Genomic DNA, 57,671 nt, shown 5'->3' on the forward strand with positions numbered 1-57,671 from the left:
CTTACTGCCCTTCCTCCCAACTTAAAGTGCTTTACAATCCGAAGACCTTCTTCACACACGCGGCATGGCTGGATCAGGCTTTCGCCCATTGTCCAATATTCCCCACTGCTGCCTCCCGTAGGAGTCTGGACCGTGTCTCAGTTCCAGTGTGACTGATCATCCTCTCAGACCAGTTACGGATCGTCGCCTAGGTGAGCCATTACCTCACCTACTAGCTAATCCGACCTAGGCTCATCTGATAGCGCAAGGCCCGAAGGTCCCCTGCTTTCTCCCGTAGGACGTATGCGGTATTAGCGTTCCTTTCGAAACGTTGTCCCCCACTACCAGGCAGATTCCTAGGCATTACTCACCCGTCCGCCGCTGAATCAAGGAGCAAGCTCCCGTCATCCGCTCGACTTGCATGTGTTAGGCCTGCCGCCAGCGTTCAATCTGAGCCATGATCAAACTCTTCAGTTCAATACTGCTTGGGTTTTTAAGAAACCCTAAACTTGGCTCAGCAATCTCAAATGACTATGTGATTTCTCGCATGGCCACTTGTGATGCTGATAATCTTGGCGACTATCAGTCCGTACTCACAAGCACCCACACGAATTGCTTGATTCAATTTGTTAAAGAGCGTTTGGCTAAGAGCTTTTCGTCTCAACCGAGGCGCGCATTCTACGCCTTCCTCATTTCGTGTCAAGCGTTTATTTTGAAGTATTTTGCGAGAAACCCGTTCAACTTCAAACACTTGACTCGCTGCGATCTCTCGTAGCGGGAGGCGAATCATACAGCGTTACAACCTGCTGTCAACTGCCTTTTTCACCGCTGCCGATCTGACGACCGAAGCACCTCCGCAACCCTCTTGATCGATCAACTCGTTGATATTCAAGGAGTTTTTCGTTCCGATGTCGCTGGAAGTGGGGCGCATTATAAGGGGATCTGAAACCCCGTCAACCGTTAATTTCATATATTTGCAATGTCCGGTGCTGCCTGCTGAAGAGCCTCCCCGATCGGCAAGGGCTTGCTCAGCAGTACCCCCACCAGCAGCGCAAAGATCAGCGCCGCGACACCGGCACTGCACAGCACCGCCTCGAAGCCGCCGATAAGCGCCTGGCGCGCCAGTGGTGCCGCCACCTCTCTCAGCCTTGGGTCAAGCAACGCCAACGCGGCCTGCAGATCCCCCGCCGCCACCCGTGTGGCCATCTCCCCCGCCGCACTCAACGCCTCGGGTGCCTGGATCGCCAGGGCATCGCGCAGCAGTTGCCCACTGCGCGCCGCAAGGATGCCGCCGAGAACGCCTATGGCAAGGACGATGGCCCCAAAGCGCGTGGTGGTGCTCAGCCCCGAAGCCATACCGGTACGCTCGCGCGGCACGCAGGCCATGATGTTCTTCTGCGTATCGCCATTGAGCAGCCCCGCTCCGGCGCCCAGCACGACACTGGCCAGGGCGAACGCGGCATAGCCACCCTGCCCGGTGGCCCAGGCGCAGGCCAGGTTGCCCACCCCGACCAGGACCAACCCCAATGCGAATACCTGGGCCGGCGACAGGCGCGCAGCCATGCGCATGCCCAGCCGAGGCGTAAGCAGCATGGCCACGGCGAACGGCAGCATGCCCGCGCCCGCAGCGAGGGCCGAGAGTTGCAAACCGCCCTGCAGGTACAACGGCAGTAAAGTCATCATCACCTGCGCACAGGCGGCATAGGCGAACATCCCCAGCAAGGCACCGATGAAGCGCCCGCTACGCATCAGGCCGAGGTCGACCATCGGCCGCGCCTGGCTGCGCTCGACCATCACGAACAGGCCAAGCAGGAACGCGGCGATCAGCAGACGCCCCAACGTGGGGGCGCTGTCCCAACCGACCCGATTGGCGTCGATCAAGGCCCAGATCAGGTAGCCCAGGCCACCGGCGAAAGTCAGGCTGCCCAGTGGATCGAACCGCGCCGCCGAACCGTCGCGGGACTCCTCGATACTGCGTACGACCATGAACGCCAGCACGATCACCAGCGGCAGGTTGATATAGAAGATCCAGCGCCAGCCCAAGGTACTGGCGATCAGCCCACCGAGCAGCGGCGCGAAGGTGATGGTCGCGCCCATGCAGGCGCCCCAGAAGGCCCAGGCCCGCATGCGTTCCTGCGGCGCATGGAAGCGGTGGCCGATGGCGGCCAGCGCGGCAGTCAGCAACAACGCGGCACCGATGCCTTTGGCTGCGCGGGCCAGATCAAGGAACAACAGGCTCGGCGCGGCGCCGCACGCCAGCGAGGCCGCGCCGAACAGCGCCAGGCCGAGCAGCAGCATGCGCCGCCTGCCAAAACGGTCGGCCAGGCTGCCTGCGGGTAGCAGGCAGGCAGCGAACGCCAGCAAGTACGCACTGACCACCCATTCGATGTCGCTGAACGAGCCGGACAGATCGCGGGCAATGCTGGGCAGGCTGACCGCGACGATGTTGGTGTCGAGGATGATCACGGCGCACACCGCCGAGGCAGTGAACAGGGTGAAGCGTGGTGAGGCGGCTGCAGGCATGGCAAGGCTCCATTATAGAGAGCAGGCAGGTCGTCGCCGCTTTACCGCCACGACGCCAGCCTTGTAGTGTTGCCTCAACCATAACGCCGCAGGGCGCCCGGCTTGTTAGCCAGCACGTCCCGCGTCATTAGCGCCTGGCTAACGAGGCCCCATGGAGATACGTCACTTCCGCTACTTCCTTGCCGTCGCCCGCCACGGCCACTTCACCCGCGCCGCCGAACAACTGGGTATCGCCCCACCGACCCTGAGCCGGCAGATCCAGGACATGGAGCGTGAGCTGGGCGTGCGGCTGTTCGAACGCAGCCAGCGCGAGGTAAGCCTCACCGCCGCCGGCCAGGCCTTGCTCACCGAGGCCGAACAGGCGGTGCAGCAGTTCGACGCCGCACAGTTGGGTGCGCAGCGTGCCGGTCGCGGCGACAGTGGGCGGATCGAGCTCGGCTACGTTGCCTCGGCGGCTTACTCCGGTACCCTGCAGCAACAGGTCAGTCGGTTTGCCCAGGCCTGTCCCGGCATACAGCTGAACATTCGCGAAGTGCCCATGCTCGAGCTCCCCTCTCTTGTCGACGAGGGCCAACTCGACCTCGCCTACTTGCGCTCGCCGATGGAGCTGCCGCAGAGCCTGAATGCCATCGCCCTGCACCAGGAAGGTTTCGTCCTGGCGCTGCCGGCCAGCTCGCGCCTCAACGAACTGAAGACCATCCCGGCCTCACGCCTGGCCGACGAAACCTTCATCTTGCCCGAGCAGATCTCCGGCACACTGGCAATTGCCAGCCAGGGCAGTTTCACCCCGCGCCTGGGGCCGCAACCGGGCAGCCTGGTGGCGGTGCTCACCCTGGTGTCACTGGGCCAGGGCGTGGCCGTGGTACCGGCGTCGGTGGTCCAGCGCATCAGTTTGCCCCAGGTCAACTACCGGCCCATCGCCGACGCCCAGGCAAGTTCATGGCTGAGCCTGGTGCACCGCCGCTTCGAGAAGTCGCCTGCAGTGCTGCGCTATATAGAAGGAGTGCGCCAAGGTGCCGAATGATCACCTACGTGCCGGCTATCGGGCGCTGCTGGTGTTGCTCGCCTGCCTGGCCTGGCCCGCGTGGGCCGGCGACACCATGCAGACGATGACGCTGGGCAAGCCTGCGCCCTACTCTTTCTTCACCTATGCCAATGCCAGGCTCGATACCCGCCTGCCGGTCCAACACGCAGTGATCGTGCTCCATGGCGTACACCGTGATGCCGACCACTACTATCGCAGCGGCCTGACCCTGCTCGGCAATGCGGGACTCACCCAGGACGACACGCTGCTGCTGGCCCCCCGCTTCTTCAGCGAAGACGATCCCCAGAAAACGCCCACTCCGCCCTTGTGGGTAAAAAGCCAATGGTTGCAGGGCCAAGAGTCCGTGGCCGGACGCTCCGGCATCTCAGCATTTGCCGTGCTCGACGACCTTCTCGCCTACCTTGCCGATCGTCATCGATTTCCACACCTTCAAGACATCACCTTGATCGGCCATTCCGCCGGCGGCCAACTGTTGCAGCGCTACACGCTGCTCGGCACGGGCGACCAGGCGTTGCGCGCCCTTGGCATCCATGTGCGCTACATTGTCGCCAGCCCCTCCACCTACATGTACCTGGATGCCAACCGCCCCCTTGGCGAAGACTTCGTCCCTTTACCTGCCGCGCAGTGCTCCGACTACGACCGTTACCGCTATGGCCTACCAGGCGCACCGGACTACTTCGTCACGCAGCATCTCGATGCCCGCCAGGTGCTGGGCCGCTACGCCGCACGCGACGTGACCTACCTGGTCGGCGAGCGCGACCGCCACCCGCACAGCCGGATCATGGACCGCAGCTGTGCAGCCCAGGCCCAGGGCAGTGACCGGGTCGAGCGTCAACTCAACTACCTGCGCTACGAGGCATTTCTTGCCCAGCGCTGGTCGATTGCGCTCGCGCATCGTCAGTACGTACTGCCGGGTATCGGCCATGACCCCGCCCGCCTGCTGACCGATCCAGGCGTTGCCCAGCTGCTGTTCCCCGGCCACTGACATTCCACCACGCCGCGCAGTACACTCGGGCCCTCCCCCTTTCGGAGACGTCCAAGGTGCATCACGCAGGAAGCGATGAACATCCACCGGCACGTGCCCGAGCTGGCGCGGTCATCTGGCTGACCGGACTCTCAGGCGCGGGAAAGTCGACACTGGCCCAGGCCCTGGCCCGAGAGCTCCATGAGTTGGGACATGGCTGCTACGTGCTCGACGGTGATGTACTGCGCACAGGGCTGAATGCCGACTTGGGTTTCTCGCCCGAGGATCGCCACGAAAACATCCGCCGCACAGCCGAGGTAGCGGCGCTGTTTGCCGATGCCGGGCTGATCTGCATTGCCGCGTTGATCTCGCCCTATCGCGCCGGACGCGCCACCGCGCGCCAGGCCTGCAAGGCGGGCTTCCACGAAGTGCACGTCAAGGCTGACCTGGCCACTTGCGAGGCCCGCGACCCCAAGGGCCTGTATCGCCGCGCCCGAGCGGGAGAGCTGCCGGCCTTCACCGGGATCGATGCACCCTACGAAGTGCCGGAGCGACCGGAGCTGGTGGTAGAGACGGCACAAGTGCCGCTGGCGATAGCCACGGCGCAACTGTTGGCGTACGTACAGCAGCGGGTACTGCACCAACCGCAGTAGGCGCGGGCTGACCCCGCGCCTGCTGGTTGCGCTCAACTGCCCGGGGCGATATCGCCACGCTGCCAGCGTGCCTCGTTGTTGCCCAGGGCCTGGGCAATGTCGGCGAGTTCGCCGGACGGCAGGGTCTGCGGCAGCGGGTCGAGCCCCGCGCTGGCGAACACCTGGCCATAGCTGTTGCGCAGCTCGGCATAGGCCAGGTCGCGGCGCAGGTCGGCCTGCAGCGCATTCAGTTCCCCCTGGATCAGCTCCAGCTCGCCAATGCCCTGTGCCTGGTGGCGATTGCGCAGTTGCTCGACGATCTGCTGGTCGAGGGCGACCAGTTGCTGGCTGGTGGCGAACTGGCGGCGAGCTTCGTTGTAATTGGCATTGGCCACGTAGAGCTGGGCCAGGATGGCCATCGACATCGCCTGGCGACGCGCCTCGACCACCTGTTCGCCAGCCTTGGCGACGTCGATGGACGCCGGCCCCGACAGCACGTTGAACAGGTTCCAGGTGACCTTGACGCCATAATCGGCCCAGTGCTGATTGGTCAGGAAGCTGTTGCTGTCGTAGTGCCCGCCCGCCGAGAACTCCAGCCCCGGCAGCATGCGCAGCATCGACTTGCGTACCTCGGCGGCGCTGATGCGGGCCTGGTAGTCCTGTTCGCGCAACTCGGGGCGCGTGGCCAGGGCCTGCTGCTCCAGCGCTTCGAGGCCCACCTTGAGCTCCGGCACGCTGTAGTCATCGGTGGCGGCGAGGGTCAGCTCGCTCCCCGGCGGCAGGTTGATCAGCGCCCCCAGTTCGGTCTTGGCCAGCGACAGCGCACGGCGCTGTTCCTCCAACTGGCGGGTGGCCTCGATCAACGAGCGCTGGTAGTTGAGCGCCTGGATCGGGTCGCCGATGCGCTGGTCACCCATGCGCTGGCTGTTGTCCCGGGCCTGCTCGACCCGCACCATCAGCGCGTCGATCTGCTTGAGCAGGCGCTCGGCGGCGACCGCCCGCCAGTAGGCCGAGCGCACGTCCTGGATGATGGTCTGCACCACCTTGCGCCGGCGTTCCTGGACGATCAGGCGCTGATCGCCCTGTTGCTTGGCGCTGACATAGCTGACACCGAAGTCGAGCACGTTCCACACCATGGTCAGGTCGGCCACGTCGCGGTCGCGGTCCTGGGAGGTCGATGGCTCCAGGGACTGGGTATTGGTCAGCACGCTCTGGCTGCTCGAAGCACTGACATTGCTGCGCCCGGCGTAACCGGCCGACAGGGCCATGCGCGGCAGCATGTCGAAGGTGGCCAGGTCGACCTGGCGCTGGGCCAGGGCCTCTTCCATGATCTTGAGGCGTGCCTCCAGGTTGTACTTGACCGCACGGGCCATGGCCTGGTGCAAGGTCAGCGGCCCTTGCAAGGCCTCCTGGCCCTTGAACATGCTGGCAAGGTCCGCCCGCGCCCGCTGTTCGCTGACGCTGCGGTCGATGGGTTGGGTCTTGACCGCGCACCCTGTTACCGCCAGTGCCAGTACGCTTACCGCAAAAATCCTCGATGCTCTGCTCATCCCTGTCCGCCCCCTTGGTACGGCACTGCTTTTCTTCTAATTGGATTGCTCGCGTGCGCCGGCTCAGGCCTGCGGCACGGGTACCTCGACCTGCCCCAACGCCTGCGCCAGTTGCCTGGCCTGGTGTTGCTCCCCCTCCCGGAAGGCCTGCAACTGCTGCCCGAGGGTCGGCGCCCCGGTCAGGCCCTTGCCCGCCCCCGCCTCTGCCCCCTGGCGGAATGGCTTGCCACCGCTCAGTTCATACTGGCCACCGTCATCCGGCAGCGTCTTGTCGAAGATGTTGGCCAGGCTGCTGGCCCCGAAGACATTGGCGTCACCACCACCAAAGCCGAGGAAACCGGCCCCCGAACCATTGCCGATAGCGCTGTCGGCGTGCTGGCCGGCGAATACCTGGGCCAGGTAGCTGGGCGCCAGCGCACCGTTCTGGATGAACAGATTGCCCAAGGTCGGCAGCCCACCGCCCGTTGTCGGCACCTCGAACAGCGGCTGTGGCAGCAGCGGCGACTGGAACGGCGCCGTTACCGGCAACGGTGCGATCACCACCGGCGTGCCTGGGCTGGCCTGGCCCGGGCGCGCCGGTGGGTAGGCGCGGAATTCCGGATCACCGTCGGTAGATTGCAGTGTCACGCTTTGCCCGGCGAAGCCGCCGGCCAGGGCGTTGCCTGCGCTATCGCGAATGCCGGTGCCACTGGCCTTGAGCCCAAGGGCCAGGCCACCACTGCCCGCCACCCCTGCAACATTGACCTGCCAGGTATGGCCGTCGAGGCGTACCAGCGACTGCAGCGTGCCACTGGCGTTGCCACTGGCCAGCAGTTCGAAGTCGCCCAGGTCCACACCGCTGACGTCCTCGCTGAAGGTCACGGTGAAGGACTGACTGCCCGGCGTCGGCGACGGATTCGCCACGATCGAGACCACGCCGGGTGGCGTGCTGTCGACAATGACCCCGTGGCTGTCGCCAATATTGTTCAGCCCCGGTGTCAGTTGATTGCCGGCCGCATCGTGCAGGCTCGCGCCATTGGCCGACAGGCCGAGCACCTGGATGCCGTCGGCATCGTTGTCGCCGGCCTGGATCTGGTACTGGAACACCAGCGTCGGCGTGCCTGAACCGGCCACGAAATCGGCGTAAACCGTGCGCCCGCCGACATCCAGGGCAAGCCGCGGCACGCCGTCGACCAGCACCGCTTCGCTGGTGTTGACCACGAAGGTGAGCACATCGCCCGTGTTATAGGGGACGCCGACCGGCACGCCGACACTGCTCACCGTGGGGGCGTCGCGGTCGATGTTGTATGTGGCGCCGGTCAGGCCACCGACCAGTGCGTTACCAGCCACATCAGTGATACCCGTCGCACTGCCATTGAGGTTCAGGCCCAGGGTGCCGGTGCCGTGCACGCCACTGACGGTGATCACATAGACTCCACCGCCCAGCGCTTGCAGGCCGCTGAGCGTGCCGCTGGCCGAGCCGGTGCCGACCAGGCTGAAATCGCTGAGGTCGACGCCATTGACCTGCTCGTTGAAGGTCACGGTGAAGCGCACGCTCTGGGCGTTGCTCGGCGACGGGTCGAGGGTGACGATGCCGACCGCGCTCGGCGCCTGGGTATCGACCAGCACCTGATGGGTATCGGCCACGCCATTCAGGGTCAGGTCCATGGCGTTGCCCGCGGCGTCGACAAGGGTCGCGCCATTGGCGGCAAGACCGGTCACGGTGATGCCATCAGCGTCGTTGTCACCGGCCTGGACGATGTACTGGAACACAAGGGTCGAGGTGCCGGCGCCCGCCACCAGTTCGGCAAACACCGTGTGCCCACCGATGTCCAGGGCCAGGCGCGGCGCCCCGGTGACCTGGACCGCTTCGCTGGCGTTGACCACGAACACCAGCGCGTCACCGGCGTTGTAGGAAACCCCCGCTGGGCCACCGACGCTGGTCACGCTGGGAACGCGGGTATCGATGGCATAGTTGTTGGAATCGGTACTGCCCACGCCGGCGTTGCCGGAAGACGCCGCGACCACGCCGCTGTTGTCCAGGGTGATCAGGTTGCTGGTGTCCTCGACCCCGTTGCCGGGTGTCAGGGTCGCGGTCCAGGTGATGCCACCATCGCTGCTGCTCAACCCGCTCAAGGTGCCGTTGGCCACCGTCAGGTCGGCCAGGGTGAAGCCGCTCACCGCCTCGCTGAAAGTGATGGTCACCAGGCTCGACTCGCCCGCGCGCAGGGCCGTATCGGCAACCACGACGGTGGCGGTGGGGACGACGGTGCTGACCGTATAGTTGGCCGATGAAGTGGTGCCGGTTCCGCTGTTACCAGCCAGGTCGGTGTAGCCCGTGTTGTTCAGTACGATCAGGTTGGTGCCGTCCTGCACACCGTTGCTCGGCGTGAAGATGGCGGTCCAGGTGATACCGCCGTCGGCGCTGGAGAGCGCGCTCAAGGTGCCGTTGGCCACGCTCAGGTCGGCGTTGCTGAAGCCGGTTACCGCCTCGCTGAACGTGATGGTCACCAACGAGGTTTCACCGACACGCAGATCGCTGTCGGCCATGACGATGGTGGCGGTTGGCCGCTGGCTGTCGACGGCGTAGTTGTTCGAGTCGGTGGTGCCGGAACCGGCGTTGCCGGCGGTGTCCGTCACCCCGCTGTTGTCCAGGGTGATCACATTGGAGGTGTCGGTGATGCCGGCGGTCGGCGTCAGGGTCGCGGTCCAGGTGATACCGCCATCGCTGCTGCTCAGCCCGCTCAGGGTGCCGTTGGCCACGGTCAGGTCGGCGGTGGTGAAGCCGCTCACCGCCTCGCTGAAGGTGATGGTCACCAGCGACGTCTCGCCAATCACGAGGCTGCTGTCGGCCACCACGATGGTTGCGGTCGGGCGTTGGGTGTCGATGGCGTAGTTGTTCGAGTCGGTGGTGCCGACCCCGGCATTGCCACTGCTCGCGCCGACCACGCCGCTGTTGTCGAGGGTGATCAGGTTGCTGCTGTCGGTGATATTGCTGGTCGGGGTAAAGGTCGCGGTCCAAGTGATGCCGCCATCGCTGCTGGAGACAGCGCTCAAGGTTCCATTGGCCAAGGTCAGGTCGGCATTGCTGAAGCCAGTCACCGCCTCGCTGAAGGTTATGGTCACCAGCGACGTTTCGCCGACCCGCAAGGCATTGTCGGCGACCACGATGGTGGCCGTGGGGACCACGGTGTCGACCGTGTAGTTGGCCGACGAGGTGGTGCCAACGCCAGCGTTGCCGGCCAGGTCGCTGATACCGGTGTTGTTCAAGGTGATCAGGTTGCTGAGGTCGCGCACCCCGGCGTTCGGGGTGAAGGTCGCGGTCCAGGTGATGCCGCCGTCGCTGCTGCTCACGGCGCTCAGGGTGCCGTTGGCAATGGTCAGGTCGGCGTTGCTGAAACCGGTCACCGCCTCACTGAAGGTGAAGGTCACCGTGGTGGTTTCGCCCGCAGTCAGGGTGGGGTCGGCAATCACGATGGTGGCGGTCGGGCGCTGGCTGTCGATGGCGTAGTTGTTCGAGTCGGTGCTGCCAGTGCCGGCGTTGCCCGCGCTGTCCGTCACGCCGCTGTTGTCCAGGGTGATCAGGTTGGAGGTGTCGGTGATGCCGGCGGTCGGCGTCAGGGTCGCGGTCCAGGTGATACCGCCATCGGCGCTGGACACTGCGCTCAAGGTGCCGTTGGCCACCGTCAGGTCGGCACTGCTGAAGCCAGTCACCGCCTCGCTGAAGGTAATGGTCACCAGCGACGTCTCGCCGATCGCGAGGCTGCTATCGGCCACCACGATGGTTGCGGTCGGGCGTTGGGTGTCGATGGCGTAGTTGTTCGAATCGGTGGTGCCGGAGCCGGCGTTGCCGCTGCTGGCCCCGACCACGCCACTGTTGTCCAGGGTGATCAGGTTGGTCGCATCCTGGATATTGCTGGTTGGCGTGAAGGTGGCAGTCCAGGTGATACCGCCGTCGGCGCTGGATACCGCGCTCAGGGTGCCGTTGGCCACCGTCAGGTCGGCATTGGTGAAACCGGTCACCGCCTCGCTGAAGGTGATGGTCACCAGCGAGGTTTCGCCGATACGCAGCGCCGCATCGCTTACCACCACGGTGGCCGTGGGTTGCAAGGTGCTGACGCCGTAGTTGTTGGAGTTTGTGGTACCGCTGCCGGCGTTGCCGGCCAGGTCGGCCACCCCGCTGTTGCTCAGGGCGATCACGTTGGTGGCGTCCTGCACGTTCACCGAAGGGGTGAAGGTCGCCGTCCAGGTGATGCCACCGTCACTGCTGGAAAGACCGCTCAAGTTGCCGTTCGGCGCCGTCAGATCGGCCAGGGTGAAGCCGGTGACCGCCTCGCTGAAGGTAATGGTCACCGTGGTGGTCTCACCGACAGTGAGATTGTTGTCGGCGACCACGATGGTGGCCGTCGGCCGCTGGGTGTCGATGGTGTAGTTGTTCGAGTCGGTGGTGCCGCTACCGGCGTTGCCGGCCAGGTCGGCCACCCCGCTGTTGTCCAGGGTGATGAGGTTGCTGGTGTCGGTGATGTTGCTCGACGGGGTGAAAGTGGCCGTCCAGGTGATCCCGCCGTCGCTGCTGGACACCGCGCTCAAGTTGCCGTTGGCCACGGTCACGTCGGCATTGCTGAAGCCAATGACCGCCTCGCTGAAGGTGAACGTAACCAGCGACGTCTGCCCGATGGCCAGGGTGGGGTTGGCCACCACGATGGTCGCGGTCGGGCGCACGGTGTCGATGGCGTAGTTGTTCGAGTTGGTGGTGCCGCTGCCGGCGTTGCCAGCGGCATCGCTCACCCCGGTGTTGTCCAGGGTGATGAGGTTGGTCGCATCGGTGATGGAGCTGTTCGGGGTGAACGTCGCGGTCCAGGTGATCCCGCCGTCGCTGCTGGAGACAGCGCCCAGGGTGCCGTTGGCCACCGTCAGATCGGCATTGGTGAAGCCGGTCACGGCCTCGCTGAAGGTGATGGTCACCTGCGACGTTTCACCGATGCTCAGGTTGCTGTCGGCCACCACGATGGTCGCGGTCGGGCGCTGGGTGTCGATGGCGTAGTTGTTCGAGTTGGTGGTGCCGCTGCCGGCGTTGCCGGCGGCATCGCTCACCCCGGTGTTGTCCAGGGTGATGAGGTTGGTCGCGTCGGTGATAGCGTTGGTCGGGGTGAACGTCGCGGTCCAGGTGATCCCGCCATCGCTGCTGGACACCGCGCTCAGGGTGCCGTTGGCCACCGTCAGGTCGGCATTGGTGAAGCCGGTCACGGCCTCGCTGAACGTGATGGTCACCTGGGACGTCTCACCGATGCTCAGGTTGCTGTCGGCCACCACGATGGTCGCCGTCGGGCGCTGTGTGTCGATGCTGTAGTTGGCCGAACTGGTGGTGCCTGCGCCGGCGTTGCCGGCCAGGTCGGTAACACCGGCGTTGTTCAGGGTGATGACGTTGCTGGCGCTGGTGATGTTGCTGGTCGGAGTGAAGGTGGCGGTCCAGGTCTTGCCGCCATCGCTGCTGGACACCGCGCTCAGGGTGCCGTTGGTCACTGTCAGGTCGGCATTGGTGAAGCCGCTCACCACCTCGCTGAAGGTGATGGTCACCGTCGCCGTCTCGCCCACTTTCAGGGCCGTGTCGCTGAGGCTGATGGTGGCGGTTGGCGGTACGGTCTCGTGGATGGCCACCGTGACCGACGCCGCGCTGGAAGTGGCGCCGTCGCCATCGTTGATGGTGACCGACAGGGTGCGGGTGGCCTGGCCAATGCTGTTGGCGGCATTGCTGTTGTCGTAGGTGAGGTTGCGCACCACCGCCTGGACTGCTGCGGCCGTGGCATTACCGTTGAACGTCAGCACCAGGTTGGCGCCGCCCGTGCCACCGGTGTAGGTGCCGATAGCCACGCCGCCATAGCTGACCGTATTGCCGCTGACGCCGATCTGCCCGGCGCCATTGCCCTGATTGCGGATACCCAGCAGATCTTCGCCGGCCACGCCGTTGCCGCTGACCGCCACGGTCAGGTTACCGCCGGCAAAGTCGGCCGAGTCGCTGTCGGTGACCGTGGCGTTGCTGCCGCTGTCGAGCAGCACGGCGCCACTGCCTTGGGTGAAGGTCTGGCTGTCGCCGTTGAGGTTGGCGATCACCGGCGCGACATTGAGTGGCTGGACCACCACCGAGGCGGTGCGGGTGGTGCTGCCCATGTCGTCATTGATGCTGACGGTCACGCTGCGCGTGCCACTGGTGTAGGCCCCCGCAGCATTGCCATAGGTTACTGCGGCGAGCACCGCACGATACTGGGCCAGGGTGGCCACGCCGCTGAGCGATAGCACCGCAGTACCCGAGCCGCCGATGGTGATGCCGAAGCTGGCCGCCGTGGCGATCTGCCCGGCGGTGAGCGACAGGGTCTCGCTGCCGCCATCAAGCACACCACCCAGGGTCAGGGTAGCCCCACTGACCTGGGTGTCGCCGTCGGATTGGCTGATGCTGATGTTCGGCACGATCACCACTGGGGAGCCGGCGAAGTTGACTGTGCTGTCGTTACCCCCGGTGCCGGTGTCCAGGTCGACCAGCGGTGGCGCGGAATACAGCACCTCGTAGGCACCGATGTCGACACCGCCGCCACGGGGCCGGTCGAAACCGCGCAGGTCGGTGGCCGGCGCACCCGCCTGGGTGCCCTGGTCGATGGCGTTGCTGGCAGTGCTGGCCAGGCGATAATCGCCGCCGGCGGCATTGACGAAGTTGACCGTGGTGCCGATCAGGTTGGTGGTGCTGGTGTAGCCACCACCACTGCCGCTGTTGGTGGCGGCATCGAGGGCAGCGCCATTGACGGTGTTGCCGCTGATAATGCTGTTCAGCACCGTCACCGTGCCGGCGCCGCCGGTGGCCCAGCCCAGGCCGGCGGAGTTGATGGTGCCACTGCTGGTGTTGAGGTAGGTGTTGTTGGCGATGGTGCTGTTGACAATGGTCACCGACCCACCGCTATTGCTCAGCACGATGACCGAAGCGCCGGCGACCGTGGCGGTGGCGGCGTAGGTCCCACTGTTGTTGTAGATCGCCACGTTCTCCAGGACGTGGTTGTTGTTGCCGCCCAGGCGCACCAGCGACGACATGCCGGTGGCGCCGACAATGCTGGCGTTGTTGTCATGAATCGTGGTGTTGCGGATCACCACCGTGGAGCCAGTGGTGGTCGCCGAGTTGATCACGGTGCCGGCGTTGTCCTGGAAGTTGGAGTCCTCCACGGTGATCGAACCGCCGCTGGCGCGGATGGCGCCACCGGTGATGTTGCTGGAAAAATGCCGCATGTCCAGGTTGCGCACCGTCAGCACACCGCCGCCGTTGCTTTGCAGGCCCGAGGCCTCGCCGGCATCGCGGATGTTGTTGCTGTTGACGTCGCCACTGAGGATGATGTCGCTCTTGCCGTCGCCGTCGACATCACCGTTGATGGTGATGTTGCTGGTCACCGCCAGCGCCGTGGCCGACGACCAGCGGATGATCTCGCCTTTCAGGTTTTGGTGGAACACGATGATGTCGTTGCCGCTGCCCGCGGCGGAGCCATCCACCGAAGTGTCGGTGTTCGCGGCCTGGATGGCTTCGGCCAGGGATACCTGGCCATCGTTGGTGATGAGCGAAGCATTTTTGCTGGTGACGGTAATGGTCGCCAGCGAGGTGTTGAACGCCGACAGGTCACCGCGCTGCACGCCCACGCCAGTGGCCACGGCGCCAGAGCTGGTCTCCAGCTCCCAATCCTCGCCTGCGCGGTTGCCGGTCGAATCGGACGAGGCGCCCACATCGGCGCCACTGAGCCGCGCCACTTCATTGACGAACAACTGGCCATCGCTGCCGGCGCCGGTGTTGCAGGCAAAGAAGCGGATATCGCCGCCCGGGGCCAGGCTCGCGCCGATGCGCGCCAGATCGGCGCCATGGCTGGCCAGTTGGTTGGCCCAGATGGCATTGCCGGCCAGATACACATAGCCGCTGTCGCCGTGGCTGATGATATCGACCGAAGTGACGTCGCTACGGCCATTGAGGTAGTCGGCGATCTGCTTGAAGCCATCCTTGCCGTTATCCAGCACCACCACCTCGACCCCGGCAGGCAGGCCGGCGATGAGTTTCTGGTAATCACTGACCGCAGAGTCGACGAATACCACTTCATGATTGCCCGGGGCCTGGGAGATCGGCGCGGTGGCCGGTGCCGCCTGATGGGCCGGTTCGTGGGCGGTGTTATCGCGGGTACTGGCCGCATCACTGGCGGCGCTGGTGTCCTTGCCTCCGGTGGCGGCTGCGGCGGCTTCGACCACCTGAGCCCCCTGATCGGCGACCACGCCTATCGAGGCGTCGAACATCATGCGCGGTTCCAGGGCCTGGATTAGACTGGGCCGGCTCGCGGAAACGTTGGGTGTGTGGGTGTCTTTACCGCGTTTCCAGAATGCCATGATGCCCTCGCTCAGCCCTGCGGCTGCTTATGCTTGCCGTCCCTGCAGATGAGGACGGCCTGTCCTTGTCTGGTAATCCTGAACGGACGACGGGGCGCCGATGCGCGCCCCGCTGCCCTGCCTGCCGAAATCCTGGCCTCAGTTACGGGATGGGAAGATCCCTTCGGTCGCAATGATGAAGTTGATGCCCAGGTAAGGGCTCTGGTTCGAGAACGGCTGGTTGCCTGGCGCGGTCACGCCCGTCGTGGCAGGGATGGTGAGGTTGAAGGGCTTGAGCGTGGTATCGCTGGCGGTGGAGGCGTAGATGTCGATCGACACACCCGAACCGGACGAGTCCTTCGGTTTGGCCAGCACGCCGGTGGTCGAGGGAGCCGGCAGGTCGGCGTCACCTTCTGCGGCAGGGATGGCGACCGATACGGTCTGGGCGGGAATGTTCACGGCCTGCGACGCCATGTTCAGCGATGTCAGCGTGGTAGTCGGCGTGCCGGCTGCCTCGCCCAGCACGACACTCGGCAAGCCTGGCCCCTGCCCCTGCTGGACAGGTGCGCGACCACGCAGGTCAGGCAGGGCGAATGTAGTCTGGCCATTACCACCGTAGGTCGTCCCCAGAATAGAGAACAACGCGGTGTTCGTGGCGATGCTCAGCAGTTGGCCTTGGCAAAACATCCAGCCCCGTGGCGCGAAGTTTCCCGCGAACAATGTGATCTGACCGATGAATGGCTCACTCATTTACTGCACTCCTTTGACAACGCGGCAAGGACGGGCCTCAAGGCCCGCAGGTAATCACGTTCGTGACAGGCACGCTCAGAGCTGCCGATCGGCGTGGAAAATGGTCTGGAGCTCCGGCCCCCTTGGGTATCGGGGCTCACCGGTTGCATCAATCGCGGCAATGGACGCTGGCCGACTCATCTTCAGCGACAAGCCGTTCTCGCCGACCACCTGGAACCCACAGCGCTGATAGAGCCGCAAGGCCGGGTTGTGGGAAATCACATGCAGGCCGGCGCTGAGCCCCCGTTCATCGGCACGTGCCAGCCACCGGCCGAGCAGACGGCTGCCGATGCCACGGCCGCACCAGGCGGGTAGCAGGGCCATGTCGATGAATTGCACGTGGCTGTCGGTCCATAGCAGGCAGGCACGGCCGATGGGCTCGCCCGCCACTTCGATGACAAAGAAGTCGGCGTCGGCGAACTGGGCCTGGTAGTGGTCGTGCTGGGCCTGGAACTGTTGGTCGAGGAAGGTATCGATGGCGGCCTGCGGCCACGGCAGCAGGGCCGTTTCGGCGGCACGGGTGGTGCCATAGAGTGTGCGCAGGAACGCCCGGTCGGCGTCCACGATGGGACGGAGGTTCACCTCGGGGATGGACATCGGGTATGGCTTCCCTGCGTAAGGTTACCCCATGGTGAGGGGCGCACATCCAAGTGAATTGTCCTACACGATCTGCAGCAGCGTAGCCGAAGAACAAGGCATATAGCCACTACCCGAGCGTGGTCTTTACGTTTATTTTCTCAAACACCCGTTCGAGGTACTTTGACGCCACTTTCTAGGCATTTCGCAACCGTATGGATTCCAAAGCGTTGTACGGCTGCAGGGCCCATCGGGCGACTGCCGCGCGCACCTCGTCGCTGGCCTCGTCACGCTTGCGCTGGCCATCGGCGCTGAAGTTCATGGCCGGCTGCTTGGCGTCGAAGGCCGCGACCGCCTGCAAATCCGCTACTTCGCCTGGCAGGATGCCGAACAGTGGCGCCAGGCGCCCCCAGACAGCATCGGGCAACTCACTGTAATTCACCGCGATGGCGCCTTCGCGTTCGCACAACGCTAGGCCAGCCGCAAGGATTTCGCCAACCATCCGGCAGGTGTATTGCACCGCGCCCATGCCCTGGGCCTCGGTCAGCACGCTGTCGAGCCCCGAGGCGCCGAGCAGGCCCGGCACCCGATGCATACCCGGCTGGCGCAGTTGGGAAACGACGATCTCCAGCGGGTCACGGTAGAGGAACACCCGTGGCACCTGGGGATACAGCGCTGTCAGCAATGGCGCGTCGAAGATGTTCCAGGCATCGAGCTTGATCAGCAGTTGGCGCTCGTCGCCCCGACGACGCTGACCGTAGGCCGAGCACAGCGCCCGCAATGCATCGGCCTGCCAGGCGCCGGCGGACGGGTCCTGACGCGCGGCACGCAACAGGTTGTCCAACGGCGGCGGCTCGGACAGCACGATATTTCGCGCTTGGCTGGCCAGCAATTGGGCGATCAGCGTCGAACCACAGCGTGAAGCGTGGAACACCAAGGCCGAGGGCGTCAGCCCCGGGCTACGGGCGTGCCAATCGAGCAAAGCCGAGACATCGGTGTCGCGGCGCATAGCCTGGTTGAACGGCAGGCGTAACGCCTGGTCGACGTCATCGCGGAAAAACGGGCGGGTCAGGCGCTGTTCGCCGAACCAGCACCAGTCCACTCGCCATCCGGCGTCGCCCTGCCAGAGACGGATGGGCAGCCAGCCGTGAAAATCCATCGGGGTATTCACACTCGCCATTGATCGCTCCATGCCTGCTTGCCCCGGCGCATGGCGCCCAGGACCTCTGCCTCGGAAAACGCCAGCCCTAGCTCGGCACCAAGGCGCACCGCCTCGGCCACGAAGGCCCGAGGATCCTCCAACGCCTGTAGTTGCGCGGCCAATGCCGGCGCCTCACTCACCTGCTGGCGAAACCGTTCGAATGCCTGCCCGGCCCTGCCGGGCTGCAATGCCGGCGTCTGCGCCAGGCCTTCGTCGATCAGCGCCAGCAGCCAAGGGTCGGCCGCGCAGTCGAGTACCAGGTGGATGCGCTCACCGGGCCCGGGGTTGTTGACCCGGTGGGGGCGCGACAGGTCGATGAACCAGCACTCGCCCGGGCGCATCGGTACTTGCAGGCCATCCACAAGGAACTCCACACCCGGGGGACTCAGCAGCGGTATGTGCAAGCGCAAGCAGCCGCCTGGGCGCCCGAGGTCAGGGTCTCGATGCTCGTGAATCCTCGCCCCCGCCCCCAGGCGTAACAGGCGGGCGGCGCGCAGCGATGCCTGGAAGGGTGCAAGTGCTTGCTGCCAGGCCGGCTCGCCTTGCCACCAGGCCAGGCTTGTCGGCGCGCCTGTGCCTGGGGCCAGCGGCAACGGCGCGTCCTCGGCGGCGACCAGCGCCACACCGCTCCAGTCACCTTCGTGGTAGCCCCGATTGAAGTGCGCCTGCCAGGCGTGAGTGTCCAGCCGGGTCAGGGCCTGCAGCAACGCGGGCAGGTTCGTGGGCAAGGTAAGGCGGGAACACAGTGGCAGAGCAGTCTCGGTCATGCGGGCTCCTTGCGTTGGCATTGTCTTGAACGGTGTTCCTGGCGAAGACGACGGGGCCCTGGAGGGGAAAGGCCGCCTAAAACCCACTCTCACGAACCCCCAATGCCGCCAACCGTCGCCAGGCGGCCCCCAGCAACGACTCGCGCGCGCCCTCCAGTACCACCACCCCACGCAACGGCTGGGCCACATCGGGCACTTCGCCCAACGGGCTCAGGCGCACGCCATACTGGGCCTGCACCGGCTCCGCACGCTGCTGGCCATCACGCCGCACGGCTACCGGGCCATGGCGGTCGGAGGCCAGCGCTTCGAGCTCCAGCACGGCAACACCGGTGGCATCCACTTGCTCCACGCGCACCGGCAATGCCGGGCGCGCCGGGTCATCGGCGATGAAGCGCCCTTCGCTGCCGGTCGCCACCCGCCACAGATCGGCCTCGGCCAGGTAGCCGCGCAAACGCAGCCCCGGCTCGACCACCCGGCCCAAGGTCTGTGCCGGGCTGACCCATTGCCCCGCTGCCAGGCCGGCCGGCAGGTCACGCAGCACACCGTCGCGGGGCGCGCGCAGCTGCAGGCGCTCGCGCTGGGCGGCCAGGCCGCGGTATTCCGCCACGGCTTCGGCCAGTTGCTGCTCGAGCACGCCGGCGTCCGCCGCTGTCTCGCTGCGCCCGGCCTGGCGGCGCAACAGCAGCTGCAGGATGTCGATCTCGCGGCGCACGATGGACTGGCGCGACGTCAGGTCGGGCGATTCCAGCTCCACCAGCAGCTCGCCCTGGCGAACCGCCTGCCCTTCGCCCACTGGCAAGCTTTTCACCCGTGCCGCCACTGGCGCATGCAGTGCGCTGACGCGGGACGCCTCGAGCATCGCCGGCACGTCCACCGCGCCACGCCAAGGCAGCACCAGCACGGCCAACAGCAAACCCAGCCCGGCGGCCACCCGCAAGGTCTTGCCCGGCGCCGCCTGACCACGGTGCAGCCACCATTGCCGCAACTCCTTGTACACCGGCAAACCGATGAACCAGGCCAGCTCCACCAGCATCAGGAAGATGCCCAGCACCTTGAAGAACAGGTGATATACCGCCAGGGCAATACCGAAGAACAGCACCGCGCGCCACAGCCAGGCGCCATAGCCCCACACCAGCAAACGACGGCGCATGGTCGGCGACCAGGCTTCCGGGGCCGGCTCGCCATAGCCGAACAGCGCCTCGCGCAGTCGCCAGCGACACAGGGCAAAGGCGCGGTTCTGCAGGTTCTCGACACGCCACAGGTCGCTGATCAGGAAGTAGCCGTCAAAACGCATGAAGGGGTTGAGATTGACCAGCAAGGTGGTGATCCAGGTGGCGCTGGCCAGCATGAACGCCGCCGTGCGCGCCGGGCCGTCAGGCAGCAGCGACCAGGCCAGCAGCGCCAGCACCGCCAGCAGCAGCTCGGCGAACACCCCACCGGCATCGATCAGCAACCGCGCACGGCGGTCGCTGACGCGCCAGGCATCGCTGACATCGGTGTAGAACATCGGCAACAGCACCATGAACGCCAGGCCCATGCTCTGCACCCGGCACCCGGCGCGCTTGGCCATGAAGGCGTGGCCGAACTCATGGCAGAGCTTGGCGAACCCCAGCGCCACGCCAAAGGCGAGGATGCCGCCGAGGCTGAACAGGTGCGGGAACGTGGCGATGAAGCGCGACCAGTCGCGGATCACCAGGAACACACCCAACGCCAGCACCAACGGCAGGGCGTAGCGCAAGATCCAGCCGCCATGGCGTTCGAGCACCGGCCATGCGCGGTTGAGGAAGGCATCCGGGCGCCACAGTGGAATCCGGAAGAACAGGTACTGGTGCAGCACACGGGTCCACAGGCTCTGCCGGGTGGCGGCGGCCTTGGTCGCATAGCTTTCACGCTGGCGAGCATCTTCGGCGCCGATCAGGTCGTGCTGGCCGAGAAACAGCAAGAGCTCTTCCAATGCCTGCTCGTCGACTGCCAGGCCAGGCTCGGCATTGGCGGCAGCCAGCACACGTTGCGGGTCACCCAGGCGCCAGTGCTGCAGCAGTCGCACGGCGCCACCGCGCAGCTTGAAGTAACGCCCGCGCAGCGGGTCGGCCAGGGTCCACTGCGGCGCGCCGTCATGCCCGGCCGCCGCCGGCGACAGTTGCAGGTCGGCGCGCAGCGCCGGCAGGGTCACAGCCCCAGCCCCTGACGCAACGCAGCCAGCGGGCGACGCAGCAGGTAGTAGACCAGCGGTGCGCGCTCGCCATACACCTTGGCGGTACCACGCAAACCGATGCGCGGTGGTGCCTCGTCGAAACCGGCATCCAACCGATAGGCCAGTTGCCCGGCTGCGGTGGCCTGGGCCTCGTAGGCCGCGCGCTCCAGGCGGGCGCCATGGCGATGCAGTGGGTCGCTGTCGAGGAACAACGCCACTTCGGCACCAGGCTGCAAGGCGATGGCATCGCCCACCGGCAACTCCAGGCGCAGTTCGGCCTGCTGCGGATCGGCCAGTTGCATCAGGCGTTCGCCGGTCTGCACGGGCTTGCCGGTCCAGCGCTCGGCGTCGGCGAACACCGCGATCCCCGCACGCTCGGCGCGAATTTCGCTGCGCCCGAGGAGCTGGCGGGCGTAGTCGAGTTCGGCGCGTTTCTGTTCCACGCGGGCGGCCAGCAGGTCGAGGCGGGCATTGGATTCGGCATCGCTGAAGGCGCGCTGGGTGCTGGCCTTGAGCTCGGCCTCGGCGACCCCGAGGGCGCGCTCGGCGACATCGACCTGGGCCTTGAGGGTGGTGGCGTCGAAGCGCACCAGCAGGTCACCGACGGCGACCGTCTGGTTGGGCTTGACCAGGAACTCGGCGATCACCCCGTCCAGCGGCGCGGCAACCACCCGCCCTGCCCGCGGCACGACCTCGGCCGGGGCCAGCACCGACTGGCGCACCGGCACCAGCAGCACCAATAGCGACAGTCCCAAGGCCACCAGCAGGCGCCGCCGTGGCCAACGCAATCGCCAGGGTTTGGCCGGGCCCAAAGCCAGCCAGGCATGGGCGTAAGTCTCCCCCAACTGAGTGAGCAGGGCTTGCTCGGCAGGGTTGAACGCCTGGTCGCGGGCCAGCCACAGCCCGCCGAACACTTTGCCTTGGCGATCGAGCAAGGGCAGCCAGAATGCGTGGGCGGCGGATAGCGAGCGCCAGTCTGCCTGGGCCTGGGTGTCCAGCGTCGTCGGATCCACGGCCCCGGCCTGGGCCGCGACGCCGGCAGCCTGGAGCGTGTGAGCGGCGCGTTCGACAAACGCCACGAACGGCGCATGGGCCTCGACCACACTGATGCCGGTCAGTGCCCGTACCTTGCCGGCGATCAGCAGGGCGGCATGGCGAAAGCCGAACAGGGCCTGACCATCGTTGACCATGTTGTAGGCCAGTTGCTCGGGACCAGCCGCCTGGCGGGCCTGGCGCTGCAGGCCGAGAAACAGCGCGAAGGCATGCTCGGCCACACCCGTGGCGGCGGCCGTCATGGTTGTGCGGCGAAGTGGGCGGTGCCGCTCATGCCGGCCAGCAGCCCCTGGCTGTCACGGGGCAGTTCGCCGATCAGCAGCAACGTCTGGCTGCCCTCGTCGATCCGGGCACCGACGCGCTTGACCTGTGCCTGCAGCGGCTTGCCGGTTTCATCGGGAACGAACTCGAACGGCTGGCCTTGCTTGAGCTGCCCCAGCCACCGCGAGGGCACCAGCAGGTGGATTTCCAGCGAGCGGTTGTCCACCACCTCGAGCAGCGGCGAGCCACTGGCGACGCTTTCATGGGGCTGGGCCCGGCGCTGCACCACCCGGCCATCGAACGGCGCGCTGACCACGCAGCGCCGGACCTGCACCTGGTACACCTGGGCCTCGGCCTGGGCCTGGGCCTGTTTTGCCTCGGCCAGCGACACCTCGAACTGACCGACCGACTTCAGCGCGGCCAGTTGGCGGTTGTGATTGAGTTCTTCGCGAGCAGCGCGAACGGCGGCCTGGGCGGCGTTGAGCTGAGCCTGGTAGGCGCTGCAATCGAAGCGCGCCAAGGTGCTGCCCTGCTTGAAGTCCTGGCCGTCGGCATAGGGCATCTCGACGATGCGCCCGGCCAGCTCACTGGACAGCACGGCCTGGTCGCGGGCACGCAGTACGCCTCGGGGATTCTGTCCAGCGCTGGACGCTGCGGGAGTATCGAGCAAGGGGTCGGCGGGCGGATCGCCGGCCTGCGCCAGTGGCAGGTGCAACAGACCCAGGGTCAAAGCCAGACGGAAACCGCGAAGCATGTTGCGCACTCCCTTGCGAGCTGATGGCCGGAGTGTAAGACAAAAAATGATGGCACGGATATATCACGCCGATGAAGATCCGGGGACTTGCCGGAGCTCGCAAATCCTCCGGGAAACGTCATGGCAACTCGCAGGCGTGGGCTTGCCGCCTTGCGGGCAAGCCCAGCTTCACCTCAACCCGCCGAGCGTACTGCTGCGGCGCCCCGCACATGTCCTCGGGTGGTGATGATGCCGAGGAACGAGATCACGATCGCCAGACTCAAGGTAGCAGTGACCTCGGCGCGGTGCTCCTCGGTGAACATCATCACGGTCAATGCGCCACTGATGAACAGGATCACTGCCCAGGTCAGCCAGGGGAACAACCACATGCGGAACTTGAGGTTGGCGTTCTCGCGCTCCAGCCGCCCACGCATGCGCAGTTGCGAAATGGCGATCACCAGGTACACCAGCAAGGCAATGGCGCCGGAGCTGGCCAGCAGGAACTCGAACACGCCCTTGGGCGCGAAGTAGTTGAGGATGGCGATGGCCGCGCCGATCAGGGTGCTGCCGAACACCGCCGCACGCGGCACGCCAACCCGTGAAGTGTTCTTCAGCAGCGCCGGCGCATCGCCGCGCTTGGCCAGCGAGTACATCATCCGCGAGGCGATGTAGATCGACGAGTTCATGCAACTGGTCACCGCGATCAGCACCACGAAGTCCACCATCAGCGCGGCATTGGGGATGTTCATGATTTCCAGCGCGCGCTGGTAGGAGCCCACCACCGCCAACTGCGGGTCGTTCCAGGGCACCACCGAGATGATCACGAAGATCGACAGGATATAGAACGTACTGATGCGCCAGATCACCGAACGGGTGGCCTTGGCGATGTTGCGCGCCGGATCGCTGGACTCGGAGGCAGCGATGGTCACCGCCTCGGTGCCGATGAAACTGAACATCACGGTGATGAAGGCACCGACCACCGCCGACCAGCCCTTGGGAGCGAAGCCGCCATGCTCGTCGACCAGCGTGCTCAACCCGCTGACCTCGCGCTCCGGCAACCAGCCTGCCAGTGCGGCAAAACCCAGGCCGATGAAGCCGAGAATCGCGGTGACCTTGAGAATGGCGAACCAGAACTCGAACTCGCCGTACTTGGCTACGCTGAACAGGTTGGTGCAGGCCAGCAACAGCACCGAGACCAGGGCGAAGATCCAGCTGTCTATCTGGGGGAACCAGGCGTTGAGCACATGCCCCGCGGCCAGCGCCTCGATGGGGATCACCAGCACCCAGAACCACCAGTACAGCCAGCCGATGGTGTAACCGGCCCAACGGCCGATGGCCTGGTCGGCATAGGTGGAGAACGAGCCAGTGTCGGGGTGAGCCACGGCCATTTCGCCGAGCATGCGCATGACCAGCACCACCAGGGTGCCAGCCACGAAATAGGACAGAATGGTGGCGGGCCCGGCAGCCGCGATGGCATGCCCGGAGCCGACGAAAAGTCCCGCGCCGATGATGCCGGCGATGGACAGCATCGTTACGTGACGTGGCTTGAAACCTTGAGCAAGGTTGCCATCAGTTCCCACGGTGTTCATTGGTCTTGTTCTCTTTTTACTGACACAAGGAAGGGACGGGCAGGCGTAGGCGAAACGGTCTCCTCGGCTAAGGGCGGAGTACGTTGCGCACGCTCTGTTACGGCCTTCTCATGCGCCCGGGGCAACGCACCATGGGGATGCGGGCTTCACTTTAAGCTGGGCGCGGCGCGAGCAAAATGCTCGAAAACGTCAGACAACTGTTCGATCACGACACCGCGTGCCCATGCACGTCAGTCAAGCCCCCGGACATGCCTGATTGCGTCAGTCGCGGTCACGCAGGTAATCCCGGTAGAAGTTCACCAACGCGAACACCACGATCACCGTGACGATCATCAGGCCGATCTGCAGGTTGCTCATGGCGTTCTCCAATTGGCGATACCAGGGAAAGAAGGGGTCGGCCGCACATCGGGACGTTTGGGTTGCGCAGGCACCACCATGGGACGACACCCCCGGGCCAGGCGCTTGAGCGCCAGCACCATGAGCACGCCCAGCAGCAGCATCGCCAGCACCAGCACGGCATAGGCCAGCCACCAGGGCACACCCGCGGTCATCATGCTGAACTCGGACATGCCGCCAATGCTGGCGATCAGGTTCAGTGGCAGGAACACTACGTTGATCAGGGTCAGCTTGCGCAGGGTCTCGTTCATCGCGTTGTTGGCCAGATTGCCACGAGCGTCCATCAAGCCGGCGAACACCGTCGAGTAGATCTCGGCCTGCTTGTGGCACTGGTTGTTCTCGATGACCAGGTCGTCGATCAGCGCCAGCACCTCAGGGTTGAAGTGGCGCTTCTCGCCATGGGCGCGCAAGCGCGAGAGCACCGCGCCATTGCTGTGGATGGCGTTGATGTAGTGGATCAGGCTCTCGCTGAGGTTGAACATCTGCATCAGGTGATGGTTCTCCAGCGATTGCTCGAAGCGCTGCTGCAATTCGCGGGCGACCATCTTGATCACCTTCAGGTGCCCCAGGTAGTGGTGCAGGTTGTCCAGCAGGATGGCCAACAGCACATCCATCGGATCGTGCAGCGCATGGCGCTGCCCAAGGCCATCGAGCAGGGAGGCGTCCGGGGCGATCAGCACCAGGTGGCCGTCGACCATCAACATGCCGAACGAGGACACCTGGAAGGCGAAACTGTCGCCCCCGGTGTAGCTCTCCGGGCGTTTCCAGATCAGGAACAGGCCATCGCGGTGCAGTTCGAGGCGCGACACCTCGTCCGGGTCGAGTGCCGAAGCCAGGGCATGGGCGTCCAGGTGGAACCACGCCTGCAACAGTTCACGCTCGGCGCTGTCCGGTTCAACGAACAGCAGCACCTCGCAATCGAGCCCCTTGCGCTTGCGCAACTGGCCATGGGTCAGGCTGTAGCTTTCGAGCATGCCAGCACCTCGTTACCAGGCTTGCCCCCGGCGCTTTTGCTCCAGGCGGCGGATGAACTCCTCAAGTACCAGGGTGTAGAGGTCGTCGTGCAGGTAGGCGTCCTCTATGCCGGCGTCGAGGTTGGGGTTGTCGTTGACCTCGATCACCACCACCCGGTCACCGACCTGCTTGAGGTCGACGCCGTACAGGCCATCGCCGATCAGGTTGGCCGCCTTCACCGCCAGCTCCACCACCGCCCGCGGCGCCTCGTGCACGGCCAGGGTGCGGCACTCGCCGTTGACTTCGTCGCGCTGGGCCTGATGGTTGAAGATCTGCCAGTGGCCCTTGGACATGAAGTACTGGCAAGCGAAGATCGGCTTACGGTTGAGCACGCCGATACGCCAGTCGTACTCGGTGTAGAGGTATTCCTGGGCGAGCAGCAGTACCGAATGCTCGAACAGTTCGGCGGTGGCGGCCTGGAGTTCGCCGGGGTCCTTGACCTTGATCACGCCCCGGGAGAAACAGCCGTCGGGAATCTTCAGCACCAGCGGAAAGCCCAGCCGCTCGCCGATGCCTTCCAGGGCCTGAGGGTTGTCGCGGTAGAGGATCTCGCTGGCCGGCATGGCCAGGCGATGGCTGCGCAGCAGGTCGGTCAGGTAGACCTTGTTGGTGCAGCGCAGGATCGATGCCGGGTCGTCCATTACCACCAGCCCTTCGCTCTCGGCCTTCTTGGCGAAGCGGTAGGTGTGGTTGTCGACGCTGGTGGTCTCGCGGATCAGCAACGCGTCGTATTCGGCCAGGCGGGCGTAGTCCTTCTTGCCGATCAGCTCGACGTCGACCCCCAACTGCCGCCCGGCGCGGATGAAGTGTTCCAGTGCCTTGGGGTTGGATGGCGGCAGCGCTTCGTCAGGGTCGTGGAGGATCGCCAGGTCGTAGCGCGCCACCCGGCGCGAGCGTGGCTGGCGCCAGATCCTGCGGCTGAAGCCATCGAGGGCGTTGGCAAACGGGTCCTGCTGGTCTTCACGCAACTTGTGCAGCGCACCAGCCTTGACCCCGGCGATATGCCAGGTACTGGTCTTGCGGAACTCCACCAGCAGGATCGGACACGGGAAACTTTCGAACAGCTGGCGGGCGATGTCCTGCAGCGGTTCCAGATCGGTACGGCCGAAATACAGGGTCAGGGTGAACCCTTCGGTTTCTCCGTAGGGGTGATTGGCCAAGGCACTCTCGAGGCTGCGCGCCATGTCGTCGAGGGCCAATCCGTATAACGACTTTCGGGTCAGCTCACTGATACTTCTGACCGAGGGAATAACTTTATGTCCGCGCGCCTCGGCCAACAACGAACAATAATAACCGTGACCCAGATACTTGTAATTACGGCATAGGTTAATCACTTGTACACGCTTGCCGCTGTCAGCCTCGCGCGGTTCTTCCAGGTACTCCTGCGCCGTCACGACGTCCTCGCTGGGCAGGTAGGAAGCCCAGTCTTCACGCCGCTCCACGATGATTACCAGCTGACTTGACTTGTTATCCAGGGTCAGAGGATAAATAACACCAGCCGTACTTGAGTGTGAACTTTCCCCGGGCCAGCCAGGCAAGGGTTCCTGAAACGATGACATTGTTGAAGCCCTGTGTTGGGTAGACACGGTTTCTATTAAGCACGAAGTTTTTCGAATGTCCCGTTTCATTACGCAACTTTTACGGCGGCCCTATGCACATCGAATTTCGCCTGGCAACTGTTGAAGACCTGCCGGCCCTGCTGGCGCTGGAGAACCAGTGCTTCGCCCTCGACCGGCTGACCCCGCGCAGCTTCCGCTGGATGCTGTCCCACGCCAACGCCAGCCTGCTGGTGGCGCAACACGATGGCCAGCTGATGGGCTATGCGTTGCTGCTGTTCCACCGCGGCACCTCGCTGGCCCGGCTGTACTCCATCGCCATTGCCGAACAGGCGCGTGGCCATGGCCTTGGCGCGCGCCTGCTGGAACAGGCAGAACGCTGCGCCCTGGAGCACGAGCGCGCCTACCTGCGTCTTGAGGTGCGCACCGACAACCCCAAGGCCATCGCCCTGTACGAACGCCATGGCTACCGGCGCTTCGCCCAGGTCGACGACTATTACCAAGACCACACCAGCGCCCTGCGCTACGAAAAGCGCATCCTTCAGCACCCGACGGACGAAACGCGACCGGTCCCCTACTACGCCCAGACCACCGACTTCACCTGCGGCCCGGCCTGCCTGCTGATGGCCATGGCCGCGCTACGATCACAGCGCCCGCCAAGCCGCCGCGAGGAACTGCGCCTGTGGCGCGAAGCAACCACCGTGTTCATGACCTCCGGCCACGGCGGCTGCAGCCCTCACGGGCTGGCACTGGCCGCATGGCGTCGGGGCTTTCGCGTGCGCCTGCTGCTCAATACCGAAGGGCCGCTGTTTCTCGATGGCGTGCGCCAGCCCGGCAAGAAGGAGGTCATGCGCCTGGTTCATGAGGACTTCTGCGCCGAGCTGCAGGACAGCGACGTGGTGATCGCCCGGCAGGCCCCCGACCTGCCCCGGGTACTGGCCGAAGGTGGCCTGGCGCTGGTGCTGATCAGCAACTACCGGCTGACCGGCAGCAAGGCGCCGCATTGGGTGCTGGTCACTGCCTGCGACGACGACTTCGTCTACCTGCACGACCCCGACACCGACCACGCTCGCCACCGGCAGGCCCTGGACTGCCAGCACCTGCCGGTCAGCCACCAGGAGTTCCAGCGCATGAGCCTGTTCGGCGGGCGCAAGTTGCGGGCGGCGGTGGTGGTGTACGCAACGGCGGCGTAAACGAAAAAAGCCCCGGCTGGCCGGGGCGGTGCTGCACAGGCGTCTGCCTACGCCCGACCGGCAACGCCGGTGGCAGCAGGAAATGTTTGCCGGTAGTGTTTGATCAGCGCACCAGGCAAGGCCGCTTGTTATCGAAAGCCCACCCCGGGATCAGATACTGCATGGCCACGCTGTCATCCCGAGCCCCCAGCCCCATGTTGCGATAGCACTCATGGGCCTGGGCCAACTGGTCCTCGTCCAGTTCGACTCCGAGCCCAGGACGCTCCGGCACGCGCACATGACCATCAACGATGCGCAGCGGTTCGCGGGTAAGGCGCTGGCCGTCCTGCCAGATCCAGTGGGTGTCGATCGCGGTGATCTCGCCGGGCGCGGCCGCCGCCACCTGGGTGAACATCGCCAGCGAGATATCGAAGTGATTGTTCGAGTGCGAGCCCCAGGTCAGCCCCCAGTCATGGCACATCTGCGCCACCCGAACCGATCCCTGCAAGGTCCAGAAATGCGGGTCGGCCAAGGGGATGTCCACCGCCTGTGACTGGATCGCATGGCCCATCTGCCGCCAGTCGGTGGCGATCATGTTGGTGGCGGTGGGCAGCCCGGTGGCACGACGGAACTCAGCCATGACCTCACGCCCGGAATAGCCGTTCTCGGCTCCGCAAGGGTCTTCGGCATAGGCCAGCACGGCGTGCTTATCGCGGCACAAGGCGATGGCCTCCTTGAGTGACCAGGCGCCATTGGGGTCGAGGGTGATGCGCGCCTCGGGGAAGCGCTCGGCCAGCGCCGTGACCGCCTCCATTTCTTCCTCGCCGCGCAGCACGCCGCCCTTGAGCTTGAAGTCGTTGAAGCCATAGCGGGCCTGGGCCGCCTCGGCCAGGCGCACCACTGCTTCCGGGGTCAGAGCCTGCTCATGGCGCAGCCGGAACCAGTTGTCGTCGGCATCGGCCTCGTTGCGATAGGCAAGGTCGGTGCGACGACGATCACCGATGTAGAACAGGTAACCCAGCATCTTGACCGCCTCGCGCTGTTGGCCCTCGCCCAACAGCGCGGCCATGGGCACGCCCAGGTACTGTCCGAGCAGGTCGAGCAGGGCTGACTCGATGGCAGTGACGGCGTGCACGGTGATGCGCAGGTCGAAGGTCTGCAACCCGCGCCCACCCGCATCACGGTTGGCAAAAGCCTGACGCATGGCGTTGAGCACGCGCTGGTAGTGCCCGATGGGCTGGCCGACCACCAGGGCGCGGGCGTCCTCGAGGGTCTGGCGAATCTTCTCGCCGCCGGGCACCTCGCCCAGGCCGGTGTTGCCGGCACTGTCGCGCAATACCACGACGTTGCGGGTGAAGAACGGGCCATGGGCGCCACTGAGGTTGAGCAGCATGCTGTCGTGTCCGGCCACCGGGATCACGCGCAGTTCGGTGACCACCGGCGTGCCGAGGTGAGCCTGCGGGGTTGTCTGCATGTTCATGAAATCTCTCTCGGGATCAGTTGGCCGAAGCGGCCTTGAGGTCAGGGGAAGCCACGCCCTTGGGGCGCATGCGTACGAAGAACACCGCGATGGCGGCCAGCACCGAGGTCACCGCCAGGCCGTACAGGCCGCCCTGGATCGATCCGGTCTGTTGCTCGAGCAAACCGAAGGTGGTCGGCGCGACGAAGCCGCCGAGGTTGCCCACCGAGTTGATCAGGGCGATCACCGCCGCGGCGATGCGTGCATCCAGGTAGCCCTGGGGGATCGGCCAGAACAACGACGACGCGGCCTTGAAACCGATGGCGGCGAAGCACACCGCGACGAAAGCGAACACCGGCCCGCCGGTGGTGGACATGAACATGCCGCAGGCGGCCACCAGCAATGCCGCGGCGACCCAGGCCTGCTGGAACCGCCAGCGCTTGGCGCAGGCGGCGAAGACATACATGGCGATGATCGAGATCAGCCAGGGAATCGAGTTGAAGAATCCGACCTGCAGGTCGCTCATCTCACCCATGCGCTTGATGATGCTCGGCAGCCAGAAAGTGGCAGCGTAGATGGTCAGCTGGATGCAGAAGTAGATCAGGCAGAACAGCACAATCTGCCGGTCCTTGAGCAGGCGCCAGGCCGAGACCTTGGCCACGCCGCCGGCCTCGCGTTCGCGCTGCTCCAGGTCGATGGCGGCCACCAGCACGTCTTGCTCTTCGCGGCTCAGCCACTTGGCGTCGTGGGGTTTGGAGTCGAGCCAGAAGAACACAAAGAAGCACAGCATCACCGAGGCCATGCCCTCAATGAACAACATCCATTGCCAGCCGTGCAGACCCATGCCCTGGATCTGCATCAGCGCCCCGGCCAAAGGCCCGGAGATCAGCGAGGCGAAGGCCGAACCGCTGAGGAAGATGGCGATGGCCTTGCCACGCTCGGCGGCCGGCAGCCAGCGGGTGAAGTAGTAGATAACCCCGGGGAAGAAGCCGGCCTCGGCGACCCCGAGCAGAAAACGCAGCACGTAGAACTGGGTTTCGGTCTGCACGAAGGCCATGGCGGTGGCCACCAGCCCCCAGGTGAACATGATACGGGTCAGCCACAGGCGCGCGCCGACCCGCTGCAGGAGCATGTTCGACGGTACCTCGAACAGGGCATAGCCGATGAAGAACAGGCCGGCGCCGAAGCCATAGGCCGCCGCGCTGATGCCCAGGTCGCTCTCCAGGTGCGGGCGGACAAAGCCGATATTGACGCGGTCGAGGTAGTTGACGATGAACATGATGACGAACAGTGGCAGGACATGGCGCTTGACCTTGGCCACGGCGCTGGCGAGCGCGTGCGCAGACGGATCTGGGGTGTCGTTCATGGGGGGCTCCCACTCATTGTTTTTATTGGGGACTGGTGAAGGACAGAGAGTTGTCTGACCTCCAGGTGCGAAGAAGCATATTCCCGAGGCAGTTGTACGACAACGGCAATTTTTCTTATAAATCGCAAAATACAAGCTATTTACTGGATAAAATCGGCAAAAAACTCACAAATCAGGACTCTAAGGCTGGCAATAAGCAGCCAATTTCCAGATCAAAAAAATCTTTGCACGCAACTTGTCATACAAGTAGATTGACGGTGTTCGTGCAGTCTCAATGGCAATCGCCAGGCAAGCCCACATCACCTGAGAACCTCTGATGTCCCGCGCCCACGACCTGGTCTCCCGCCTGACCCAGCAGATCCTCCTCGGTACCTACGCACCAGGCGACCGGCTTCCCTCGGAAAATACCCTGGTGCGCGATCACGCCATCAGCCGCACCGTGGTCCGCGAGGCGCTGTCGAAACTCCAGGCCTCGGGCCTGGTGGAAACACGCCACGGTATCGGCACCTTCGTCATCGAACGCCAGGCCCAGTCCGGGCTGCGGGTGGCCCCGGAAAGCGCGACCAGCGTGCGCGACCTGCTGGAGTTGCGCCTCGGCCTGGAGGGCCAGGCTGCCGCCCTCGCCGCCCTGCGCCGCGACGAGCGCCAGCTGGCGCAGATGCGCCAGGCGCTGGACGACTACCAGGACCTGGCCGCCGCCGGCGACAGCTGCATCGAAGCCGACCGGCGCTTTCACCTGCTGATCGCCGAGGCCACCGGGAACCTGTATTTCGGCGAGATGATGGCGCACCTGGGTAAGGCGCTGATCCCCCGCAATCGTATCGCCCAGGCCGAGCGTGCCGGAGCCAGGCTGGCCAGGCACGCGTACCTGGCGAACCTGGAACACGAGGCGATCCTCAATGCCATCCGCCGGCAAGACCCGGACGCGGCGCGGGCAGCCATGTGCCTGCATCTGTCCAACAGCCGGGATCGACTGGTGCCGGACTGACGCCAGGCACCTAAGGGGAGGTACAAACCCTTACAACTTTTCATCCACGCTACGGTTAACGTTCACCTTCACTTCACGGACAGGTATGGACGCCATGGCAATCATCCTCGACGACCCCGCGCTCGCGCAGGTCGAGCGCTACCACGACAACCCGCATCTGCGCGCCGAACTAAACGCCCTCACCCGCCAGACCTATGGCTTCGACTTCGAAGCCTGGTACCAGGCCGGCTTCTGGCAAGCCGACAACCAGCCGTGCTCACTGGTTCGCGACGACAAGATGCTGGCCAACGCCTCGGCCAACCTGCTCGACTTCACCCTCGGTGGCCAACATCTGCGCTGCGTTCAGATCGGCACGGTGATGACTGCGCCCGAAGCACGGGGCCGTGGCTACAGCCGTTATCTGATGGAAGTGCTGGTGGAGCGCTGGGCAGGCCAATGCGACCTGCTGTACCTGTTCGCCAACAATACCGTACTCGATCTCTATCCCAGGTTCGGTTTTCGCCGAGTGGTCGAACACGAGTACTACCAACCCTGGTCGGCGCAGCAACGGGCCACGACCTTCCACCCGGTGAATCTGGATGATGGCGAACAACGTCAACGCTTCATCGATACGCTGGAAAAGAGTTGTCCACAGGCGCGACTGAGCCTGCTGCCGAATGTGCCGCTGACAATGTTCTATTGCGATGGGCCATACCGGGAGGCGGTGTTCCATTCCTCAGTGCACGAGGCCTATGTGGTGATCGAACATGATGGCGAGCGGATGATGCTGGTGGACGTGTTCTGCGAACGCGAACTGGTGCTGGCCGATGTGCTGGCTGAACTGGTCACGGCAACGACCCGGGAGGTGGTGCTGGGGTTTGCGCCGCTACATGGCGATGGCTTCGCGACGCGAGTTGTGGATAACGATGATGCGCTGTTCGTCTGGGGCGCGGCACCTACCAGTGTCGATGGACAGGCGCTGGTGTTTCCATTGCTGTCCCATACCTGACTGGGTCCCCCGCCAAACAGCGCACCGTCTCTTCACAGGGCCCTCAGACCTTCACCAGGTCAGGCAGATCTTGCCGAAATGCCGGTTGCTCTCCTGGTAGCGGAACGCCTCGACCATCTGCTCCAGTTCGAAATGCTTGTCCACCACCGGCCGCAGGCCGTTGGCATCGATAGCGCGGACCATCGCCTGCTGCTGGGCGCGGCTGCCCACCAACACGCCCTGCAGGCGGATCTGCCGCACCAGCGCCTGCACCAACGGCAACTGCCCGGCCACGCCAGTAAGAATGCCGATCAACGACACGTGGCCACCAATGCGCGCCGCGATCATCGACTGCTCCAGGGTGGCCGGGCCGCCGACTTCGATCACATGGTCCACGCCACGGCCGCCGGTGAGTTCACGGACCTTTTCGCCCCAGGCAGGCGTGGCCTTGTAGTTGATCAGGTGATCCGCGCCCAGTGCCTTGAGGCGCTCGAGCTTGGCATCGCTGGACGAGGTGGCAATCACCGTGGCGCCGGCCAGCTTGGCGAACTGCAGGGCGAAGATCGAAACGCCACCGGTGCCCTGCACCAGCACGCTGTCACCGGGCTTGAGGTGGTCGTCGCTCATCAATGCGCGCCAGGCGGTGAGGCCGGCGGTGGTCAGCGTCGCCGACTCGGCATGGCTGTAGCCTTTGGGCGCATGGGTGAAGGAGGTAGCCCGGGCGGTAACCTGTTCGCGGGCGTAGCCGTCAATGCCATCCCCCGGCACACTGGCGAAGCCCTCGACCTGGGCCTGGCCGTCGAGCCAGTCGGGGAAGAACGTGCTGACCACGGCATCGCCGACCTGGAACTCACTGACCCCGGCCCCCACCGCGATCACTTCACCGGCGCCATCGGCCATCGGGATGCGCCGCTCGCTCGGCCCCCACATGCCACTGACCACGGCGAAGTCGTGGTAGTTGAGGGAGCTGGCGTGCAGACGCACGGTGATCTCGCCGGCTGCGGGCGCGGCGGTTTCGCAGGTGCCGACCTGGACCTTGTCGTAGCCGCCGCCGGGCAGGACATAGAGGGCCTTGGTGCTCATGGGATGGGTCTCCATCGTGGGAAAAGGTGCAGTGCAGCTTAGACAGGTCTGGATGATCGCGGGGGCAAGCCCGCGACAGGGCCGTCAGCCGAGCAACGCCCTCAACGCCCGGCAATCGGCCGCGTGCCAGTCGGCCAACTGCGGCCAGGGATTGTCCGGCAAGTTGACCAACACGGTGCGGGTGCCTGCGGCCCGGCCGCAGTCGAGGTCGAAGCGGTAGTCACCGACCATCACCATTGCACCGGTGCTCACACCCCAGGCCCGGGCGATCTGCAACAACCCATCCGGGCTGGGCTTGGGTGCCGCCTCGTCGCGACCGAGGATATGTTCGACCGGGAAGCAGTCAGCCAGGCCGATGGCCTCGAGGGTCACGTGGGCAAGCTCGCGGGCATTGCGCGTGAGAATGGCCAGCCGGCAATCGCGTCGGGCCAGTTCGCGCACCAGCTCCACGGCGCCGTCGGCGGCCTTGGAGGCAATCGCCAAGTCGCGCTCATGCTCCAGCAGCCAGGCATGCTTGGCCGCCGCCTCCGCTGCCGGCAAGGCTGCCAGGTGGGTGAGGATGTCGTGCTCGGACGGGATATCGAGCGCTTCGCGGATGGCCGCGAAGTCATGCACGGCGACCGTGAGGGTGCCGTCCATGTCGAACACCCAGTGGCGGATGTCGCCCAGGCTCATGCCCAGTCCTTGCGATGGCGGATCAGGCCTTCCTGGGTCGACGAGGCCACCAGTTGCCCGGCGCGGTTGAAGATGCTGCCCCGGCAGAAGCCACGGGCGTTGCCGGCCCAGGGGCTGTCGGTGGCGTACAGCAGCCAGTCGTCGGCGCGCAGGTCACGGTGGAACCACAGCGAGTGGTCGAGGCTGGCGATCTGCATGTCCTTCTGCCACACCGACTTGCCATGGGGCAGCAAGGCCGTGGTCAGCAGGCCGAAGTCCGAGGCGTACGCCAGCAGGTACTTGTGCAGCGCCGGAATGTCCGGGAGGTTGCCGTCGGCACGGAACCAGGCGTACTTGACCGGATCGCCGGGCTTGGGATTGAACGGGTCACGCTCGGTGACCGGGCGGATCTCGATGGGCTTGGCGCACAGCACCTTCTCGCGGATGCGCTCGGGCAGCTTGTCAGCCATGGCACTGGCCAGCTCGACCTCGCTGGGCAGGTTCTCCGGGCCGACCACGTCGGGCATCTGCGCTTGGTGCTCGAAGCCTTCCTCGTCGTACTGGAACGAGGCGCTGCAGGTGAAGATCGGCTGGCCCTTCTGGATCGCCGTGACCCGCCGGGTGCTGAAACTGCCACCGTCACGCACACGGTCCACCGAGTACACCACTGGCATGCTGGCGTCACCCGGGCGCAGGAAGTAGCCATGCAGCGAATGCACATGGCGCGCGTCCTCGACCGTCTGGCTGGCCGCCGACAACGACTGGCCGAGCACCTGGCCGCCGTACAGCTGGCGGAAGCCCAGGTCCTGGCTGCGTCCGCGGAACAGGTTCTCCTCGATGGACTCGAGGCTCAGCAAGTCGACCAGATCGTCGAGTACGTGGCTCATGGGGTTCTCCTGGCAAGGCAATACGGCGCTGTTATGGCGGCAAATGATACAGGGTTTGTCAGTAGTCCCGCCGTACGAATGGCCACCTATTCAGCCGCGCAGGTTCTGTTGCCAGCGGGCGCGGTCGATGCGGTAGAGCACATGAGGGCGCAGCGGGTCGCCCGGTGGCAGGCGCGGGTGCTCGAAGCTGCCCTCGAGGTCCTGGACCATGCCGATGGCCTGCATCACCTTCTGCGACGGCAAGTTGCCCTCGGTGGTGAACGACACCACCTCGTCCAGATGCAGCTGGGCGAAGGCACAGCGCAGGCAGGCCCAGGCCGCCTCGCTGGCGAAGCCCAGCCCCCAATGCCGGCGGGCCAGGCGCCAGCCGATTTCCACCGCCGGGCCGAAGGGCGCGTCGAAGTTGACGTTGAGCAGGCCGGTCATGCCGATGAAGGCGCCGCTGTCCTTGCGCTCCAGGGCCCAGAGGCCGAAACCGTATTCGTTGAAATGACCGCGCACCCGGCCGATCAGCGCGGCCGCCTCGACCCGGGTCATCGGTGCGGGGAAGTAACGCATCACCTGGGGGTCGGCGCACAAGGCGGCGAACTCGCGCAGGTCGTCGTCCTGCCATTGGCGCAGCACCAGGCGCGGGCTTTCCAGTTCGAGGATGGGGGTCATCGGCGCGGCTCCGAAATCACGGTCTGCCAGTGTACAGCGTAGGCCGCGTGCATCGGCCAGCCGATGCTTTTTTCACATCGGCTTCACCGCCCCCCGACAGCCCCCTTCGCACAATGTCGGCACCTACCGCGCACGGCATTGGAGTGACGCATGCACCCCAGCAACACCCTGCACAACCCGGCTCTGCTGGCCCGCCCCGAACCCCGCCGTTCACGCACCGCGCTCGGCGCCGCCTTCGGCCTGCTCCTGGCACTGGCCGGGGCCAGCACCTGGCTAGCGACGAGGACGCACATCGTGAACCTTGGCAACGAGCAACAACTGAGCGACAGCGGCCTGCTGCAGGACTGGAAGGAAGGCGCGGTGATCGTGATGATCCGCCACGCCGAACGCTGTGACAGCGCCCCGGGCCCCTGCCTGGACGATGCGACCGGCATCACCGTGGCCGGCAGCCAGGCGGCGCAGCGGGTAGGCCAGGGCCTGCGGCAACTGGGGCTGAGCGGTGCCGATCTGCTCAGCAGCCCAAAGCTGCGAACCCGCCAGACCGCGCACTTCATCCTTGGCCAGGCCGTGTCCAGCGAAGACTGGCTGGAGCGCTGCGACCGTCCTTTTCCCGCCGAGGCCATGGCCCGCAAGCGGCCCGGGCACAACCTGGTACTGGTGACCCACAATGGTTGCATCGATCACTTCGCCCGCCAGCAGCATGTGCCGGGCGGCGAGCGTGAGAGCGGCTACGCCAGTGCGCTGTTCGTGTCGGTGGATGGCAATGGCAAGGCACGGATTCTTGGGCGGATGAACGAGCCGGACTGGCAAAGGGTGCTGGCATCGGCAGGCCAATGAGCGCCACAAGATCACCGCAGCTCCGTGGGAGCGGCGATGCGGCGACCCGACTTGCCCCGCGATTGCGTTGGCGCCGGCGCCACCAATACTGGCAAGATCGGTGTTCGCCCCCAACGCGCCGACACCATGCCCCTGCCGCTGATCTACCACGACGACTACAGCCCCGAATTCCCGCCGGACCATCGTTTCCCGATGGACAAGTTCCGCCTGCTGCGCGATCACCTGGTAGACAGCGGCCTGACCACCGACGCCGCCCTGCTGCGCCCTGAAATCTGCCCCAACGAGATCCTCGCCCTGGCCCATGACCGCGCCTACATCGAGCGCTACATGAACGGTGAACTGTCCCGCGAGGACCAGCGCCGCCTGGGCCTGCCCTGGAGCGAAGCCCTGGCCCGACGCACCGTGCGCGCAGTGGGTGGCTCACTGCTGGCCGCCGAGCAAGCGCTGCAGCATGGCATCGCCTGCCACCTGGCCGGCGGCACCCATCATGCCCACTACGATCACCCGGCCGGCTTCTGCATCTTCAACGACCTGGCAGTGATCAGCCGTTACCTGCTGGAAGCCGGACGCGTACACCGGGTGCTGATCTTCGACTGCGACGTGCACCAGGGCGACGGTACGGCGCGCATTCTCCACGACACGCCGGAGGCGATCACCGTGTCGCTGCACTGCGAGCAGAACTTCCCGGCGCGCAAGGCCCAGAGCGACTGGGACATCCCCCTGCCCCGCGGCATGCACGACAGCGCCTACCTCAAGGTGGTCGAGGATGCGCTGAACTACCTGCTGCCGTTGTACCAGCCAGACCTGGTGCTGTATGACGCCGGCGTCGATGTGCACAAGGACGACGCCCTGGGCTACCTGCAACTGACCGACGCAGGCCTCGCTGCCCGCGACGAGCATGTGCTGCGTCAATGCCTGGGCCGCGACATCCCGGTGGTAGGGGTGATCGGTGGCGGCTACAGCAAGGACCGCCAGGCCCTGGCCCGGCGCCACGGCATCCTCCACCACAGCGCGGCGCGGGTGCTCGGTTGTGCACAATGACTGTGGAACCGCCTGTGGATAACCTGCGAGAAAGCCGCTCCAGCCCTTTAACTGCCTGAGCTGCAAAGAGTTGGTTGTTTTTTGAGCAGTGCCGCGAGCCGTCCCGCTGGGGTAGAATGCGCGCTCTTTTCCACAGCCTGCCGCCCGCCATGAACGATCCTCGCCCCGCCTCCCGCCCCCTTGTCGCCGTGATCGGTGGCGGCCCTGCTGGCCTGATGGCCGCCGAAGCCCTGGCCAGGCGCGGGATGGCGGTTGAAGTGTTCGACGCCATGCCTTCGGTGGGCCGCAAGTTCCTGCTGGCCGGTGTCGGTGGCATGAACATCACCCATTCCGAGCCCTACCCGGCCTTCGTCGGCCGCTACGGTAAACGCCACGGCGAGATCGACACGCTGCTGCGCGACTTCGACGCCGATGCCCTGCGCCAGTGGATTCATGGCCTGGGCATCGAAACCTTCGTCGGCACCTCGGGCCGCGTATTTCCCCGCGACATGAAGGCCGCGCCGCTGCTGCGTGCCTGGCTCAAGCGCCTGCGCGAGGCCGGGGTGGTTATCCACACCCGCCACCGTTGGCTGGGCTGGACCGACGCTGGTGCCTTGCGGATCAGTTATCCACAGGGCGAACGACACGTGCAGGCAGACGCCGTGGTACTGGCGCTGGGTGGCGGTAGTTGGGCGCGCCTGGGTTCGGACGGCGCCTGGGTGCCGCTGCTGGTCGAGCGGGGTGTGGATATCTCAGCGCTGCAACCGAGCAACTGCGGCTTCGAAGTCGAAGCCTGGAGCACGCTGCTCAAGGACAAGTTCGCCGGTGCCCCGCTGAAGAACATTGCCTTGAGCGTCCCCGGCGCCGCGCCGCGCAAGGGCGAGTTCATCCTCACCGCTCAGGGAGTGGAAGGCAGCCTGGTGTATGCCTGGTCGGCGGCGCTGCGCGAGGCGATCAACCGCGACGGGCAGGCGACCCTGCTGCTGGACCTGCTGCCGGACCGGCCTGTGGACAAGATTGCCCAGGCCCTGGCCAGGCCGCGTGGATCGCGCTCGATGGCCAAGCATCTGCACGGTCAGCTGGGCATCGACGGGGTGAAAGCGGCGTTGCTGCGCGAACTAACCGACCAGGCGACCTTTGCCGACCCCGCGTGCCTGGCGGCGGCGATCAAGGCGCTGCCGATCGTGCTGGTGCGGACCCGGCCGCTGGACGAGGCGATCAGCAGTGCCGGCGGGGTGCGGTTCGAAGGGCTGGACGATGGACTGATGGTGCGCAACCTGCCCGGGGTGTTCTGCGCGGGGGAGATGCTGGATTGGGAAGCGCCGACGGGTGGGTACCTGCTAACGGCGTGCTTCGCCAGTGGGTTGCGGGCGGGAAATGCGGCAGCTGATTGGCTGACGCGCCTGACCTGAGGAATGCCGGGGCTGCTAGGCAGCCCCGAGGATCTCAAGGCTTGGGCTTGCGCGGCTTGCCACCGAACGTCGGCACCTTGCGCACCGCCTTGACCGCCGGCGCCGAAGCCCCCGCGCCCTCGCTGTCCATCCAGCGCCCCAGGCCTCGCTTGGCGCTGTTCTCCTTCGGCTTCTTGGGCTTCTTCGGTTTCTTCAGCACCTGGCCACTGGCATCGGTCACCGGCACCCGGTGATCGGGGATGAAATCCGGCTCCTCGTGCCGTGGCAACACCTGGCGGATCAGGGTCTCGATCGTGGCCAGCAATTGCACCTCGTCGGCACACACCAGCGAAATTGCCTCGCCCTTGTTCCCCGCGCGACCGGTACGGCCGATGCGGTGCACGTAGTCTTCGGCGACGATTGGCAGGTCGAGGTTGACCACCAGCGGCAAGTCGTCGATGTCCAGGCCGCGAGCGGCCACATCGGTAGCCACCAATACCTGGATCTCACGGGCCTTGAAGCTGTCCAGGGCACGCTGGCGGGTGGCCTGCGGGCGGTCGCCGTGGATGCCGTCGGCATTCACGCCCTCGGCCAACAGGCGCTCGACCAGTTGATCGACACCGTTGCGAGTCTTGGCGAACACCAGCACCTGCTTCCAGCGCTGCTTGCGCATCAGGTGGATGAACAGGTCGGCCTTGCGCTTTTTATCCACAGGCACCAGCCACTGCTTGACCGTGGTCGCGGCGGCGTTGCGCGGGCTCACTTCGATGCTCAGCGGATCGTTCAGCGCCAGGCCCGCGAGCAGGCGGATCTGCTCGGAGAAGGTGGCGGAGAACAGCAGTGTCTGGCGCTTGCGCGGCAACGCCGCGTACACCGATTGCAGCTCCTCGGCAAAGCCCAGGTCGAGCATGCGATCGGCTTCGTCGAGCACCAGCGTCTGCACCTGATTGAACTTCACCGCGTTCTGGCGGAAGAGGTCGAGCAAGCGGCCTGGGGTCGCCACCAGCAGGTCGACGCCACGACGCAGGCGCATCATCTGCGGGTTGATGCTGACCCCGCCGTACACCGCGTAGGTGCTCAGCGGCAGGTTTTCGGCGTACTCGCGCACGTTGTTGTGCACCTGCTCGGCCAGTTCGCGGGTCGGCACCAGCACCAGCGCGCGGATCGAGTTGCTGGCGACCTTCTCCCCTTCCAGGGCCAGGCGCTGCAGCACCGGCAGGGCGAAGCCGGCGGTCTTGCCAGTGCCGGTCTGGGCGGCGGCCATCAGGTCACGGCCAGCAAGCACGGCGGGGATGGCCTTGGCCTGGATCGGGGTGGGCGTGGTGTAGTCCAGCGTCTGCAAGGTGCGCAGCAGCGGTTCGATCAGGCCGAGTTGGGCGAAATTCATGGCAATACCGTCAGGGGGTTCAGCGAAGGCGGCAAGTTTACCGCAACGCCCTGCCCTACTTGCACATTTCGCCTTTCAGCGGCACCGGCTGCTGCGGCGCCTTGCGCCATTGCGGCAAGCCGATCAGCACCACCGCGCCAATGATCACCGCCATGGCCACGCACTCCTCGGCGCCGATCTGCTCGCCGGCGAAAACGATCCCCAACAGCACCGCCACCGCCGGGTTGACGTAGGCGTAGCTGGTGGCTGCTGCCGGACGCACGTGCTTGAGCAGGTACATGTAGGAACTGAACGCCAGGATCGAACCGAAGAACACCAGGTAGGCCAGCGCCCCCCAACCGGCGGCCGTGGGCATCTCGGTCAGGCGCTCGCCGCTCACGGCGCTGCCGATCAGCAAGGCGGCGCCGCCCACCAGCATTTCCGCGGCACTGGCCATGGCGCCCTGGGGCAGCGGCAGGCTCTTGCTCCACACCGAGCCGAAGGCCCAGGCCGCCGCGGCGAACAGGATCAGCGCCGCGCCCATGGGGCTGGCCTGCAGGTTCGAGCCCAGGTTGAGCATGCCGATGCCGACCAGCCCGAGGACGATCCCCGCCCATTCCAGGCGCGAGTTGCGATGGCCGAAGAACAGCCCGAACACCAGGGTGAACAGCGGCACCGTGGCCACCGCCAGCGCCGCCACGCCCGAGGCGACCCCGGCGTGTTCGGCCAGGGTCACGCCACCGTTGCCGCAACTGAGCAGGAGAAAGCCGATGGCGCCGGCCGCGCGCCACTGCGGCCAGGTCGGCGCCGGCGCGCCGCGCCAGCGCAGGAAGCCATACAGCAGGCTGCCGGCAATCACGAAACGCACCCCGGCCATCAGCATCGGCGGCCAGGACTCCACGCCGATACGAATGAACAGGTAGGTCGAGCCCCACACCAGGTACAAGGCAAGGAAGGCTCCGATGAGCAACAGCGGGAAGCGGCGGGCGGTGGACATGGCAGGGCTCGAAATCCGTTTACGGGTGGATTAGTTTAGAAAGGCCCTAGCGCAAACTTAAGTTACAAAACACGTTTAAAACACCGAAACACTTTGCAATGCACGGTTATGCAGACGCTTCACCGTCGATTGCAAGGTCACCTGGAATCGCCATGGACAAGTACGATCGCATGCTTCTCGCCGCGCTGCTGGAAAACGGCCGGGCCACCTACGCGCAGCTGGCGCGCCAGGTCAATCTCTCCGCCCCGGCGGTGGCCGAGCGGGTGGCCAAGCTGGAGGCCAGCGGTGTTATCAGCGGCTACACGGCCAAGGTCGACCTGGAAAAAATCGGCCTGCCGATCCAGTGCGTGATGGAACTGCGCCTGGCCAGCCATGGCAACCAGCAGGCCTACGAGGCCTTGGAGAAGATCCCTGAACTCACCGAGTGCCACCGGGTGACCGGTGACCCGTGCGTGATCATGCAAGCGGCCGTCACGTCCATGGGCGAGTTGGAGGCGCTGATCAACCGCGTGTCGCAGCTGGGCTTCACCAAGACCTCGATCATCCTGTCCAGCGCGGTGGCACGAAGGGTGCCGCTGGGGCATCTGGGGGGCAACGGCAAAAAAACCTGAGCCTGGGTTCAGTGACGCAGCAGCAGCCTGCCCTCGATCGGCACGTAGCGGCTTGCGGCGCGGATTACCGACAACGCCGTCAACCCCGGCACGCCGTACACGACGGTTTCCACGCCATGGCGTTGCATTGCCCGCTCCAGCAACAGGTCGAAATCACCGTCGCCGGAGGCCAGCACTACCTGGTCGACCCGTGCTGCCGCCTCGATCACATCGAGGGTGATGCCCACGTCCCAGTCACCCTTGGCCGAACCGTCGGCACGCTGGATGAACGGCTTGAGGCGCACCTCGAAACCGAGGTTGCGCAGGATCTGCTGGAACTGCTGCTGCTTGCTGTCGCCGCGGTCGATGGCATAGGCCACCGCTTCGACGATCTGGCCCTCGCGGCTGACGTCGGCCCACAGCGCGGCGTAGTTGAAATGGCAGCCATGGCCTTGGCGAACCGTGTAGTAGAGGTTCTGTACATCGGCGAACAGCGCGATTTTCTTCACCGGGAGCCTCTCTCTGGCGGTGGCAGACAATCGCGGGGCAATCCCGCTCCCACGCTTGCGTAGGAACGGGATTGCCCCGCGATCAGACACTGCAGTATGCCAGAGCCCTCAGACGTAGTCGTCGTCCGAGAAGAAGCCGCCATCGTCGCCGCCGCTGTAGTCGGTATCGGCGAACCCACCCTGGTCATTGCCCCAGCCACCGTTGTCGGCCACCTGGCGCTGACTGTCCTGATCGTTCCAGCCGCCAGCGTCGCTGGCCGGCGCCGGCTCTTCCTTGATCACCTCGACGATTTCTTCAGGCTGCGAGTTGTGGTTGAACAGGCTGCTGATACCTTGGGCCAGCAGCACGCCACCAGCCACTCCCGCAGCAGTCTGCATTGCCCCGCCGAGGAAGCTGCTGGCACCGCTGCGCGCCGGAGCAGGCGCCGCACCGAAACCCTGTTGCGGTGGTGGCGGGGAATAAGCCTGCGGCGCTGGCTCACGCCAGCCTCCTGTGGAAGTCGAAGCCGCTGCAACCGGCCGCTGCGGCTCCGGGCTGCGCGCTCCCGCGCCGAAGATGCTGGAAAGAAAACCGCCGCCGCTGCCACTGGGGCGGCTTGCCTCCAGTTGCGCCCGCGCTTGCTTGAGCTCGGCCTCGAGCTGCTTGTTCTGTTCGTCCAGGCGCTTGATCGCCGCTTCCTGCACCAGGATCGCCTGGGCCATGTAGTACAGCGCCGCCGGCTGCTGGCGCAGGTGCTCCTCAATCCGCGCCTGGGCCTGGACATCACGCGGCTGGGCCGGGTCTTCGGCTTGCTTGAGACGGCCGAACAGGCCATCGATCAGGGTTTGTTCTTCAGTGTTCATCGGGGCAACCTCGTGCGCTGAACAGGGCATCGGACAGCGTCAAAGATGGGGGGCCGGGCGCGGCGATTCAATTGCCCCGGCCATGAAACTTTTTTCAGCAAGCGGGCGGTCTGGGCTAAAGTTACGCCCTGCTTTTTCCGCCATGCGATGTTGACCGATGAATCCGTTGAGCGTTCTGCGCGACTCCCTGTACTTCTTCCGCCGTCACCTGACGAGCATCCTCCAGCTGTGCCTGCCGTTGGTGGTACTCGAGGCCCTCGGCACCCAGCTGCTCTACAACCAGCTGGGCGAACAGGCCTCGCCGGCCTACGGCATGCTGGTCAGCCTGCTGTTCTATCCGCTTTACAGCGCCGCGCTGATCCTCTACCTCGACACCCGCAGCAATGGCCAGGACACCGCCAAGCGCGACCTGTTCGCCCGCGCCCTGCAGCTATGGCCGATGCTGGCCCTGCTGATCGTGATCAGCTCGCTGCTGATCATGGCGGGCCTGGCGCTGTTCATCTTCCCCGGCGTGTGGATCATGGTGAACCTGGTGTTCGCCGAGTACCTGCTGGTGCTGCGCGGCCTGCCGGTGATCGAGGCGATGCGCACCAGCGCGCGCATGACCACCGGGCACTTCCTGCGCATCATGGTGTGCATGCTCTCGGTGCTGGCACCGCTGTGGCTGATCGACGGCCTGCTGCTGCAGCTGTTCCCTGAACCCCAGGCCGGTGTGCAACTGGCATTGGACAGCCTCAGCGGCTTCCTGCAGCTGTTCAGCACTGTGGTGCTGTACCGCTTGTTCATGCTGCTGGATGGTGAAGCGGGCGCCTGACGCCAGCGAGGAACCCCTTCAGTCTGCCCCTCTCGCCTGCGCAGGCCTACCGTGAGTTGCGCCCCTTTACCGGAAGGCGCAATTCACTTTGCCTTCAGGAGAATGCCATGAGCGCAGATCAACCTGCCAAGCCGTGGGCAGACGGCCAATCATTTCTTGCAACGATCCACCTTTGGAAAAATGGAAGATGGGCACCTGTCCATATCCATGCAAACCACTACGATTTCAGCTTCGACGTGAATGTGCGAAATGACACGGGCTGGCTTCAAGTGGGTGGTGACGAGCAGGCAGAAGTCTTTCTGTTCCGTTACCACTCCAAAGGCCCCGACCGCCTGCACTTCCTGATTTCATCGGCAATCAACAGCGCACGGCAGTTGGCTACCGACTCCAGTGGACATTTGGGCCTTTACACCAAGACCACCGCAGCAGATTTCTGGAAGCTGCAACCTTTGACCTGGAGCAGCGATCAAGTGCGCTGCCGGTTCCGTGACAACCTGGGCCACCAGGTCAAGACCGTTGCCGGTGACAAGCCCAACAGTCATTACCTGACAACTGGCGACGGTGAAATACATGAGTACCTGATAGAACGAACACTCTAGGCTTTCCTGGGTTTGGCCCGCGCCGTAGCCTCGGCCACCAGCGGGTCTTCCGGCCAGTAGTGCTTGGGATAGCGCCCTTTCAGGTCCTTCTTCACCTCGGCGTAGGTGGTGCGCCAGAAGTTGGCCAGGTCCTGGGTCACTTGCACAGGCCGACGTGCTGGCGACAGCAGGTGCAGCTTGACCTGCTGCCGCCCATTGGCGATGCGTGGAGTATCGGCCAGGCCGAACAGCTCCTGCAGGCGCACGGCCAGGATCGGCGGTTGCTCGCTATAGTCCAGGCGGATGCTTGAGCCCGAAGGCACGGCCAGGTGCGACGGTGCGAGCTCGTCCAGGCGCTGGGGCAGCGGCCAAGGCAGCAGGTTACGCAGGATCGAGGACAGATCCAGGTTGGCGAAATGGCTCAGCCGCGACACCTTGCCCAGGTAGGGTTGCAGCCAGTTTTCCAGGCTGGCCAGCAAGGCGTCGTCGCCCAGATCGGGCCACTCGCTGTGGCCGTCCTTTTCCAGATCCAGCTGACGCAGCAGCGCGACGCGGGCCTGCCACTGGCGCAGTTCCGGGGTCCAGGTCAGCAGGTTCAGGCCTTTGCGCCGAACCAGGCCGAGCAACGCCTTGGCCCGCGCCTCGTCGTCCAGCCCTGGCAACGGTTCACGGCTGAGCACCAGCTCGCCGACCTTGCGCTGGCGCTCGGCGCGCAACACCTGTTCGCGTTCGTCCCAGTCGAGTAGGTCGAGTTGCTCGACCTGCTCGGCCAGCACTCCGTCGAACAAAGCCGGGTCGAACTCTGCCGCCAGGTAGATGCGTTCCTCGCGCTGCCCCTGCCGGCTGCCCAGGTCGGCAATCACCAGCCACGGACTTTTCATCAGCACATCGGCTTCGGCGAACAGCGCCGCCCGGCCATTGGCCAGGCGGTACTCGCCGCCGCCTTCGCGGCGCTGTTGCGCCACCCGGTCGGGGTAGGCCAGCGCCAGCACCGCGCCCAGCCAGCGTGGATGGTCGGGGTCGGCGACCGGGCTGCGCGGTTTGCCACGCAGCTGACCACGGTATTGCCGGGCCAACTGCCGCGCACGCTGCACACCGCCCTGCCCACCTCGCGCGGCCCGGCTTTCACCGCTGAGCAAAGCCAGCCGGCTGTGCAGATCAGCACCGCCGCCGCGCAGGATGTCGCGCTCGCCCAGCAACGCTGCGACATCGCACGCCAGGTCGGCCAACCCGAGATCCTGACCGCGCAGCAGCAAATGGGCGATGCGTGGATGCGCAGGCAGCTCGGCCATGGCCTGGCCATGGGCGCTCAGATTGTCGCGGCAACCTGGCTTGAAGGCGCCGAGCCGGGTCAGCAGGTCCTGGGCTTGGCCATAGGCGGCCGTCGGTGGCTGATCGAGCCAGCCGAGCTGCTCCGGCGGCACTCCCCAACGCGCCAGCTGCAGGGCGAGTCCGGCCAGATCGGCCTGGAGGATCTCGGCACTGCCGTGTGCCGCCAACTGGTCATGCTGCGCCTCGGACCACAGCCGATAGCACACGCCAGGCTCGAGGCGCCCGGCACGACCGGCGCGCTGGGTGGCGCTGGCCCGGGAGATGCGCTGGGTGTCCAGGCGGGTCATGCCGCTGCCGGGGTCGAAGCGTGGCACCCGCGCAAGACCCGCGTCGATCACCACGCGCACACCGTCGATGGTCAGGCTGGTTTCGGCAATGTTGGTGGCCAGCACCACTTTGCGCTGGCCCTTGGGCGCCGGCTCGATGGCGGCGCGCTGGGCGCTCAGCTCAAGCTCGCCGTGCAGCGGGCAGAGCAGGATCTGCGGACGCTCGCCCACGGCCTCCTGCAGAGCCTGGTGCACGCGGCGGATTTCGGCCTGCCCGGGGAGGAACACCAACAGACTGCCGGGTTCGTCGGCCAGGGCCTGGAGCACGCAGTCGACCACGCGCGGCTCGACGAACTCGCCAGGCTGGAACGGCCGGCTCCAGCGGATATCCACCGGGTGCATGCGCCCCTGGCTGCTGATGATCGGTGCATCGTCGAGCAGGCGCGACAGGCGCTCCCCCTCCAAGGTCGCCGACATGAGCAGAATCTTCAGCGGCGGCTCGTCACGCAGCAACGCCCGACCGTTGAGGCTCAGGGCCAAGGCCAGGTCGGCATCCAGGCTGCGCTCGTGGAACTCGTCGAAGATCACCAGGCCCACGCCTTCAAGTGCAGGATCGCTTTGCAGGCGGCGAGTAAGGATGCCTTCAGTGACCACTTCGATGCGCGTTGCCGGGCCGACCTTGCTGTCGAGGCGGATGCGATAACCCACGGTTTCGCCGACCTTCTCGCCCAGCTCGCTGGCCAGGCGTTCGGCGGCGGCGCGGGCGGCCAGGCGCCGCGGCTCGAGCATGAGGATGGTCTGCCCGGCCAGCCAGGGCTCGTCGAGCAGCGCCAGCGGTACGCGGGTGGTCTTGCCGGCGCCGGGTGGCGCCTCGAGCACCGCTTCGTCACGTTCGGCCAGGGCCTGGCGCAGGTCGGACAGTACGGCATCGATCGGTAATGAAATCATGGTGGTCCTCGAACAATCGTCCGAGTATAACGGCGAACCGAGGCTGCCCTATCATGGTCTTAACCTCAGGCGCCGGCGATTGCCGCGCCCTTGATCGTCGTTACCTTTCGGAGATTCACATGCGCATCCCTTCCCGCGTCATCGGTGGCGCCCTCATCGCCACCTTGCTGACCCAGCTGACGGCCTGCGGCACCCTGTTCTACCCTGACCGTCGCGGCCAGATCGAAGGCAAGATCGACCCTGTGGTAGCGGCCATGGATGCCATCGGTATTCTCTTCTACGTGCTCCCCGGCCTGATCGCCTTCGGTATCGACTTCGCCACCGGCGCCATCTACTACCCTGGCGGCAAGAATGCGCAGATCGACCCGGCCAAGCTCAAGCCGGCGATCAATGCCGACGGCCAGGTCGACAGGGCCAAGCTGCAGGCTATCCTGGAGAGCGAACTGGGCCAGCGCCTGCCATTGAACGACCCACGGCTGATCCAGCACCGTGGCAGTGTCGAACAACTGGCCAGCTATGGCCTGGTGCCCGCCGCCTGATCCGACCACGGACGATCCTCAGCGCATGACCGTCACCGCCGAACACCAACGCCTGCTGCGCCTGGCCACCCGTGCTTCGCTGAGCGTCGCCTGCATACTGGTGCTGAGCAAGGCCGTGGCCTGGTGGCTGAGCGGCTCGGTCAGCCTGCTGGCCGGGCTGACCGACTCGGCGCTGGATGCCGCCGCCTCCTTTCTCAACCTGCTGGCCGTTCACTACGCCTTGCGCCCCGCCGACGATGACCACCGCTTCGGTCATGGCAAGGCCGAAGCCCTGGCCGGCATGGCCCAGGCGCTGTTCATCGGGGTCAGCGCAGTGCTGATCGGGGTCCAGGCGGTTGATCGGCTGAAGTCGCCAGAGCCTTTGGGCGATACCGCTGCCGGCATCACGGTGATGCTGCTGTCGCTGGTGCTTACCCTCGCATTGCTGGCATTCCAGCGCAAAGTCATCCGCGCGACCGGCTCCACGGCCGTGCGCGCCGACTCGCTGCACTACCGCTCCGACCTGCTGCTCAACGCCAGCATCCTCCTGGCGCTGCTGCTGGCCCGCTTCGGCTGGCCGCAGCTCGATGCCCTGTTCGGCCTGGGCATCGCCCTGTACATCCTTTGGAGCGCGCTGCAGATCGCCCGCGAGAGCACGGCGATCCTGATGGACAAGGAGCTGCCTGCCGATGTCGGCGAGCGCATGCTCGAAGTGGTGCTCGCGATTCCCGGGGTAATGGGGGTGCATGACCTGCGCACGCGGGTGTCCGGCAGCCAGTGGTTCGTGCAACTGCATCTCGAGTTGCCTGGCGAAATGCCGCTGCACGCCGCCCATGAGTTGTGCGTGCAGGCTTCGCAGGTCATTCGCCAGCGCTATCCGCGGGCCGATGTGATGGTTCACGCCGACCCGGTGTAGCCCGCCATCGCGAATGCCCCGTCAATTGACGCTGTAGCCGCGCCCGCTCAGGCACGCCCCCAATGCGCGCCTATAGTTGTCCGCCACATTGGCCGGCGGCGCATAGGTCGCCGTCGCCGGATCGAACCCCGACTGGCTCACCGCCCAACGGTGGCACTGGTAGCGGTCCTGCTCCTGCTGCTCCGGCCCCTGGCCGTACATCGGGTAGGCGATCACGTCATAGCCTGCGCCCTGCTGCTGCGGTGCGGGCGCAACGCTGGGCGGGTTGACCACCACGTACTCGCGGCTGTCGGCGAGGTACTGGTAGTAGGTGTCGGCCACCAGGAAGAACAACGCACCACTCAACCACACCTCGCGGGCATAGGGCGGCAGATAGCCGACCCGCACACCGTAAGGCGGCGTGACCACCACGTAGCCGCCGCCATGGGGCCGGTACCAATAACCGCCGGAGTAGAAATAGTCCTGTCCACGATAAGGCACCTTCCAGTAGCGGTCCGGGAAGCGATCGACAGTGTGCCCGGGGTGATACTGCGGCCCTGGCCCCCAGCCATTGCCATGACCATCAGGCCGTCCCGACCAATCGCCGCCCGGGCGCTGACCCGGACCACCCGCCTCCCAGTGACGGTTGTCACCGTAACGCCGGGGAATGTCCTGGTAGTAGCCCTGGCGCGGCGGTTGCGTCTGGCGTACTTCGTCACGTGAGTTGAGCGGCGATCCGCGCCGTTCACCACCGCCCTGCTCCTGCTGGCTGCCATGACCGTCATGCCCGTCTCCTGGGCCCTCGGCCAGAGCGCCCAGGCTGATGCCCAGGCCCAGCAAACCAACACCTGCCAACCGCCAGATGCGCGAACTCATGTTGTTCCTCTCGATGAAAACGCCTGCCTTTACCGTTCGCAGTCTACTGCGCAGACCACGACCGGCAGATGAAATAGCCGACAGACTAGCGCGCCAGCAAGCCACGCAGCAGCAACTCCAGGGCAACCAGGGCCTGGCCGAGCCGGGTATCGCCGTCCTCCGCCTGGGCTATCCAGACCGCCGCCTCCGACAGGCTGCCATGCACCAGCGTCGCCAACGCCCAAGCATCCGCTTCGGCAACCACGCCCTGCTGGACCAGCCCGCTGAGCATCCGCTGCAGTGATGCGATGCAATGCTGCTGCGCCTCAGGCGAGGCCGCACCCAGGACGGCGCGCGCGTCACGCAGGACAATGCGCTGGATCTCCGGCTCGCGGGCCATGCGCAGATAGGCCTCGCAACGCTGGCAGAAGCCTTGCCAGGGGTCATCGCAGGATGCCGAGATGGCCAGCAGACGTGCATCCATCTCACCATCGATCTGTGCCACCACGGCCGCCAGCAGGCCCTGCTTGTCGCCGAAATGGTGGTAGAGCGCACCTCGGGTAAGCCCGGCGCGAGCGGTCAGGTCATCCATGGACGCCTGTGCGTACCCTTGTTCGCTGAAGACCTGGCGGGCCATTGCCAGCAAGGCGGCGCGGGTTTCTTCCATCTCGGCGCGGGTGCGACGAGCCATGGCCTCTCCTTTACGTACAATCCGTATGAATATTTACATTCAGCTCGTATGAATATTTAATCATACGCACTGTACGTATTATCCACGCCCTGCCTTGCCGCCAGCAAGCGGGCCGCCTCACGGAGGAAGCGAAATGCCCAACCCTTATGCACACTTGTTCGTCCCGACCGGCACCCTCGGGTTCACCTTGGCCGGCCTGCTGGCCCGCCTGCCGTTGCCCATGACCGGTATCGGCATCATCACGCTGGTGGCGCAATGGCGCGGCAGCTATGCCTTGGCCGGGGCGGTGTCGGCCTGCTTCGTGCTTACCTATGCCCTGTTGTCGCCACAGGTATCACGCCTGGTGGATCGCCTGGGCCAGCGCCGCGTGCTGCCGCCGGCCAGCCTGCTGAGCGTGCTCGGGCTGCTGCTGATGGCTGCCTGCGCCTGGTGGCGTAGCGCCGACTGGCTGCTGTTCGTCGCCGCCCTGCTGGCCGGCTGCATGCCGAGCATGTCAGCGATGGTCCGGGCGCGCTGGACCCACCTGTACCGCGGCCAGCCGCAACTGCAGACTGCCTACTCGCTGGAAACCGTGCTCGATGAAGTCAGCTTCATTGCCGGTCCACCGCTGGCCGTCGGGCTCAGCGTGGCGCTGTGGCCCCAGACCGGGTTGCTGGCCGCTGCCGCGTTACTGCTGCTGGGTACCCTGGCGTTGACCCTGCAGACCGGCAGCGAACCACCGGTGGCCCCTGCCGAAACCTCGTCCAGACGTGACCTGCCGGCATGGCGATGCGCAGGGGTGCCTCAGCTGACGCTGCTGATGGTGGCAATGGGCATGATCGTCGGCACCGTGGACATCGTCAGCGTCGCCTTCGCCAGCGAACAAGGGCAACCGGCTGCCGCCAGCCTGGTGTTGTCGGCCTATGCCGTGGGCTCCTGCGTTTCCGGGCTGCTGTTCGGCACCCTGCGCTGGCGGATGTCGCTGCCCCGTCAGTTGCTGGTCGGCGCACTGGCCACCACCCTCAGCACCCTGCCGCTGCTCCTGGTCGGCAATATCGCCCTGCTCGCGGCGGCAGTGTTACTGGCCGGGATGTTCTTCGCCCCGACCATGATCGTGGCCATGGCCCTGGTCGAGCGCAGCGTGCCAGAGCGCCAGCTGACCGAGGGCCTGACCTGGCTGCTCGCCGGGCTGAATGTCGGCGTGGCCATCGGCGCGGCAGGTGCCGGCCAATGGGTGGACGCCACGACAGCGCGCAGCGGCTTCATGATTGCCGTGATCGGCGGCTTGCTGGTGCTGCTGGCGGCGCTCGCCGTGGCGGGTCGTCGCCAGGCCAGGCCTGTGCAATCTTCAGCACAATAAAAAAGGGAGGCCTTGCGGCCTCCCTTCGGGAATTGTCGTCCGTGCTCGGCACTTGTGGCACCGGCTCACCTCGCGCCGTCTTCTGGACAGTGCGTAGCCCGGGGGCCTGGCGGATCCTGTTGGATGGCTGGCCGCGACCGCCCGCCTAGGGCGCGTCGCCGTGGACTGATGTCCGGGCAATGATTCTGTTGATAAAGATAGGGCAGACGCTGGGGCAGAGGATTGCGAAGATTGCTCTGATAAATAGGGCTTGCGCAATTTTTCACTCAGGATCGATAATTCGCCGCAATCTGAACAGAAAAGGCCCTTTCCATGAGCAAGCTCGACCGCTACGACCTGAGCATCCTCGCTGAATTGCAGCGCGATGCGCGCATCTCCAACCAGGAACTGGCCGAGCGCATCGGCTTGTCGCCGTCACCCTGCTCACGTCGGGTCAAGCAGCTCGAGGACGACGGTTATATCTCGCGCCAGGTAGCGCTGCTGGATCGCAAGAAACTCGGCCTGAGCCTTACGGCCTATGTGCTGATCGGCATGGACCGGCACACCCCCGAACGCTTCGAAACCTTCGAGGCGGCGATCCGCAGCCTGCCCCAGGTCCTCGAGTGCAGTCTGGTCACCGGAATGGACGCCGACTACCAGCTCAAGGTGGTGGTGCCGGACATGGACCATTACCAGAAACTGCTGCTGGGCAGCCTGACCCGTATCGAAGGGGTGACCAGTGTGCGCTCCAGCTTCGTGCTCAACCAGGTACTGGCCAGCACTGAGCTGCCATTGACCCACCTTCGTTGAATCCCTGCGCGCCCGGCGTATGATCGGGCTTTGTGCTTGCCTGGAGTAAACCGATGGATCCCGCCGTATTCGAAGAATGGATGATGATCATCCTCGTCACCGTGCTGATCGCCTTCATGGGCTTCATCGTCTGGGACCTGGCGAAGAAGTCCAAGGCCGGCCGCTTCGGCACGCTGATCCTGTTCTTCGTGCTAGGCCTTGGCGTGCTGGCGTTCATCATTAAAAGCGTGGTGGTGGGGTTCCTGGAAGGGGTCTGACAACCCCACCTGGGGCGGCGACTACAGCTTCGCCGCCACTTCCCGCCAACATCCCTGCTGCAACCCTTCGATCGTCCAGTCACCGATACGCACCCGCACCAGACGCAAGGTCGGCAGCCCCACCGCCGCCGTCATCCGCCGCACCTGGCGGTTGCGCCCTTCACGGATCACCAGCTCCAGCCAGGCAGTCGGCACGCTCTTGCGAAAACGTACCGGCGGATTGCGCGGCCACAACTCGGGTTCCTCGAGCAGGCGTGCCTGCGCCGGTAGCGTGGGCCCGTCGTTGAGTTCGACGCCCTCGCGCAGGCGCTGTAGCTGCTCCTCGCTCGGCTCGCCCTCCACCTGCACCCAGTAGGTCTTGGCCAGCTTGTGCCTGGGGTCGGCGATCCGCGCCTGCAGGCGCCCATCGTTGGTCAGCAGCAGCAGGCCTTCGCTGTCGCGGTCCAGGCGCCCGGCCGGGTAGATGCCGGGGATGTCGATGAAATCCTTGAGCGTGGCGCGCCCCTCACCGTCGCTGAACTGGGTGAGCACATCGAACGGTTTGTTGAACAGGATCAGGCGCGGCTCGGCCGGCGGCGCCTTGGGCTGGCGACGCGGGCCGGTGGGTCGCGCCGCAGGGCGACGCGGGGTGCTACGGGGTGGCAGGGGCATGAATCCTCAGCGGAACGGCGGCTCATCGAAGCTGCGCAGTTTACGCGAGTGCAGCGAGTTGAGCTCGGTGCGCAGCAGGTCGAGGGCGGCGATACCTATCTTCAGGTGCTGGCTGACCGCGCGGTTGTAGAAGGCGTTGGCCGACCCCGGCAGTTTGATCTCGCTGTGCAGCGGCTTGTCGGAGACGCACAGCAAGGTGCCGTAGGGGACGCGCAGGCGATAGCCCTGGGCGGCGATGGTACCGCTTTCCATGTCCACTGCCACGGCACGGGACAGGTTGATAAGCGGGCGCTCCTGGGCCCAGCGCAGCTCCCAGTTGCGATCGTCGTAGGTGAGCACGGTGCCGGTACGCAGGCGCTTCTTGAGCTGCTCGCCACGCTCGCCAGTGACCTGCGCGGCCGCCTCCTGCAACGCCAGCTGCACCTCGGCCAGGGCCGGGATCGGGATGTTCGGCGGCACTACCCGGTCGAGGATGCCGTCGCGGCGCATGTAGGCGTGGGCCAGCACATAGTCGCCGATGGTCTGCGACTGGCGCAGGCCGCCGCAGTGGCCGATCATCAGCCAGCAGTGCGGACGCAGCACCGCCAGGTGGTCGGTGATGTTCTTGGCGTTGGACGGGCCGACGCCGATGTTGACCAGGGTCACGCCATCGCCGTCGGCGGCAATCAGGTGGTAGGCCGGCATCTGGTAGCGGTGCCAGACCACGCTGGCAACCAGGGCCTGGGCCTCGCCGTTGTCCATGCCCTTCTCGATGACCACGTTGCCCGGCAGGACCATGCGTACGAAGCGTGGATCCTCGCGCAGTTGCTCAAGGCCATGGGCGATGAACTGGTCGACGTAGCGGTGGTAGTTGGTCAGCAGGATCCAGGGCTGCATGTGCCGCCAGTCGCTGCCGGTGTAGTGCACCAGGCGGCGCAGGGAGAAGTCCACGCGGGCGGCGTCGAACAGCGCCAGCGGCAGGGTCTCGGCGCTTTCCCAGTCGTACAGGCCATCGGCAGTGTTGTCGGTGGCCGCCGACAGGTCGGTGCTGGGGAAAACGCGCGCCAGCTGGGCCGCGGTGATGCCGCTGCCCGCCAGCTCATCGCCCTGGTCGACCACGTAGGGGTACGGGATGTTCTGCTCGCTGACGCCGACTTCCACGGTCACTGTGTAGTCGTGCATCAACGGGCGCAGCTGTTCGAGCAGATAGCCACGGAACGCCGCGGGCTGGGTGACGGTGACGCTGTAGGTACCATCCACCTGGACCTTGGCGTAGGCGCGGGTGGTCGCGGCGACTTCGCCCTGGCTGGAATAGATGAGGCGCAGGGCCGGGTAGCGAAACAGCGCGCGTTCTTCGTCACCGGGCTCGGTACGGTCTTTCAGGTAGCGCTTGAGGGCCTGGCTCAGGGCACCGGTGGCCTGTTCATGCAAGGCCGCCAGACGGTCGACGGCCTGTTCGGGGGTATCAACGACTACAAACGCTTGGCTCACGCTGGGCTTCCTGTCTTATGGAATGCATGACCACCATCTTGCCTGCGTTGCAGGGTAAAAACACCCCCGCGATGGCGTTACCCAGCCCACGCCGGCGTGGCCCTGGCCACCAGCGCCGCAGCATCCACCCCGCGCGGCAACGCACCATACACCCGCCCGCCAGCGCCCAGCCGGCTGCCAATGAACGCATCGCTCACCGTGGCGTTGCCCGCCTCCAGCAACAGCTTGGCCTGCAACGCCACGGCGATGTCCTCGGTCAGTTGCCGGGCGCGGTACTGGATATCGCCGGTATCGGCGAAGGCGCCCTTGAGGTTGCCGATGAACGCCGCCAGGCGTGGGTCGCCATGACCATCCCCGAGCTCGGTGAACAGTGCCTCCAGCACACCCGGCTCCTTCGACAAGGCGCGCAGCACGTCCAGACACTGCACATTGCCCGAGCCCTCCCAGGTCGAGTTGACCGGCGCCTCGCGGTACAGCCGCGGGAGGATGCTGTCCTCGACGTAACCGGCGCCGCCCAGGCACTCGGCGGCCTCGTTGATCATCCCGGGGGCGCGCTTGCAGATCCAGTACTTGCCCACGGCCGTCACCAGGCGGGCAAAATGTGCCTGCTGCGGGTCGTCGAGCCGATCAAGCGCCTGGCCCATGCGCAGGCTCAGGGCCAATGCGGCCTCGCTTTCCAGGGCCAGGTCGGCGAGCACGTTCTGCATCAAGGGCTGTTCGGCCAGCACGCGCCCACCGACCTTGCGATGGGCGCAGTGATGCGCGGCCTGGGTCAAGGCCTGGCGCATCAAGGCGCTGGAGCCGACCATGCAATCGAAGCGAGTCATGGCCACCATCTCGATGATGGTCGGCACACCGCGCCCCTCCTCGCCCACCATCCAGGCCAGGGCACCACGGAACTCCACTTCGCTGGAAGCGTTGGAACAGTTGCCGAGCTTGTTCTTCAGGCGCTGGATATAGAACTGGTTGCGGTTGTCGTCAGGGCGGTGGCGCGGCAACAGGAAGCAGCTCAGGCCCTTGTCGGTCTGCGCCAGGGTAAGGAAGGCATCGCACATGGGCGCCGAGCAGAACCATTTATGCCCCACCAGTTCATAGGGCTGGCCCGGCCCAGGCGTGCCGACCGGGTAAGCGCGGGTGGTGTTGGCGCGCACATCGGTACCGCCCTGCTTCTCGGTCATGGCCATGCCGATCGTGACGCCGGCCTTGTGCCGGTCGCCGACATTGCGCGGGTCGTATTCGCGGGCAAGGACCTTGGGCAGCCAGTAGCCGGCCAGCTCGGGCTGCAGGCGCAGGGCCGGCACGGCGGCGAAGGTCATGGTCAGCGGGCAGCCGGTACCGGCTTCGGCCTGGCTGTGCAGGTAGGTCATCGAGGCCCGGGCCACGTGGGCACCGTCTCGTGGCTCCGCCCACGGCAACGAGGGCAGGCCATGCTCGACCGCGGTGCGCATCAACTGGTGATACGCGGGATGGAATTCCACCAGGTCGATGCGGTGACCATAGCGGTCATGACTGCTGAACTCGGGCTTGTGGGCATTGGCCAGGAAACCCGCCGCCATCAGCGGGCCACCGGCCAGGGCGCCGTAGGCGTCGATCCGCGACTCGGCCCAGCCGGCACCGAAGCGCCGCGACCACTCCTGCAAGGGCTGGTCGAGGCGGTAGAGGTTGGCACCGTCGAGGGACGGCGGCTGGTTGGTGACTTCGTGGGTTTCCGCGAACTGGTGCAGGTTCATCGTGGGCCTCCTGGATCCGTTCATGCCTGGATAACCCAGTGAAGCACCGCGGGCCGGTCAGTCAAAGTGACAAAACGGACTACATCGGGGGCACCTCTGTTCAGAAGCGGTCCAGCCTCGAGGCGGCACGCGCCGGTGGAGCCTGCACCTGTGCCACCGTCAGGGGCAGCGTCAGCTCGAATCGACTGCCCAAGCCCTGGGTGGACTCATGGGACAACGTGGCGCCGATCAACTCGCTCAACTGGCGGCAGATGGACAGGCCGATCCCCAATCCGCCATAGCGCCGGGTCATCGAACCGTCCACCTGGAAGAAGCGCTGGTACAGCACCGCCTGGTCCAGATCGTCGAAACCGATGCCACTGTCGCTGACCGTGAGGCTCAGTACCAGGCTGTCAGGTCCGGTACGCCGGCCACGGGCCTGCACGGTAACGCCGCCCTGGTGGGTGAACTTCAGCCCGTTGTCCACCAGGCACGCCAGGCAGCGGGCGAGCTTCTGCGCATCGCCGACCAGGCTGTCGGGCAGGTCGGCGGGGATGTCCAGGCTCAGGTACAGGCCCTTGACCAGCGCC

Annotated in this window: 47 protein-coding genes and 1 rRNA gene (1 of these 48 running past the window's edge); 17 read left to right on the top strand and 31 right to left on the bottom strand. The window is 65.6% G+C overall.

The window, feature by feature from the left end; translation table 11 throughout:
- A 16S ribosomal RNA gene (locus ACODS9_RS13585) occupies positions 1 to 456 on the bottom strand; the annotation flags it as partial.
- Positions 457 to 945: 489 nt separating this feature from the next.
- Entirely contained in the window at positions 946 to 2,502 is a 1,557-nt protein-coding gene (locus tag ACODS9_RS13590) for an MFS transporter (RefSeq protein WP_489094045.1), read from the bottom strand.
- A gap of 151 nt (positions 2,503 to 2,653) precedes the next feature.
- Here ACODS9_RS13590 and ACODS9_RS13595 point away from each other — a divergent pair, with 151 nt between their 5' ends.
- The 3 genes from ACODS9_RS13595 to cysC are packed head-to-tail and all read left to right on the top strand — an operon-like array spanning position 2,654 to position 5,164.
- Positions 2,654 to 3,526: a LysR family transcriptional regulator gene (locus tag ACODS9_RS13595; protein WP_401109895.1), complete on the top strand. Its 873-nt coding sequence runs from the start codon at positions 2,654 to 2,656 to the stop codon at positions 3,524 to 3,526.
- Positions 3,516 to 4,532, top strand: coding sequence for a hypothetical protein (locus ACODS9_RS13600; RefSeq protein ID WP_401109892.1), 1,017 nt, complete (start codon positions 3,516 to 3,518; stop codon positions 4,530 to 4,532). The genes ACODS9_RS13595 and ACODS9_RS13600 overlap by 11 nt, the downstream gene beginning before the upstream one ends.
- Positions 4,533 to 4,588: 56 nt before the next feature.
- Positions 4,589 to 5,164, top strand: a complete 576-nt coding sequence (gene cysC, locus ACODS9_RS13605; protein ID WP_401109890.1) for an adenylyl-sulfate kinase — start codon at positions 4,589 to 4,591, stop codon at positions 5,162 to 5,164.
- A 32-nt stretch (positions 5,165 to 5,196) separates the two neighbouring features.
- On the opposite strand, the gene ACODS9_RS13610 is transcribed toward cysC, so the two are convergent.
- The 12 genes from ACODS9_RS13610 to ACODS9_RS13665 form a co-directional block, all read right to left on the bottom strand.
- Positions 5,197 to 6,693: a TolC family protein gene (locus ACODS9_RS13610; RefSeq protein ID WP_046857233.1), complete on the bottom strand. Its 1,497-nt coding sequence runs from the start codon at positions 6,691 to 6,693 to the stop codon at positions 5,197 to 5,199.
- A 63-nt stretch (positions 6,694 to 6,756) separates the two neighbouring features.
- Positions 6,757 to 15,072: an Ig-like domain-containing protein gene (locus tag ACODS9_RS13615; RefSeq protein ID WP_489094046.1), complete on the bottom strand. Its 8,316-nt coding sequence runs from the start codon at positions 15,070 to 15,072 to the stop codon at positions 6,757 to 6,759.
- Between the two features lie 138 nt (positions 15,073 to 15,210).
- The gene (locus ACODS9_RS13620) at positions 15,211 to 15,801 is read right to left on the bottom strand and encodes a phage tail protein (RefSeq protein WP_401109884.1); all 591 of its coding nucleotides are present in this window, start codon (positions 15,799 to 15,801) and stop codon (positions 15,211 to 15,213) included.
- 75 nt (positions 15,802 to 15,876) lie between these two features.
- Positions 15,877 to 16,437 (bottom strand): GNAT family N-acetyltransferase, encoded by a 561-nt coding sequence (locus ACODS9_RS13625; protein ID WP_489094047.1) that lies wholly within the window; start codon positions 16,435 to 16,437, stop codon positions 15,877 to 15,879.
- 175 nt (positions 16,438 to 16,612) lie between these two features.
- Positions 16,613 to 17,596, bottom strand: coding sequence for a sulfotransferase family protein (locus tag ACODS9_RS13630; protein WP_489094048.1), 984 nt, complete (start codon positions 17,594 to 17,596; stop codon positions 16,613 to 16,615).
- Complete coding sequence (locus ACODS9_RS13635) at positions 17,584 to 18,384, bottom strand: aspartyl/asparaginyl beta-hydroxylase domain-containing protein (protein ID WP_489094049.1); 801 nt, start codon at positions 18,382 to 18,384, stop codon at positions 17,584 to 17,586. Before ACODS9_RS13635 ends, ACODS9_RS13630 begins: the two co-directional genes overlap by 13 nt.
- Before the next feature lie 76 nt (positions 18,385 to 18,460).
- The gene (locus tag ACODS9_RS13640; RefSeq protein WP_489094050.1) at positions 18,461 to 20,557 is read right to left on the bottom strand and encodes a site-2 protease family protein; all 2,097 of its coding nucleotides are present in this window, start codon (positions 20,555 to 20,557) and stop codon (positions 18,461 to 18,463) included.
- Complete coding sequence (locus tag ACODS9_RS13645; RefSeq protein WP_401109873.1) at positions 20,554 to 21,873, bottom strand: efflux RND transporter periplasmic adaptor subunit; 1,320 nt, start codon at positions 21,871 to 21,873, stop codon at positions 20,554 to 20,556. The genes ACODS9_RS13640 and ACODS9_RS13645 overlap by 4 nt, the downstream gene beginning before the upstream one ends.
- The gene (locus ACODS9_RS13650; RefSeq protein ID WP_046857240.1) at positions 21,870 to 22,646 is read right to left on the bottom strand and encodes an efflux RND transporter periplasmic adaptor subunit; all 777 of its coding nucleotides are present in this window, start codon (positions 22,644 to 22,646) and stop codon (positions 21,870 to 21,872) included. The genes ACODS9_RS13645 and ACODS9_RS13650 overlap by 4 nt, the downstream gene beginning before the upstream one ends.
- Positions 22,647 to 22,819: 173 nt before the next feature.
- Entirely contained in the window at positions 22,820 to 24,214 is a 1,395-nt protein-coding gene (gene gabP, locus ACODS9_RS13655) for a GABA permease (RefSeq protein ID WP_489094051.1), read from the bottom strand.
- 353 nt (positions 24,215 to 24,567) lie between these two features.
- Positions 24,568 to 25,584, bottom strand: coding sequence for a magnesium transporter CorA family protein (locus tag ACODS9_RS13660; RefSeq protein WP_489094052.1), 1,017 nt, complete (start codon positions 25,582 to 25,584; stop codon positions 24,568 to 24,570).
- A 12-nt stretch (positions 25,585 to 25,596) separates the two neighbouring features.
- Positions 25,597 to 27,183, bottom strand: coding sequence for a RimK family ATP-grasp domain-containing protein (locus ACODS9_RS13665; protein WP_489094053.1), 1,587 nt, complete (start codon positions 27,181 to 27,183; stop codon positions 25,597 to 25,599).
- A gap of 92 nt (positions 27,184 to 27,275) precedes the next feature.
- Here ACODS9_RS13665 and rimI point away from each other — a divergent pair, with 92 nt between their 5' ends.
- Positions 27,276 to 28,373: a ribosomal protein S18-alanine N-acetyltransferase gene (gene rimI / locus ACODS9_RS13670; RefSeq protein WP_489094054.1), complete on the top strand. Its 1,098-nt coding sequence runs from the start codon at positions 27,276 to 27,278 to the stop codon at positions 28,371 to 28,373.
- A 103-nt stretch (positions 28,374 to 28,476) separates the two neighbouring features.
- Here the strand turns inward: rimI and gudD are convergent, their stop codons facing one another.
- Positions 28,477 to 29,832: a glucarate dehydratase gene (gudD, locus tag ACODS9_RS13675; protein WP_401109858.1), complete on the bottom strand. Its 1,356-nt coding sequence runs from the start codon at positions 29,830 to 29,832 to the stop codon at positions 28,477 to 28,479.
- 16 nt (positions 29,833 to 29,848) lie between these two features.
- Positions 29,849 to 31,177, bottom strand: coding sequence for an MFS transporter (locus tag ACODS9_RS13680; protein WP_401109855.1), 1,329 nt, complete (start codon positions 31,175 to 31,177; stop codon positions 29,849 to 29,851).
- A 316-nt stretch (positions 31,178 to 31,493) separates the two neighbouring features.
- Here ACODS9_RS13680 and ACODS9_RS13685 point away from each other — a divergent pair, with 316 nt between their 5' ends.
- Both ACODS9_RS13685 and ACODS9_RS13690 read left to right on the top strand, forming a co-directional pair.
- The gene (locus tag ACODS9_RS13685; RefSeq protein WP_401109852.1) at positions 31,494 to 32,165 is read left to right on the top strand and encodes a FadR/GntR family transcriptional regulator; all 672 of its coding nucleotides are present in this window, start codon (positions 31,494 to 31,496) and stop codon (positions 32,163 to 32,165) included.
- A gap of 94 nt (positions 32,166 to 32,259) precedes the next feature.
- Complete coding sequence (locus ACODS9_RS13690; protein WP_401109849.1) at positions 32,260 to 33,153, top strand: GNAT family N-acetyltransferase; 894 nt, start codon at positions 32,260 to 32,262, stop codon at positions 33,151 to 33,153.
- 51 nt (positions 33,154 to 33,204) lie between these two features.
- On the opposite strand, the gene ACODS9_RS13695 is transcribed toward ACODS9_RS13690, so the two are convergent.
- From ACODS9_RS13695 to ACODS9_RS13710, 4 genes are all read right to left on the bottom strand, one after another.
- On the bottom strand, positions 33,205 to 34,215 hold the full coding sequence (locus ACODS9_RS13695; protein ID WP_401109846.1) for a zinc-dependent alcohol dehydrogenase family protein: 1,011 nt from the start codon (positions 34,213 to 34,215) through the stop codon (positions 33,205 to 33,207).
- A gap of 84 nt (positions 34,216 to 34,299) precedes the next feature.
- Positions 34,300 to 34,890, bottom strand: coding sequence for an HAD family hydrolase (locus ACODS9_RS13700; RefSeq protein ID WP_489094055.1), 591 nt, complete (start codon positions 34,888 to 34,890; stop codon positions 34,300 to 34,302).
- Positions 34,887 to 35,756 carry an acyl-CoA thioesterase II gene (gene tesB / locus ACODS9_RS13705; RefSeq protein ID WP_489094056.1) on the bottom strand — a complete coding sequence of 290 codons (870 nt, stop codon included), beginning with the start codon at positions 35,754 to 35,756 and terminating at the stop codon, positions 34,887 to 34,889. Before tesB ends, ACODS9_RS13700 begins: the two co-directional genes overlap by 4 nt.
- 90 nt (positions 35,757 to 35,846) lie before the next feature.
- Positions 35,847 to 36,416 carry a GNAT family N-acetyltransferase gene (locus ACODS9_RS13710; RefSeq protein ID WP_313651287.1) on the bottom strand — a complete coding sequence of 190 codons (570 nt, stop codon included), beginning with the start codon at positions 36,414 to 36,416 and terminating at the stop codon, positions 35,847 to 35,849.
- Between the two features lie 150 nt (positions 36,417 to 36,566).
- Here ACODS9_RS13710 and pmrG point away from each other — a divergent pair, with 150 nt between their 5' ends.
- From pmrG to ACODS9_RS13725, 3 genes are all read left to right on the top strand, one after another.
- Positions 36,567 to 37,253 (top strand): lipopolysaccharide core heptose(II)-phosphate phosphatase PmrG, encoded by a 687-nt coding sequence (gene pmrG / locus ACODS9_RS13715; protein WP_489094057.1) that lies wholly within the window; start codon positions 36,567 to 36,569, stop codon positions 37,251 to 37,253.
- A gap of 126 nt (positions 37,254 to 37,379) precedes the next feature.
- Complete coding sequence (locus ACODS9_RS13720; RefSeq protein WP_094012325.1) at positions 37,380 to 38,294, top strand: histone deacetylase family protein; 915 nt, start codon at positions 37,380 to 37,382, stop codon at positions 38,292 to 38,294.
- 149 nt (positions 38,295 to 38,443) lie between these two features.
- Complete coding sequence (locus tag ACODS9_RS13725) at positions 38,444 to 39,685, top strand: TIGR03862 family flavoprotein (RefSeq protein WP_489094058.1); 1,242 nt, start codon at positions 38,444 to 38,446, stop codon at positions 39,683 to 39,685.
- 34 nt (positions 39,686 to 39,719) lie between these two features.
- Here ACODS9_RS13725 and rhlE1 read toward each other — a convergent pair whose 3' ends face one another.
- Together rhlE1 and yedA are read right to left on the bottom strand one after the other, a co-directional pair.
- Positions 39,720 to 41,051: an RNA helicase RhlE1 gene (gene rhlE1 / locus ACODS9_RS13730; RefSeq protein ID WP_401109835.1), complete on the bottom strand. Its 1,332-nt coding sequence runs from the start codon at positions 41,049 to 41,051 to the stop codon at positions 39,720 to 39,722.
- 55 nt (positions 41,052 to 41,106) lie between these two features.
- Entirely contained in the window at positions 41,107 to 42,027 is a 921-nt protein-coding gene (gene yedA / locus ACODS9_RS13735; RefSeq protein ID WP_038707293.1) for a drug/metabolite exporter YedA, read from the bottom strand.
- A gap of 152 nt (positions 42,028 to 42,179) precedes the next feature.
- On the opposite strand from yedA, the gene ACODS9_RS13740 reads away from it, so the two are divergent.
- Positions 42,180 to 42,638 (top strand): Lrp/AsnC family transcriptional regulator, encoded by a 459-nt coding sequence (locus ACODS9_RS13740; protein WP_023631363.1) that lies wholly within the window; start codon positions 42,180 to 42,182, stop codon positions 42,636 to 42,638.
- Positions 42,639 to 42,646: 8 nt separating this feature from the next.
- On the opposite strand, the gene ACODS9_RS13745 is transcribed toward ACODS9_RS13740, so the two are convergent.
- Together ACODS9_RS13745 and ACODS9_RS13750 are read right to left on the bottom strand one after the other, a co-directional pair.
- Complete coding sequence (locus ACODS9_RS13745; protein WP_023631362.1) at positions 42,647 to 43,126, bottom strand: NYN domain-containing protein; 480 nt, start codon at positions 43,124 to 43,126, stop codon at positions 42,647 to 42,649.
- A gap of 108 nt (positions 43,127 to 43,234) precedes the next feature.
- A complete protein-coding gene (locus ACODS9_RS13750) occupies positions 43,235 to 43,969 on the bottom strand; it encodes a DUF2076 domain-containing protein (protein ID WP_489094059.1) in 735 nt (244 codons plus the stop codon).
- 157 nt (positions 43,970 to 44,126) lie between these two features.
- Here ACODS9_RS13750 and ACODS9_RS13755 point away from each other — a divergent pair, with 157 nt between their 5' ends.
- Both ACODS9_RS13755 and ACODS9_RS13760 read left to right on the top strand, forming a co-directional pair.
- Positions 44,127 to 44,783, top strand: a complete 657-nt coding sequence (locus ACODS9_RS13755) for a YciC family protein (RefSeq protein ID WP_401109826.1) — start codon at positions 44,127 to 44,129, stop codon at positions 44,781 to 44,783.
- A gap of 107 nt (positions 44,784 to 44,890) precedes the next feature.
- Positions 44,891 to 45,382, top strand: coding sequence for a hypothetical protein (locus ACODS9_RS13760; protein ID WP_489094060.1), 492 nt, complete (start codon positions 44,891 to 44,893; stop codon positions 45,380 to 45,382).
- Here ACODS9_RS13760 and hrpB read toward each other — a convergent pair.
- Positions 45,379 to 47,907: an ATP-dependent helicase HrpB gene (gene hrpB, locus ACODS9_RS13765; RefSeq protein WP_489094061.1), complete on the bottom strand. Its 2,529-nt coding sequence runs from the start codon at positions 47,905 to 47,907 to the stop codon at positions 45,379 to 45,381. The genes ACODS9_RS13760 and hrpB overlap by 4 nt on opposite strands.
- A 119-nt stretch (positions 47,908 to 48,026) precedes the next feature.
- On the opposite strand from hrpB, the gene ACODS9_RS13770 reads away from it, so the two are divergent.
- Together ACODS9_RS13770 and ACODS9_RS13775 are read left to right on the top strand one after the other, a co-directional pair.
- The gene (locus tag ACODS9_RS13770; RefSeq protein WP_401109818.1) at positions 48,027 to 48,446 is read left to right on the top strand and encodes a polyribonucleotide nucleotidyltransferase; all 420 of its coding nucleotides are present in this window, start codon (positions 48,027 to 48,029) and stop codon (positions 48,444 to 48,446) included.
- 25 nt (positions 48,447 to 48,471) lie between these two features.
- On the top strand, positions 48,472 to 49,341 hold the full coding sequence (locus ACODS9_RS13775; RefSeq protein ID WP_489094062.1) for a cation diffusion facilitator family transporter: 870 nt from the start codon (positions 48,472 to 48,474) through the stop codon (positions 49,339 to 49,341).
- 21 nt (positions 49,342 to 49,362) lie between these two features.
- Here ACODS9_RS13775 and ACODS9_RS13780 read toward each other — a convergent pair whose 3' ends face one another.
- Positions 49,363 to 50,196 carry a DUF6515 family protein gene (locus ACODS9_RS13780; protein WP_489094063.1) on the bottom strand — a complete coding sequence of 278 codons (834 nt, stop codon included), beginning with the start codon at positions 50,194 to 50,196 and terminating at the stop codon, positions 49,363 to 49,365.
- An 85-nt stretch (positions 50,197 to 50,281) separates the two neighbouring features.
- Entirely contained in the window at positions 50,282 to 50,866 is a 585-nt protein-coding gene (locus tag ACODS9_RS13785; protein ID WP_489094064.1) for a TetR/AcrR family transcriptional regulator, read from the bottom strand.
- Between the two features lie 133 nt (positions 50,867 to 50,999).
- Between ACODS9_RS13785 and ACODS9_RS13790 the strand changes: the two genes are divergently transcribed.
- From ACODS9_RS13790 to ACODS9_RS13800, 3 genes are all read left to right on the top strand, one after another.
- On the top strand, positions 51,000 to 52,205 hold the full coding sequence (locus tag ACODS9_RS13790) for an MFS transporter (protein ID WP_489094065.1): 1,206 nt from the start codon (positions 51,000 to 51,002) through the stop codon (positions 52,203 to 52,205).
- Between the two features lie 312 nt (positions 52,206 to 52,517).
- Positions 52,518 to 52,994: an Lrp/AsnC family transcriptional regulator gene (locus ACODS9_RS13795; RefSeq protein WP_011535815.1), complete on the top strand. Its 477-nt coding sequence runs from the start codon at positions 52,518 to 52,520 to the stop codon at positions 52,992 to 52,994.
- Positions 52,995 to 53,047: 53 nt separating this feature from the next.
- Entirely contained in the window at positions 53,048 to 53,251 is a 204-nt protein-coding gene (locus ACODS9_RS13800) for a DUF2788 domain-containing protein (RefSeq protein WP_023631482.1), read from the top strand.
- 21 nt (positions 53,252 to 53,272) lie between these two features.
- Here the strand turns inward: ACODS9_RS13800 and ACODS9_RS13805 are convergent, their stop codons facing one another.
- From ACODS9_RS13805 to ACODS9_RS13820, 4 genes are all read right to left on the bottom strand, one after another.
- Positions 53,273 to 53,902, bottom strand: coding sequence for a pseudouridine synthase (locus tag ACODS9_RS13805; RefSeq protein WP_489094066.1), 630 nt, complete (start codon positions 53,900 to 53,902; stop codon positions 53,273 to 53,275).
- Between the two features lie 6 nt (positions 53,903 to 53,908).
- Entirely contained in the window at positions 53,909 to 55,372 is a 1,464-nt protein-coding gene (gene amn, locus ACODS9_RS13810) for an AMP nucleosidase (RefSeq protein ID WP_023632409.1), read from the bottom strand.
- A gap of 77 nt (positions 55,373 to 55,449) precedes the next feature.
- Positions 55,450 to 57,102, bottom strand: coding sequence for an acyl-CoA dehydrogenase family protein (locus ACODS9_RS13815; RefSeq protein WP_489094067.1), 1,653 nt, complete (start codon positions 57,100 to 57,102; stop codon positions 55,450 to 55,452).
- A 100-nt stretch (positions 57,103 to 57,202) separates the two neighbouring features.
- Positions 57,203 to 57,671: the final stretch of a sensor histidine kinase gene (locus ACODS9_RS13820; RefSeq protein WP_489094068.1), read on the bottom strand. It continues 1,523 nt past the right edge of the window; only the last 469 of its 1,992 coding nucleotides appear in the window; its start codon lies off the right edge, out of view; its stop codon occupies positions 57,203 to 57,205.

Source organism: Pseudomonas sp. FG36 (assembly GCF_057809275.1).

Bases quoted from the DNA above. Each gene is read 5' to 3' on its own strand.
- ACODS9_RS13590 (WP_489094045.1), bottom strand. From the start codon at position 2,502: ATGCCTGCAGCCGCCTCACCACGCTTCACCCTGTTCACTGCCTCGGCG.
- ACODS9_RS13595 (WP_401109895.1), top strand. From the start codon at position 2,654: ATGGAGATACGTCACTTCCGCTACTTCCTTGCCGTCGCCCGCCACGGC.
- ACODS9_RS13610 (WP_046857233.1), bottom strand. From the start codon at position 6,693: ATGAGCAGAGCATCGAGGATTTTTGCGGTAAGCGTACTGGCACTGGCG.
- ACODS9_RS13615 (WP_489094046.1), bottom strand. From the start codon at position 15,072: ATGGCATTCTGGAAACGCGGTAAAGACACCCACACACCCAACGTTTCC.
- ACODS9_RS13620 (WP_401109884.1), bottom strand. From the start codon at position 15,801: ATGAGTGAGCCATTCATCGGTCAGATCACATTGTTCGCGGGAAACTTC.
- ACODS9_RS13625 (WP_489094047.1), bottom strand. From the start codon at position 16,437: ATGTCCATCCCCGAGGTGAACCTCCGTCCCATCGTGGACGCCGACCGG.
- ACODS9_RS13630 (WP_489094048.1), bottom strand. From the start codon at position 17,596: ATGGCGAGTGTGAATACCCCGATGGATTTTCACGGCTGGCTGCCCATC.
- ACODS9_RS13635 (WP_489094049.1), bottom strand. From the start codon at position 18,384: ATGACCGAGACTGCTCTGCCACTGTGTTCCCGCCTTACCTTGCCCACG.
- ACODS9_RS13645 (WP_401109873.1), bottom strand. From the start codon at position 21,873: ATGACGGCCGCCGCCACGGGTGTGGCCGAGCATGCCTTCGCGCTGTTT.
- ACODS9_RS13650 (WP_046857240.1), bottom strand. From the start codon at position 22,646: ATGCTTCGCGGTTTCCGTCTGGCTTTGACCCTGGGTCTGTTGCACCTG.
- gabP (WP_489094051.1), bottom strand. From the start codon at position 24,214: ATGAACACCGTGGGAACTGATGGCAACCTTGCTCAAGGTTTCAAGCCA.
- ACODS9_RS13660 (WP_489094052.1), bottom strand. From the start codon at position 25,584: ATGCTCGAAAGCTACAGCCTGACCCATGGCCAGTTGCGCAAGCGCAAG.
- ACODS9_RS13665 (WP_489094053.1), bottom strand. From the start codon at position 27,183: ATGTCATCGTTTCAGGAACCCTTGCCTGGCTGGCCCGGGGAAAGTTCA.
- rimI (WP_489094054.1), top strand. From the start codon at position 27,276: ATGCACATCGAATTTCGCCTGGCAACTGTTGAAGACCTGCCGGCCCTG.
- gudD (WP_401109858.1), bottom strand. From the start codon at position 29,832: ATGAACATGCAGACAACCCCGCAGGCTCACCTCGGCACGCCGGTGGTC.
- ACODS9_RS13680 (WP_401109855.1), bottom strand. From the start codon at position 31,177: ATGAACGACACCCCAGATCCGTCTGCGCACGCGCTCGCCAGCGCCGTG.
- ACODS9_RS13685 (WP_401109852.1), top strand. From the start codon at position 31,494: ATGTCCCGCGCCCACGACCTGGTCTCCCGCCTGACCCAGCAGATCCTC.
- ACODS9_RS13690 (WP_401109849.1), top strand. From the start codon at position 32,260: ATGGCAATCATCCTCGACGACCCCGCGCTCGCGCAGGTCGAGCGCTAC.
- ACODS9_RS13695 (WP_401109846.1), bottom strand. From the start codon at position 34,215: ATGAGCACCAAGGCCCTCTATGTCCTGCCCGGCGGCGGCTACGACAAG.
- ACODS9_RS13700 (WP_489094055.1), bottom strand. From the start codon at position 34,890: ATGAGCCTGGGCGACATCCGCCACTGGGTGTTCGACATGGACGGCACC.
- tesB (WP_489094056.1), bottom strand. From the start codon at position 35,756: ATGAGCCACGTACTCGACGATCTGGTCGACTTGCTGAGCCTCGAGTCC.
- ACODS9_RS13710 (WP_313651287.1), bottom strand. From the start codon at position 36,416: ATGACCCCCATCCTCGAACTGGAAAGCCCGCGCCTGGTGCTGCGCCAA.
- pmrG (WP_489094057.1), top strand. From the start codon at position 36,567: ATGCACCCCAGCAACACCCTGCACAACCCGGCTCTGCTGGCCCGCCCC.
- ACODS9_RS13720 (WP_094012325.1), top strand. From the start codon at position 37,380: ATGCCCCTGCCGCTGATCTACCACGACGACTACAGCCCCGAATTCCCG.
- ACODS9_RS13725 (WP_489094058.1), top strand. From the start codon at position 38,444: ATGAACGATCCTCGCCCCGCCTCCCGCCCCCTTGTCGCCGTGATCGGT.
- rhlE1 (WP_401109835.1), bottom strand. From the start codon at position 41,051: ATGAATTTCGCCCAACTCGGCCTGATCGAACCGCTGCTGCGCACCTTG.
- yedA (WP_038707293.1), bottom strand. From the start codon at position 42,027: ATGTCCACCGCCCGCCGCTTCCCGCTGTTGCTCATCGGAGCCTTCCTT.
- ACODS9_RS13740 (WP_023631363.1), top strand. From the start codon at position 42,180: ATGGACAAGTACGATCGCATGCTTCTCGCCGCGCTGCTGGAAAACGGC.
- ACODS9_RS13750 (WP_489094059.1), bottom strand. From the start codon at position 43,969: ATGAACACTGAAGAACAAACCCTGATCGATGGCCTGTTCGGCCGTCTC.
- ACODS9_RS13755 (WP_401109826.1), top strand. From the start codon at position 44,127: ATGAATCCGTTGAGCGTTCTGCGCGACTCCCTGTACTTCTTCCGCCGT.
- ACODS9_RS13760 (WP_489094060.1), top strand. From the start codon at position 44,891: ATGAGCGCAGATCAACCTGCCAAGCCGTGGGCAGACGGCCAATCATTT.
- hrpB (WP_489094061.1), bottom strand. From the start codon at position 47,907: ATGATTTCATTACCGATCGATGCCGTACTGTCCGACCTGCGCCAGGCC.
- ACODS9_RS13770 (WP_401109818.1), top strand. From the start codon at position 48,027: ATGCGCATCCCTTCCCGCGTCATCGGTGGCGCCCTCATCGCCACCTTG.
- ACODS9_RS13775 (WP_489094062.1), top strand. From the start codon at position 48,472: ATGACCGTCACCGCCGAACACCAACGCCTGCTGCGCCTGGCCACCCGT.
- ACODS9_RS13780 (WP_489094063.1), bottom strand. From the start codon at position 50,196: ATGAGTTCGCGCATCTGGCGGTTGGCAGGTGTTGGTTTGCTGGGCCTG.
- ACODS9_RS13785 (WP_489094064.1), bottom strand. From the start codon at position 50,866: ATGGCTCGTCGCACCCGCGCCGAGATGGAAGAAACCCGCGCCGCCTTG.
- ACODS9_RS13790 (WP_489094065.1), top strand. From the start codon at position 51,000: ATGCCCAACCCTTATGCACACTTGTTCGTCCCGACCGGCACCCTCGGG.
- ACODS9_RS13795 (WP_011535815.1), top strand. From the start codon at position 52,518: ATGAGCAAGCTCGACCGCTACGACCTGAGCATCCTCGCTGAATTGCAG.
- ACODS9_RS13800 (WP_023631482.1), top strand. From the start codon at position 53,048: ATGGATCCCGCCGTATTCGAAGAATGGATGATGATCATCCTCGTCACC.
- ACODS9_RS13805 (WP_489094066.1), bottom strand. From the start codon at position 53,902: ATGCCCCTGCCACCCCGTAGCACCCCGCGTCGCCCTGCGGCGCGACCC.
- ACODS9_RS13815 (WP_489094067.1), bottom strand. From the start codon at position 57,102: ATGAACCTGCACCAGTTCGCGGAAACCCACGAAGTCACCAACCAGCCG.